This window comes from Nonomuraea jiangxiensis (assembly GCF_900099965.1).
In the GTDB taxonomy this organism is placed as follows: domain Bacteria; phylum Actinomycetota; class Actinomycetes; order Streptosporangiales; family Streptosporangiaceae; genus Nonomuraea; species Nonomuraea jiangxiensis.
The window spans coordinates 113,964-164,844 of sequence record NZ_FNDJ01000024.1; the positions used below are offsets into that span (position 1 = coordinate 113,964).

The 50,881-nt window shown below is 71.2% G+C and carries 46 protein-coding genes (1 of these 46 running past the window's edge); 25 read left to right on the forward strand and 21 right to left on the reverse strand.

What is annotated here, in order from left to right:
* On the reverse strand, positions 1 to 724 hold the 5' portion of the coding sequence (locus BLS95_RS39875; protein ID WP_090944196.1) for an ABC-2 transporter permease. The gene continues 65 nt to the left of window position 1, outside the view; 724 of the gene's 789 nt are visible here — the first part of the coding sequence; its start codon is at positions 722 to 724; its stop codon lies beyond the left edge, outside the window.
* Positions 725 to 757: 33 nt separating this feature from the next.
* Positions 758 to 1,471: an ABC transporter ATP-binding protein gene (locus BLS95_RS39880; protein ID WP_090944199.1), complete on the reverse strand. Its 714-nt coding sequence runs from the start codon at positions 1,469 to 1,471 to the stop codon at positions 758 to 760.
* 162 nt (positions 1,472 to 1,633) lie between these two features.
* On the opposite strand from BLS95_RS39880, the gene BLS95_RS39885 reads away from it, so the two are divergent.
* The 7 genes from BLS95_RS39885 (at position 1,634) to BLS95_RS54780 (ending at position 10,410) form a co-directional block, all read left to right on the forward strand.
* A complete protein-coding gene (locus BLS95_RS39885; protein ID WP_143044058.1) occupies positions 1,634 to 2,779 on the forward strand; it encodes a sensor histidine kinase in 1,146 nt (381 codons plus the stop codon).
* A gap of 273 nt (positions 2,780 to 3,052) precedes the next feature.
* Positions 3,053 to 4,294 (forward strand): ROK family transcriptional regulator, encoded by a 1,242-nt coding sequence (locus BLS95_RS39890; RefSeq protein WP_090944206.1) that lies wholly within the window; start codon positions 3,053 to 3,055, stop codon positions 4,292 to 4,294.
* A 182-nt stretch (positions 4,295 to 4,476) separates the two neighbouring features.
* On the forward strand, positions 4,477 to 5,817 hold the full coding sequence (locus tag BLS95_RS39895; protein WP_218136218.1) for an ABC transporter substrate-binding protein: 1,341 nt from the start codon (positions 4,477 to 4,479) through the stop codon (positions 5,815 to 5,817).
* A gap of 7 nt (positions 5,818 to 5,824) precedes the next feature.
* A complete protein-coding gene (locus tag BLS95_RS39900; RefSeq protein ID WP_090944212.1) occupies positions 5,825 to 6,772 on the forward strand; it encodes a carbohydrate ABC transporter permease in 948 nt (315 codons plus the stop codon).
* Positions 6,769 to 7,626 carry a carbohydrate ABC transporter permease gene (locus BLS95_RS39905; RefSeq protein ID WP_090944215.1) on the forward strand — a complete coding sequence of 286 codons (858 nt, stop codon included), beginning with the start codon at positions 6,769 to 6,771 and terminating at the stop codon, positions 7,624 to 7,626. Before BLS95_RS39900 ends, BLS95_RS39905 begins: the two co-directional genes overlap by 4 nt.
* Before the next feature lie 60 nt (positions 7,627 to 7,686).
* Complete coding sequence (locus tag BLS95_RS39910) at positions 7,687 to 9,573, forward strand: S9 family peptidase (RefSeq protein ID WP_090944218.1); 1,887 nt, start codon at positions 7,687 to 7,689, stop codon at positions 9,571 to 9,573.
* A gap of 96 nt (positions 9,574 to 9,669) precedes the next feature.
* Entirely contained in the window at positions 9,670 to 10,410 is a 741-nt protein-coding gene (locus BLS95_RS54780; RefSeq protein WP_176993628.1) for a nitrilase-related carbon-nitrogen hydrolase, read from the forward strand.
* Here BLS95_RS54780 and BLS95_RS39915 read toward each other — a convergent pair.
* Positions 10,296 to 11,228, reverse strand: coding sequence for a TetR/AcrR family transcriptional regulator C-terminal domain-containing protein (locus tag BLS95_RS39915; RefSeq protein WP_090944221.1), 933 nt, complete (start codon positions 11,226 to 11,228; stop codon positions 10,296 to 10,298). The two genes, BLS95_RS54780 and BLS95_RS39915, sit on opposite strands and share 115 nt — an antisense overlap.
* A 188-nt stretch (positions 11,229 to 11,416) precedes the next feature.
* On the opposite strand from BLS95_RS39915, the gene BLS95_RS39920 reads away from it, so the two are divergent.
* Positions 11,417 to 12,262, forward strand: a complete 846-nt coding sequence (locus tag BLS95_RS39920) for an alpha/beta fold hydrolase (protein ID WP_218136219.1) — start codon at positions 11,417 to 11,419, stop codon at positions 12,260 to 12,262.
* Between the two features lie 108 nt (positions 12,263 to 12,370).
* Here the strand turns inward: BLS95_RS39920 and aceE are convergent, their stop codons facing one another.
* Positions 12,371 to 14,836 carry a pyruvate dehydrogenase (acetyl-transferring), homodimeric type gene (aceE, locus tag BLS95_RS39925; RefSeq protein WP_090944228.1) on the reverse strand — a complete coding sequence of 822 codons (2,466 nt, stop codon included), beginning with the start codon at positions 14,834 to 14,836 and terminating at the stop codon, positions 12,371 to 12,373.
* Between the two features lie 56 nt (positions 14,837 to 14,892).
* Here aceE and BLS95_RS39930 point away from each other — a divergent pair, with 56 nt between their 5' ends.
* Together BLS95_RS39930 and BLS95_RS39935 are read left to right on the forward strand one after the other, a co-directional pair.
* Complete coding sequence (locus tag BLS95_RS39930; RefSeq protein WP_245765569.1) at positions 14,893 to 15,549, forward strand: GntR family transcriptional regulator; 657 nt, start codon at positions 14,893 to 14,895, stop codon at positions 15,547 to 15,549.
* A gap of 35 nt (positions 15,550 to 15,584) precedes the next feature.
* Complete coding sequence (locus tag BLS95_RS39935) at positions 15,585 to 15,920, forward strand: hypothetical protein (RefSeq protein ID WP_090944233.1); 336 nt, start codon at positions 15,585 to 15,587, stop codon at positions 15,918 to 15,920.
* A gap of 107 nt (positions 15,921 to 16,027) precedes the next feature.
* Here the strand turns inward: BLS95_RS39935 and BLS95_RS54785 are convergent, their stop codons facing one another.
* Complete coding sequence (locus BLS95_RS54785; RefSeq protein ID WP_143044060.1) at positions 16,028 to 16,330, reverse strand: hypothetical protein; 303 nt, start codon at positions 16,328 to 16,330, stop codon at positions 16,028 to 16,030.
* A gap of 111 nt (positions 16,331 to 16,441) precedes the next feature.
* Here BLS95_RS54785 and BLS95_RS39945 point away from each other — a divergent pair, with 111 nt between their 5' ends.
* The 3 genes from BLS95_RS39945 to fmdA all read left to right on the forward strand — a co-directional run bounded on the left by BLS95_RS39945 (position 16,442) and on the right by fmdA (position 18,729).
* Positions 16,442 to 16,966: a GNAT family N-acetyltransferase gene (locus tag BLS95_RS39945; protein WP_090944356.1), complete on the forward strand. Its 525-nt coding sequence runs from the start codon at positions 16,442 to 16,444 to the stop codon at positions 16,964 to 16,966.
* A 325-nt stretch (positions 16,967 to 17,291) separates the two neighbouring features.
* Positions 17,292 to 17,444: a hypothetical protein gene (locus BLS95_RS56195; protein ID WP_176993629.1), complete on the forward strand. Its 153-nt coding sequence runs from the start codon at positions 17,292 to 17,294 to the stop codon at positions 17,442 to 17,444.
* Positions 17,445 to 17,472: 28 nt separating this feature from the next.
* Positions 17,473 to 18,729 carry a formamidase gene (fmdA, locus tag BLS95_RS39950; protein WP_090944239.1) on the forward strand — a complete coding sequence of 419 codons (1,257 nt, stop codon included), beginning with the start codon at positions 17,473 to 17,475 and terminating at the stop codon, positions 18,727 to 18,729.
* 13 nt (positions 18,730 to 18,742) lie between these two features.
* Here fmdA and BLS95_RS39955 read toward each other — a convergent pair whose 3' ends face one another.
* On the reverse strand, positions 18,743 to 19,210 hold the full coding sequence (locus BLS95_RS39955) for a MarR family winged helix-turn-helix transcriptional regulator (protein WP_143044061.1): 468 nt from the start codon (positions 19,208 to 19,210) through the stop codon (positions 18,743 to 18,745).
* A 157-nt stretch (positions 19,211 to 19,367) separates the two neighbouring features.
* Here BLS95_RS39955 and BLS95_RS39960 point away from each other — a divergent pair, with 157 nt between their 5' ends.
* The gene (locus BLS95_RS39960) at positions 19,368 to 19,805 is read left to right on the forward strand and encodes an SPW repeat protein (protein WP_090944241.1); all 438 of its coding nucleotides are present in this window, start codon (positions 19,368 to 19,370) and stop codon (positions 19,803 to 19,805) included.
* A gap of 62 nt (positions 19,806 to 19,867) precedes the next feature.
* On the opposite strand, the gene BLS95_RS39965 is transcribed toward BLS95_RS39960, so the two are convergent.
* Positions 19,868 to 22,804 carry an FAD-binding and (Fe-S)-binding domain-containing protein gene (locus tag BLS95_RS39965; RefSeq protein WP_090944359.1) on the reverse strand — a complete coding sequence of 979 codons (2,937 nt, stop codon included), beginning with the start codon at positions 22,802 to 22,804 and terminating at the stop codon, positions 19,868 to 19,870.
* 198 nt (positions 22,805 to 23,002) lie between these two features.
* Here BLS95_RS39965 and BLS95_RS39970 point away from each other — a divergent pair, with 198 nt between their 5' ends.
* The 5 genes from BLS95_RS39970 (at position 23,003) to BLS95_RS39990 (ending at position 27,411) form a co-directional block, all read left to right on the forward strand.
* The gene (locus BLS95_RS39970) at positions 23,003 to 24,097 is read left to right on the forward strand and encodes an enolase C-terminal domain-like protein (protein ID WP_245765570.1); all 1,095 of its coding nucleotides are present in this window, start codon (positions 23,003 to 23,005) and stop codon (positions 24,095 to 24,097) included.
* 74 nt (positions 24,098 to 24,171) lie between these two features.
* A complete protein-coding gene (locus tag BLS95_RS39975; protein WP_090944246.1) occupies positions 24,172 to 24,612 on the forward strand; it encodes a helix-turn-helix transcriptional regulator in 441 nt (146 codons plus the stop codon).
* A 10-nt stretch (positions 24,613 to 24,622) separates the two neighbouring features.
* Positions 24,623 to 25,033, forward strand: a complete 411-nt coding sequence (locus BLS95_RS39980) for a VOC family protein (RefSeq protein WP_090944249.1) — start codon at positions 24,623 to 24,625, stop codon at positions 25,031 to 25,033.
* 230 nt (positions 25,034 to 25,263) lie between these two features.
* Entirely contained in the window at positions 25,264 to 26,211 is a 948-nt protein-coding gene (locus tag BLS95_RS39985) for a sensor histidine kinase (protein ID WP_176993630.1), read from the forward strand.
* 210 nt (positions 26,212 to 26,421) lie between these two features.
* Positions 26,422 to 27,411 carry a TerC/Alx family metal homeostasis membrane protein gene (locus tag BLS95_RS39990; RefSeq protein WP_090944255.1) on the forward strand — a complete coding sequence of 330 codons (990 nt, stop codon included), beginning with the start codon at positions 26,422 to 26,424 and terminating at the stop codon, positions 27,409 to 27,411.
* On the opposite strand, the gene BLS95_RS39995 is transcribed toward BLS95_RS39990, so the two are convergent.
* A complete protein-coding gene (locus BLS95_RS39995) occupies positions 27,400 to 28,053 on the reverse strand; it encodes a TetR/AcrR family transcriptional regulator (RefSeq protein ID WP_245765571.1) in 654 nt (217 codons plus the stop codon). The genes BLS95_RS39990 and BLS95_RS39995 overlap by 12 nt on opposite strands.
* Before the next feature lie 74 nt (positions 28,054 to 28,127).
* Here BLS95_RS39995 and BLS95_RS40000 point away from each other — a divergent pair, with 74 nt between their 5' ends.
* Positions 28,128 to 29,330, forward strand: coding sequence for a cytochrome P450 (locus BLS95_RS40000; protein WP_090944258.1), 1,203 nt, complete (start codon positions 28,128 to 28,130; stop codon positions 29,328 to 29,330).
* A 72-nt stretch (positions 29,331 to 29,402) separates the two neighbouring features.
* Here the strand turns inward: BLS95_RS40000 and BLS95_RS40005 are convergent, their stop codons facing one another.
* From BLS95_RS40005 to BLS95_RS40025, 5 genes are read right to left on the reverse strand one after another with little or no spacing between them, the layout of a single operon-like run.
* Positions 29,403 to 30,452: an LLM class flavin-dependent oxidoreductase gene (locus tag BLS95_RS40005; RefSeq protein ID WP_090944262.1), complete on the reverse strand. Its 1,050-nt coding sequence runs from the start codon at positions 30,450 to 30,452 to the stop codon at positions 29,403 to 29,405.
* Positions 30,449 to 31,948, reverse strand: a complete 1,500-nt coding sequence (locus BLS95_RS40010; RefSeq protein ID WP_090944265.1) for an APC family permease — start codon at positions 31,946 to 31,948, stop codon at positions 30,449 to 30,451. Before BLS95_RS40010 ends, BLS95_RS40005 begins: the two co-directional genes overlap by 4 nt.
* The gene (locus BLS95_RS40015; protein ID WP_245765572.1) at positions 31,932 to 32,186 is read right to left on the reverse strand and encodes a hypothetical protein; all 255 of its coding nucleotides are present in this window, start codon (positions 32,184 to 32,186) and stop codon (positions 31,932 to 31,934) included. The genes BLS95_RS40010 and BLS95_RS40015 overlap by 17 nt, the downstream gene beginning before the upstream one ends.
* A complete protein-coding gene (locus BLS95_RS40020; protein WP_090944269.1) occupies positions 32,183 to 33,682 on the reverse strand; it encodes an FAD-binding oxidoreductase in 1,500 nt (499 codons plus the stop codon). The genes BLS95_RS40015 and BLS95_RS40020 overlap by 4 nt, the downstream gene beginning before the upstream one ends.
* Positions 33,679 to 34,893 carry a (Fe-S)-binding protein gene (locus BLS95_RS40025; RefSeq protein WP_090944272.1) on the reverse strand — a complete coding sequence of 405 codons (1,215 nt, stop codon included), beginning with the start codon at positions 34,891 to 34,893 and terminating at the stop codon, positions 33,679 to 33,681. Before BLS95_RS40025 ends, BLS95_RS40020 begins: the two co-directional genes overlap by 4 nt.
* Before the next feature lie 72 nt (positions 34,894 to 34,965).
* Between BLS95_RS40025 and BLS95_RS40030 the strand changes: the two genes are divergently transcribed.
* Together BLS95_RS40030 and BLS95_RS40035 are read left to right on the forward strand one after the other, a co-directional pair.
* A complete protein-coding gene (locus tag BLS95_RS40030) occupies positions 34,966 to 35,706 on the forward strand; it encodes a FadR/GntR family transcriptional regulator (RefSeq protein WP_245765573.1) in 741 nt (246 codons plus the stop codon).
* 10 nt (positions 35,707 to 35,716) lie between these two features.
* On the forward strand, positions 35,717 to 36,424 hold the full coding sequence (locus BLS95_RS40035) for a PDC sensor domain-containing protein (protein ID WP_090944278.1): 708 nt from the start codon (positions 35,717 to 35,719) through the stop codon (positions 36,422 to 36,424).
* Between the two features lie 12 nt (positions 36,425 to 36,436).
* Here BLS95_RS40035 and BLS95_RS40040 read toward each other — a convergent pair whose 3' ends face one another.
* From BLS95_RS40040 to BLS95_RS40055, 4 genes are all read right to left on the reverse strand, one after another.
* Complete coding sequence (locus BLS95_RS40040; protein ID WP_218136221.1) at positions 36,437 to 37,717, reverse strand: M20 metallopeptidase family protein; 1,281 nt, start codon at positions 37,715 to 37,717, stop codon at positions 36,437 to 36,439.
* 161 nt (positions 37,718 to 37,878) lie between these two features.
* Complete coding sequence (locus tag BLS95_RS40045) at positions 37,879 to 38,478, reverse strand: TetR/AcrR family transcriptional regulator (protein ID WP_090944287.1); 600 nt, start codon at positions 38,476 to 38,478, stop codon at positions 37,879 to 37,881.
* Positions 38,479 to 38,507: 29 nt separating this feature from the next.
* The gene (locus BLS95_RS40050) at positions 38,508 to 39,968 is read right to left on the reverse strand and encodes an MFS transporter (RefSeq protein WP_090944290.1); all 1,461 of its coding nucleotides are present in this window, start codon (positions 39,966 to 39,968) and stop codon (positions 38,508 to 38,510) included.
* A gap of 114 nt (positions 39,969 to 40,082) precedes the next feature.
* On the reverse strand, positions 40,083 to 40,556 hold the full coding sequence (locus tag BLS95_RS40055; RefSeq protein ID WP_090944292.1) for a hemerythrin domain-containing protein: 474 nt from the start codon (positions 40,554 to 40,556) through the stop codon (positions 40,083 to 40,085).
* Between the two features lie 102 nt (positions 40,557 to 40,658).
* On the opposite strand from BLS95_RS40055, the gene BLS95_RS40060 reads away from it, so the two are divergent.
* Positions 40,659 to 41,201 carry a cysteine hydrolase family protein gene (locus BLS95_RS40060; RefSeq protein ID WP_090944295.1) on the forward strand — a complete coding sequence of 181 codons (543 nt, stop codon included), beginning with the start codon at positions 40,659 to 40,661 and terminating at the stop codon, positions 41,199 to 41,201.
* Positions 41,202 to 41,203: 2 nt separating this feature from the next.
* Here BLS95_RS40060 and BLS95_RS40065 read toward each other — a convergent pair whose 3' ends face one another.
* The 4 genes from BLS95_RS40065 to BLS95_RS40080 are packed head-to-tail and all read right to left on the reverse strand — an operon-like array spanning position 41,204 to position 45,424.
* Positions 41,204 to 41,971, reverse strand: a complete 768-nt coding sequence (locus BLS95_RS40065; protein WP_090944298.1) for an amino acid ABC transporter ATP-binding protein — start codon at positions 41,969 to 41,971, stop codon at positions 41,204 to 41,206.
* Positions 41,968 to 42,891, reverse strand: a complete 924-nt coding sequence (locus BLS95_RS40070; RefSeq protein ID WP_090944300.1) for an amino acid ABC transporter permease — start codon at positions 42,889 to 42,891, stop codon at positions 41,968 to 41,970. The genes BLS95_RS40065 and BLS95_RS40070 overlap by 4 nt, the downstream gene beginning before the upstream one ends.
* Positions 42,891 to 43,841, reverse strand: a complete 951-nt coding sequence (locus BLS95_RS40075) for an ABC transporter substrate-binding protein (RefSeq protein WP_090944303.1) — start codon at positions 43,839 to 43,841, stop codon at positions 42,891 to 42,893. The genes BLS95_RS40070 and BLS95_RS40075 overlap by 1 nt, the downstream gene beginning before the upstream one ends.
* A 14-nt stretch (positions 43,842 to 43,855) precedes the next feature.
* Positions 43,856 to 45,424, reverse strand: a complete 1,569-nt coding sequence (locus BLS95_RS40080) for an amidohydrolase (RefSeq protein ID WP_090944306.1) — start codon at positions 45,422 to 45,424, stop codon at positions 43,856 to 43,858.
* Between the two features lie 103 nt (positions 45,425 to 45,527).
* On the opposite strand from BLS95_RS40080, the gene BLS95_RS40085 reads away from it, so the two are divergent.
* Positions 45,528 to 46,415 (forward strand): LysR family transcriptional regulator, encoded by an 888-nt coding sequence (locus BLS95_RS40085; RefSeq protein WP_090944309.1) that lies wholly within the window; start codon positions 45,528 to 45,530, stop codon positions 46,413 to 46,415.
* Positions 46,416 to 46,728: 313 nt separating this feature from the next.
* Positions 46,729 to 50,881 (forward strand): ATP-binding protein (locus BLS95_RS40090; RefSeq protein ID WP_090944312.1); only part of this gene is annotated, 4,153 nt, incomplete at its 3' end.

Sequence of the window (50,881 nt, forward strand, 5' to 3'; positions counted from 1 at the left end):
GCAGGGAGACGGTCAGCCGGGCGATGCCCGGGCCGGTCCAGCCGCCATCCCACAGGGAAGCCACGGTGACGCCCGGGTCGAGCCAGGAGGCCACGGCCTCGCCCGCGTCGCCCGCCTGGGCGACGAAGGACCACACCAGCGGCGACAGCAGATAGACCACGATGGCGGCGGGCGCGTTGAGCAGCAGCAGGCCAAGCGCGACGCCCTGGGCCAGGGAGATGGTGTTGCCGGCCGCCAGCCCCAGCAGGGCGAGCGGAGTGACGTTCCAGGTGGCCGGCGCGCCGGCGGCGGCCGTCACCGGTACGGCGACCAGCATGGCGACCAGCACGGCGAACACCGTCGCCACCACGCCGAGGCCCAGGCACGGCATGGACTTGGCCGCCAGGACGCGCAGGCGGCGGGGTTCGAGGGTGAAGGTGGCCAGGGCCGTGCGATGGCTCCACTCGCCGGTCACCGTGAGGATGGCGATGACGGGGAGCAGGGTGTAGCCGATGCCGGCGGTGCCCATGAGGGTGCGCAGGTCCGCGTCCGCGGGGTCGGCGACGGCGCGGGCGACGATGAAGGCGGCGGTCAGGGCGGGCACGACGGCCGTGAGGATCTTGCTGCTCCGGGTGTCGAACAGCTTGCGGGTCTCGACCAGCACCAGCCGGCGGAAGGGGACCCGCCGGGCCGGTGGCCCGCCGGGTCGGCCGAGGGTGGTGTGGTCAGGGCTGTACGCGGTCATGCGGGACTCCCGTTCGAGAGGTTGCAAGGGCGGTCAGCGGGCGCCGCGGTCCGCGGCCCCGGTCAGGTCGAGGAACGCCTGCTCCAGCCCGCGCCCCCGGCCGAGCTCGGCCGGGGTGCCCTGGGCGAGCACGCGGCCTCGCCCGATCATCACGATCCGGTCCGCGACCTGCTCCACCTCGTGCAGCAGGTGCGAGCTGAGCAGCACCGCGCAGCCCGCCTCGGCCAGGTCGCGGAGGAGGCCGCGCAGCCACTGGATGCCCTGCGGGTCGAGGCCGTTGGCGGGCTCGTCGAGGATGAGCGCCCTGGGCCGGCCGAGCAGGGCGTGGCCGATGCCGAGCCGCTGGCGCATGCCGAGCGAGTAGCCGCCGACCACGCGCCCGGCCTCGCGGCCGGTCAGCCCGACCAAGGCGAGCATCTCGTCCACGCGCGAGCGGGGCAGGCCGAGCGTCATCGCCGCGAGGGTGAGGACCTCCCTGCCGGTGCGGCCCGGGTGCTGCGCGCTCGCGTCGAGGAGCGTGCCGACCTGGGCGGCCGGGCATTCGAGCTGCTGGTACGGGCGTCCGAGCACGGTGGCCGTGCCCGAGGTGGGCCGCGAGAGACCGACCAGCACGCGCAGCGCCGTCGACTTCCCGGCGCCGTTGGGGCCGAGGAACCCGGTGACGGTCCCCGCCTCGACGGCGAAGGACACGTCGTCGAGCGCCTTCACATCCTGATACGCCTTGCTGACGTGGCTGAACTGGATCACCCTCCCAGTCCATCCGAACGCCGGCCGCCGATCATCGGCCCCAGGTCTCGCACCGGCAGGCCCCGGGGCCACACCCGCGACCCCGGGGATGGACCCGGGTCGCCATGGAGGTCGACCTGAGTCGCTAAGGGCCACCCGCGAGCGTCTCCTAGGCTGTCGTTCGTGCATGACGTGACCGACATCCAGCCACCGCTGGACAGGCTGGGCATCGCGCTGCGCTACCTGTTCGCCGCGACGCCGCTGCTGCTGTACGGGCTCATGCTGACCCTGCTGGCCGGGAATGACGCCGTGCCGCGCGGGGTGCTGCTGGCGCTGCCGTTCGACATGCTGCTCGGGGTGGCCGCGCTGGTGCTGATGTGGTGGCGGCGCCGCTGGCCTCGGGTGATCGCGCTGCTCACCGGGGCGTTGACGACGGTCTCCTTCTCGGCGCTGGGCGCCGCGGTGGTCTCGTACCTGTCGCTGTGCACGCACCGGTCGGCGCGGTGGATCGCGCTGACCGCCGTCTTCCTCTGGGGCTGCCTGACGCTGTCGGGGGCGTGGCAGGGCAGGCTCGGCTTCGTGCTGGTGTACGCCGCGATGGCCGGCGTGGCGGTCGGCACGCTGACCGTGCTCGGCCTGTACCTGCGCGAGCGGCGGGAGCTGGCCGCGGCGCGGCGGGCGGCGGACCTGGCCGCGCAGGCGCGCCGGGTGGAGCAGGCCCAGCTGGCCGAGCGGCTGAAGATCGCGCAGGAGATGCACGACGTGCTGGCGCACCGGATCTCGCTGCTGGCGATGCTGGCCGGCGGCCTGTCCCACCGCACCGACCTGACGGCCGAGCAGAATCGCGACACCGCGCTGGCGATCCAGGAGAACGCCCATCAGTCGCTGAACGAATTGCGCGCGGTGCTGGGGTCGTTGCGCCGGGACGGGCCGCAGGCCCCGCAGCCGACGCTCGGCGAGTTGGAGGCGCTGTTCGAGGAGGTACGGGCGGCGGGCCAGCGGGTGGACGCCACCAACGCGATCGACGGGAGCGAGGGGCTGCCGGAGCGGACGGGGCGGCACGTGTACCGGATCGTCCAGGAGGCGCTGACGAACGCGCGCAAGCACGCGCCGGGCAGCCGAGTGTGCGCCGAGCTGGCGGGACGGGCGGGTGAGGGCGTGCGGATCAAGGTGTCGAACCCGGCCTCGCCTGGAGTGCGCGGGCCGGGTGCGGGACTCGGGCTGGTGGGACTGGCCGAACGTACGCGGCTGGCGGGCGGCGGCATCAGCCACGGGATACGGGACGGGCGGTTCGTCCTGGACGCCTGGCTACCCTGGGACGCCCACTGAGAAGGCGGCCGGACGGGTCTGCCGGAGGGCTCTGACGGCCACGACGCCCAGCCAGGCCCACCCCGCCACGGGCGAGGACGACGCGGGCGGCCACCGGCACCAGCGCGAAATTGTTGTGCGGGGTCCCCGCCGACATCGTCCGGCCGGAGCCGCGGGCATGCCCACGGGAGCGGCCGTCGGGTCCGCCTGCTGATGACGTAACATTTCGCTCTCCACCCAGTCAGCAAGACGCCGCCGGGCCACGACGGGCCCTGGCGCGTGGGGAGGCCAGCCTTGGACCGCACGGGAACCAACCTGCCCGCCGTCGGCGAGTACAACCAGACGGTCGTGCTCGACGCCATCCGCCGGCGTCCCGCGGGGATCACCCGGTCCGAGCTCGCCGCCCTGACCGCCCTCAGCGGGATGACGGTCACGAAGGTCTGCCGGCGCCTGATCGACGCGGGTCTCGTCGACGAGCACGGCACACGTACGAGCGGCCCCGGCAAGCCGGCGGCGGTCGTCAAGCTGAACCCGGGCGGCGGCTTCGCGGTCGGGGTGCACATCGATCCCGCCTCGGTGACCTACGTGCTCGTCGACCTGTCCGGCACCGTCCGGGACCACACGCGTACCGGCACGCCGAACGCTGGGGACCCGAGCGCGGTCATCGAGGAGATGGCGAACGCGATCGAGGCGCTCATCACCGGCTCCGCCGTCGACCGGTCCCGCATCCTCGGGATCGGCATCGCCTCCCCCGGCCCGGTGAACGTCGAGGACGGCGTGCTGCTGAACCCGCCGATGATGCCCAACTGGCACCGGGTGGCCTTACGGCGCGCGCTCGCCGCGGCGACCGGCCTGCCCGTGCTGCTGGAGAAGGACACGACGGCCGCGGTCGTCGCCGAGTTGTGGTTCGCGGGCCCCGGCAGCAGCCGCGACTTCGCGTTCATGTACTACGGCACCGGTCTCGGCACCGGCCTGTCGGTGGCGGGCGAGGTCGTACGCGGGATCAGCTCCAACGCGGGCGACGCGGGCCACCTCACCGTCGACCCGGACGGCCCGATGTGCACGTGCGGCCGGCGCGGATGCGTGGGATACATCACCGTCCCGCGGGCTCTCGTCGAACGCGCCGTGCTCAACGGCGTGCTCTCGGCGGCCGAGGCCGGCGACCTCGATGACATGGTCGACGTGGACGCGGCGTTCAGCAGGCTGGCGGGCCTGGCCGCGACCGGGCACCCCGGGGCGGGCGCGATCCTGACCGGCGCCGCGCGTTCGCTGGCGCGGGCGATCGTCGTCATCGTGAACCTGCTCGACATCGACGAGGTCATCTTCGGCGGGCCGTTCTGGGCGCGGATCTCCCCGGCGATCCTCGCCGCGCTGCCGGACGCGGTACGCGACGATCCCGCCCTGGTCACCCCGCACCCGGTCCGCTTCGCCCAGTCGGCGATCCCGGTGGACGTCGCCGCCGTCGGAGCCGCGACGCTCGTGCTCGACAACGCCTTCTCGCCCAGGCCATCCGCCCTGCTCCTCGCCGCGGAGTGACCGACTTTGTCCTCACAAAGTCTTGCGGGCAATTTGAAAACATGATTTGCTAACCCGCCATGGCGCTCGGCGCTTGAACCGACACCGGCGCGCCTGTCCGTTCCGACCAGAAGGCCTCCGGAGACCCCCGCCTGAGGTGTCGACGCCGGCCTGTCTAGCGCCGTTGCTAGCCAGAAGGAAACATGAGCAACACAGTCATGCGCATCCGCCTCGCGGGTGCCGTCGTCGCCGGGGCAGTGAGTGTCGCCCTCCTCGCCGCCTGCTCGTCGCCCGCTCCCTCGGGTGAGGCGTCCGCGGCCTCCTGCCAGCCCGCGCAGGGCAAGGTCACCCTCCAGTACTGGAACACCGTTCCGGGCATGGACCAGGTCGTCGCCCTGTGGAACAAGAAGAACCCGAACATCCAGGTCGAGACCAAGAACATCGCCAACGACCAGTACGGCACCCTCGGCAACGCCCTCAAAGCGGGCAAGGCCCCGGAGCTCGCCCAGATCGGTTACGACCAGCTCCCCAGCATGCGCACCCAGGACGCCTTCGTGGACGTCTCGGCCTGCGCGGACGCCGTCGCGGCCAAGTCGAAGTTCGTGCCGTGGACCTGGTCGCAGACCAGCTTCGGCGACACCGGCGTGTTCGCCTTCCCGCAGGACACCGGCCCGATGGCCCTCTTCGTCCGCAAGGACCTCTTCGAGAAGCACAAGATCGAGATCCCGAAGACCTGGGACGAGTACGCGGCGGACGCGCAGAAGCTGCGCGACGCGGACCCCGACCTCAGCATCACCTTCTTCGACCCCAACAACGCCGAGTTCTTCAACGGGCTCCTCTGGCAGAACAACGCCAGAATGTACGGCTACTCGGGCGACAAGTGGCAGGTCACGGTCGATTCCGAGCAGAGCAGGCAGGTCGCCGACTACTGGCAGAAGCTGATCGACGCCAAGCTCGTCCGCACCGACCTCGCCCACGCCACGCCCCCGATGTACGCCGCGTACGAGAAGAACCAGGTCGCCACCTACATCGGCGCCGCCTGGGGCTACAGCATGCTGCGCGACAACCTGCCCGACCAGGCGGGAAAGTGGACGATCGTCCCGCTGCCCACCTGGGGCACGAGCGCCGCGTCCGGCGACTGGGGCGGATCCACCGTCGCGTTCATGAAGGGCAACCCGCACCTGTACGAGTCGGTCAAGTTCAACACCTGGCTGAACACCGACCCGGAGGCCCTCGCCCTGGAGAACAAGCTGGGCGGCCTCTACCCGGCGGCCACCGCCGGTCTGGCGCTGCCCGCGCTCTCGGAGGGCGTCCCGTACTACGGCAACGAGAAGATCTTCGACGTCTTCGCCGAGTCGTCGAAGAACATCGACACCAGCTTCGCCTGGGGCCCGACCCAGAAGACGGTGAACCTGGCGCTGCAGGACGCGATGGCCAAGGCGGTGTCCGGCAGCGGCAAGCTCACCGACGCCATCTCGGCCGCCCAGGCGGCCGCGCTGAAGTCGATGCAGGATCAGGCGATCCCGGCCGCAGCGGGCAACTGACCCCGGCATGGCCGACATCGCAACGCGCGGGACCCGCGTGGTGGCAGAGTCCGGGGACCGCCGCCGTCTCAGTGACGGCGGTCCCCGGGCGGGCATCGTCCTCGCGTTCCTGACCCCGTTCTTCCTCCCGTTCGTGCTGTTCTACCTGGTGCCGATCGCCTACGCGATCTGGCAGAGCTTCCTGGTCGTGCGCCGCACCGGAGGCCAGTACGGCACGTCGTACACGACCTTCGGCGGGTTCGAGCAGTATGCGGAGGTGTTCCAGAACGGCGAGTTCTGGGCGAGCATCGGGCGCATCGCACTGTTCGGCATCGTGCAGGTGCCCGTCATGCTGGTGGTCGCGCTGATCATGGCGCTGCTGCTCGACACTCCGCTGCTGAAGCTCAAGTCGTTCTTCCGCGTCGCGGCGTTCATGCCGTACGCCGTGCCCGGCGTGATCGCCGCGATCATGTGGTCGTTCCTCTACTCGCCACAGCTCAGCCCCGTCGTCGACCTGCTGAAGGGCCTCGGCCTGGAGCCGGACTTCCTCGGCCCGGGCGCCGTGCTGTGGTCGGCGGCGAACGTCTCCACCTGGCTCTGGACCGGCTACAACATGCTGATCATGTTCTCGGCGCTGCAGGCGATCCCGGGGGAGCTCTACGAGGCGGCCAAGCTCGACGGCGCGAGCAACTGGGCGATCGCGTGGCGGATCAAGGTCCCGATCATCGCCCCGTCGATCATCCTCACCACGGTCTTCTCGATCATCGGCACGCTGCAGCTCTACGCCGAGCCGGCCGTGCTCCGCCAGATCTCCTCGAACATCTCGAGCACGTACACGCCGAACATGCTCGCGTACGCGGTGGCCTCGGGGAACAACTACCAGCAGGCAGCGGCGATCTCCGTGGTCATCGCGGTCATCACCTTCGTCTTGAGCTTCGGGTTCATGCGACTGACCTCGAAGAGGGCCGGACTGTGAGCAACCAGAACCCGATCCGCGAAAGCCGCGTCAGCCGTACGGCCGCCATGGCGCTGATGTTCCTGCTGGCGATCTATTTCCTGCTGCCGATCTACTTCCTGATCGTCGCGGCGACGAAGCCGCAGGGCGACCTCGCCTCCACCTTCGGCCTGGCCTTCTCGCACTTCGACCTGTTCCAGAACCTGAGCACCCTGTTCGGCCGCAGCGACGGCATCTACGGGCGGTGGGCGCTGAACAGCGTGATCTACGCGGTGCTGGGGGCGGCCGTGGGCACCCTGATCTCCGCGCTGTGCGGCTACGCGCTGGCCAAGTTCCGCTTCCGGGGCAGGGAGTTCCTGTTCTCCGTCATCCTCGGCGGCGTCCTCGTTCCCACCACCGCGCTCGCGCTGCCGCTGTTCCTGCTGTTCTCCGCGACCGGGATCGTCAACACCTATCTGGCGGTGTTCCTGCCGAGCATCGTCAGCCCGTTCGGCGTCTACCTCGCCCGCATCTTCACCTCCGCCGCCGTCCCCGACGAGCTCATCGAGGCGGCGCGACTGGACGGCGCCGGCGAGTTCCGTACGTTCTTCTCCGTGGCGTTCAAGTTGCTGACGCCGTCGCTGGTGACCATCTTCCTGTTCCAGTTCGTCGGCATCTGGAATAACTTCTTCCTGCCCATGGTGATGCTGCAGGAGGAGTCGCTCTTCCCGATCACGCTCGGGCTTTATGGGTGGAACGGCCAGACCGCCCGGGTCTCGCTCCTCCAGGAGTCCGTGATCACCGGCTCGCTGGTCTCGATCGTGCCGGTGATCATTCTGTTCATCCTGCTCCAGCGGTTCTGGCGCTCCGGCCTCGCCGCCGGCTCCCTCAAGTAGCCGAGAGTGGCCGACCGGAATTGCTGTGGTGGCTGAGGCACGGAGGTTAGGGTCTTTGTCATGAAACCTGCGGACATCTCCCTTTTGCATGCTCTCGGCGCGCCGACGATCTCGCCCGACGGGAAGCACGCGATCGTCGCCGTGACCCGGCCCGATCTCGAGACGGACGAATACCGCGGTGGCCTCTGGCTGGTCCCCACCGACGGCTCCACCGAGCCGCGCCGGCTGACGAGGGGTCCGCGTGACGAAGAGCCCACATACTCCCCCGACGGCGCCTGGCTCGCCTTCGTCCGGAGCGGCGACGGCGCCAAGCCGCAGCTCTACGTGATGCCCACCGACGGCGGCGAGCCGCGGAAGGTGACCGACCAGCCGCTCGGCGTCAGCGAGCCGGTGTGGAGCCCCGACTCGCGGCGGCTGGCGTTCGTCGCGCGCGTGCCCGAGGAGGGCCGGTACGGCGAGGCCAAGCCGGAGAAGGAACGGCCGCGCCGCATCACCGGCTTGAAGTACCGGCGCGACAACGTGGGCTTCATCCTCGACCGGCGCACGCACGTCTTCGTCGTCGACCCCTTCGCCGAGGAGCCCTCGGCCACCCAGGTCACCGAGGGCGACTTCGATCACAACGGGGTCACCTGGAGCCCGGACGGCACGCTGCTGGCGTTCGTGGCCGCCCGCCACGACGAGCGCGACAGCACGCTCACCGACGACGTGTGGGTGAGCGCCCCCGACGGTTCGGGCCTGCGCCGCGTGACCGCCACCGACCTGTCGGTGGCCGCGCCGCGTTTCACCCCGGACGGCGACGCCCTGTGCTTCCTCGGCGCCGACGCCGGCCCCGACGGCCGCCAGATGGTCTGCAAGAACTCCGGGCTCTGGCTGGTGCCGCTCGCCGGCGGCGACGCCCGCCGCCTCACCGACGAGGAGCGCTTCCACCTCCCCGCCGCGTACGCCGCCACCGCCGACGGCGTGCTCGTCACCTCGGAGAACCGGGGCGCCAAGGACCTGCTGCTCGTGCCGTACGCGGGCACGGAGCCCACCGTCCTGATCAGCGGCCCGCGCGAGGTCAACGCCGTCGCCCACGCCGCCGGCGTCACCGTCGCGACCGTGGCCGACGCCCGTACCCCCGGGGAGCTGGTCGCCCTGCGCGGCGGCGAGGAGAGCACGCTCACCTCCTTCGGCCCCGGCATCGACGTCCTGCCCATCGAGGAGGTCACCGGCACGGCCCCGGACGGCTATTCCGTACACGGCTGGATCGTCCGCCCCGCCGGCGAGGGGCCGCACCCCATACTCCTCATGATCCACGGCGGCCCCTTCACGCAGTACGGCTGGCGCGTCTTCGACGAGGCCCAGGTCTACGCCTCGGCCGGTTACGCGGTCGTCATGGGCAACCCGCGCGGCTCCTCCGGCTACGGCCAGGCGCACGGGCGGCACATCATCGGCGACGTCGGCCGCCTGTCGGCCATCGACCTGCTGACACTGCTCGACGCCGCCCTGGCCACCGGCGGCCTGGACGCCTCCCGCGCCGGAGTGCTCGGCGGCTCGCACGGCGGCTTCATGACCACGTGGATGGCCGCTCACCACGGTGACCGGTTCAAGGCGGCGATCAGCGAGCGCGCGGTCAACGCGATCGACAGCTTCCACGGCAGCAGCGACATCGGCTGGTCGTTCGCGCGTGACCTGTACGGCGAGGACCCGGCGGGCTGGGTGGAGCAGAGCCCTCTCACGCACGCCGACAAGATCGACAAGCCCTTCCTGATCATCCACTCGGAGCACGACTGGCGGTGCCCGGTGGAGCAGGCGCAGCGGTTGTTCGTCAAGCTCCGGTTGCGGGGGGTGGAGACGGAGCTCCTGCTCTTCCCTGGCGAGGGACACGAGCTGTCTCGCTCGGGGCTGCCCAGCCACCGGGTGGCCCGCTTCGAGGCCATCCTCGACTGGTGGGGACGGCACCTGTAGGGGCACCCCGCACGTTCGCTGGGGCGCGGGACTTCGCCGCGGCGGGGCACGCGCCCCGCTCGCGGCGACGGGCGTTCACCGGCCACAGTAGGAATGGTGAAGATCCTCCTGGTTCAGCCCTCCGACTGGTCCCCCGACGGTCACGCCAACTTCGATGCGATCGAGGAACTCGTCTCCCCCGGGAGCGGTGACCTGATGCTGCTGCCCGAGCTGGCGGGCGCGAGCCTGCCCCGGGCCGACTACCTGGAAAGGGTCCGCGCCCTGGCCATGGGAGCGGGGATGGCGGTGGTCGGCGGGTCCCACTACGACGGCGCCGTCAACCGGGGAGCCGTGTACGACGCCGGCGGCACACTGGTCGCCGAGTACGACAAGGTCCACCCCTACGGCGTCGAGCTGCGCTCCGGGATCGTCCCCGGCCGGCCGAGCCCCGGTTTCGAGTTGCACGGCCGCCGCCTGCGCGCCCTGCTCTGCGCGGACCTGTGGTACTCGGCGAGCCTGGCCGGGCACGACGACCTCGACGCGGTGCTGGTGCCCGCCTTCTCCGTCACCCGCTGGGACGGCCCCGTGCCCCGAGACGCACGCGGGCTTCTTCACCGGCACGCCCGGCACGCCCGTCTCCGTTCACGAGCTCGACCTCGGCCGGCTGCACGCCTTCCGGCGGGACCGCCTGGACCGCGGCTTCGTCGGGCGGTGACCGGCCCCACGCCCTCCGCGGGCGCCGGTCAGCCCGGCAGCCCGAGCGCGCGCCGGCGGGCGTCGACGCCGTCGAGCAGGCGCTGGAGCCCGTACTCGAAGACCGTGTCCAGGTCGAAGTCGAACTCCTCCCGCACCACGTAGCCGAGTCCGGCGGCCGACTCCCACCGCCGCAGGTCGCCGCCCTGGTGGCGCATCCAGTTGTCCGCCGACATCCCGGTGTCCTCCTCCGCCTGCGCCTCCGCGAGCCGTACCAGCGCCATGCTCCGTACGTGCCCGAACAGGTTGATGTGCGTGCACAGCATGTCGTGCGCGTCGAACCCCATCGCGCGCAGCGTGCTGAGCGACCACTCGGCCAGCGGCAACACGTTGGGCAGGAGCTGCGGGCGGCTCATCGAGAACACCTCCGCGGCCCACGGATGGCGGCTGAGAATGGTCCAGAACAGGTGCGCGACCGTGTCCAGGCGTCGCCGCCAGGCCGTCATCGGGATCTCGGGCAGCCGGACTCCGGCGAAGACGCTGTCCGCCATCCGCAGCGTCAGCTCACCCCGGTTCGGGACGTGCCGGTAGAGCGCCATCGTGGAGACGTCCAGGGCGACGGCCACCCGCCGCATCGTGACGAGCGGCAACCCGTCGGTGTCGGCGATCCGCACGGCGGCCTCGACGATCTCGCGCTGGGTCAGGCCGGTGCGCCGGGCCCGTTCGCCGGCGGGCGGGCGGCGGGCCGTCCCGGCTGCCCGCTCGTCCTGCCGCCGCACGACGGTCCCGCTGCCAGGCACCGCCTCGACCAGGCCCGCCGCGCGCAGCGCGCCGATCACCTTGCTGGCGGTGGCCATCGCGACCCCCCAGTCCCGGACGATCTGCCGGGTGGACGGCACCGGCCGGCCCTCCGCCAGCACCCCGCTCCGGATGTCACCGGCGATCTCGTCGGCGATACGCAGGTAGAGCGCTCGGTCTGCCATGACCCTCCAGGTGCACTAGTGCGGTCGGCCGCACGGCCAATCACCGCACTACCCGCCTACCTGCGGCTGCCTACGAAGTGCACTACCGCGCAGGCGCGCGACGATCCCCGATCCAGCCTCGCTGCGTACATTGTAAGCACAGCTCGGGCGGACCGGGCTCCGAGAAGGAGGAGAACACCATGCCGGAAATGACGACCCAGATGGTGACGTCGGCGGACGGCACTCCCGTCGAGTACCTCAGCACCGGGCACGGGCCGCACGTCATCGTGGTCCCCGGAGCGCTCGCGACGGCGGCCGACCTCACCGCGTTCGCCGAGCTCCTGGCCGCCCGGCACACCGTGCACGTCGTGCAGCGGCGCGGCCGGGGCGGCAGCGGCCCGCAGGGCGACCGGTACGGCATCGCCCGGGAGTGCGAGGACATCGAGGCGGTACGCGCGCGAACCGGCGCACGGCTGATCTTCGGTCACAGCTTCGGCGGGCTGGTGGCCCTGCGAGCCGCGTGCGGCAACCCGGAGTTCGACGCGGTCGTCGTCTACGAGCCCGGGGTGTCGGTCGGCGGGTCGATCCCGGTCGGCTGGATCGACCGGGCACGCCGCGAAGCCTCCGAGGGCGAGAACTTCGAGGCGTTCCTCACCTTCGTCCGTGGGACCAATCCGGAGCAGTCCGGACGAGTGCCACGTTGGCTGCTCCGGATCATCCTGCGGTGCGTGATCCCCCGTGCCGAGCTGCGGCGGAACCTCGCGCTCATGCCCCAGGCGATCAGGGAGCACGTCGAGGTGGGACGGTTCGACAGCCGGCCGGACGACTACCGCGAGATCAGCGCGGTCACCCTGATCACCCGGGGCAAGGGGCCTGACACCGGCCGGCAGGCCGTCGCGCTCGCCCGGCTGGCCGGGACGATCCCCCACGCTGAGATCGCGACCTTCCCCGCGCTCGACCACTTCGCGCCGGAGAAGAAGCCGGGCGAGCTCGCGGACGCCGTCCTGCGCTTCTTCGCCACGCACGCCCGGCCGGGCGTCCAGATCGGCGGCTGACCCGCGAACCACGAACGCCCGCAGCCCGGCCTCGGGCAGCGCCGGGGTGATGTCAGTGCGTCGGCGTGCGACCGGGCCGCCGGCCGGCGGCCCGGTGCGGTCCCGCGTTCATCGGCGGACGGCTGCGGCCTCCTCGACGCCCTTGAGCACCGCGTCGGCGATCGAGCGCGGGTCGACCCCGAAGTGCCTGCGTACGGACTCGCGGGTGCCCGACAATCCGAACCCGTCGGTGCCGAGCGACGTCCACGGCTGGTCGACCCAGGGCCGGATCTGGTCGGGGACCGCGCGCATCCAGTCGCTCACCGCGATCACCGGGCCGTCGATCCCGGCCAGCGCCTTGCGCAGGTAGGGGACGTCCGTCGCGGTCATGGCGTCACGGCGCAGCTCGCTCCACGACGTGACGGACCAGACGTCGACGCCCAGGCCGTATTCCTCCTGCAGCAGGCGCTGCGCGGCCAGCGCCCAGTGGATCGCGGTGCCGCTGGCGAGCAGGTGGGCCTGGCCGCCGCCGGCGGAGTAGCGGTAGATGCCGCGCAGGATGCCCTCCTCGACCCCTTCGGGCATCGCCGGCTGGGGCAGCGGCTCGTTGTAGACGGTCAGGTAGTAGAACACGTCCTCGGCGTCGGGCCCGTACATGCGCCTGAGGCCTTCGCGCACGATCACGCTCACCTCGTACGCGAAGGCCGGGTCGTAGGCCAGGCACGCGGGGTTGGTGGAGGCGATGAGGTGGGAGTGCCCGTCCGCGTGCTGCAGCCCCTCCCCCGTCATCGTGGTCCGGCCGGCCGTGGCGCCGACCAGGAACCCGCGGCCGAGCTGGTCGGCCAACGCCCACATCTGGTCGCCGGTGCGCTGCCAGCCGAACATCGAGTAGAAGATGTAGAAGGGGATCATGGGCTCGCCGTGCGTGGCGTAGCTGGACGCCGCGGCGGCGAACGAGGCCATCGATCCGGCCTCGGTGATGCCTTCGAGCAGGATCTGCCCGTCGGTCGCCTCCTTGTAAGCCAGCAGCAGGTCCCGGTCGACGGACTCGTAACGCTGGCCCAGCGCGGAGTAGATCTTGGCGGTGGGGAACAGCGACTCCATGCCGAACGTCCTGGCCTCGTCCGGCACGATCGGCACCCAGCGGCGCCCCGTCTCGGGCTCCTTCATGAGGTCCTTGACCAGACGGACGAAGGCCATCGTGGTCGCCACCGGTTGCGTGGAGCCCTTCTCCAGCGCGCGGAACGGGCGCTCGCCGGGCGCGGGCAGCGGGTGGTGGGAGACCCGCCGGCTGGGCAGGGAGCCGCCCAGGGCGCGCCGCCGCTCGGCCACGTAGCGGGCCTCCGGCGAGTCGGGCCCGGGGTGCAGGAAGGGGGGCAGCTCGCCGTCGAGCTCGCGGTCCGTCACCGGCAGGCCGAGCCGGTCGCGCAGGGCGCGGAACTCGTCGTTGCTCAGCTTCTTCATCTGGTGGTTGGCGTTGCGCGCCTCGACGCCGGCGCCGAGCGTCCACCCCTTGACGGTCTGCACGAGGACCACGGTGGGCGCGCCGCGGTTGTCCAGGGCCCTGCGGTAGGCGGCGTGGACCTTGCGCGGCTCGTGGCCGGCCCGCGACCCGCCGACGACCCGCTGCAGGTGCTCGTCCGAATACGGCACGTCCAGCCCGTGGAACAGGTGCTCCCTGATGTAGGCCCCGTCGGCGGCGGCGAACGTCTGGAACTGCCCGTCGGGCACCCTGTCCAGCCTGGCGACCAGCTCGTCCGAGCGGAGCAGCTCGTCCCACTCCCAGCCCCACAACGCCTTCACCACATGCCAGCCGGCGCCCCTGAAGACGCTTTCGAGCTCCGACACGATGCGGGTGTTGCCGCGTACGGGGCCGTCGAGCCGCTGCAGGTTGCAGTTGATCACAAAGGTGAGGTTGTCCAGCCCTTCGCGGGCGGCGTGGGTGAGTGCGGCCGTGGACTCCGGCTCGTCCATCTCGCCGTCACCGAGGAACGCCCATACGTGGCTCCGCGAGGTGTCCTTGATGCCGCGGTTGTGCAGATAGCGGTTGAACCGGGCCTGGTAAATGGCGTTGAGCGGGCCGAGGCCCATAGAGACAGTGGGGAACTGCCAGAAGTCCGGCATGGCCCGCGGATGCGGATATGACGGCAACCCGCCCTCGGGCTCCTGCCGGAACAGGTCCAGCTGCTCGCGACTCAGCCGGCCCTCCAGGTAGGCCCGGGCGTAGATCCCCGGCGAGGCGTGGCCCTGGAAATAGACCTGGTCGTGCTCACCATGGAAGAAATGGTTGAAGCCCACCTCGTACAGCCAGGCGGCCGAGGCGTAGGTGGCCAGATGGCCGCCGAGCCCCAGCTTGCTGCCCCTGGTGATCATCACGGCGGCGTTCCACCGGTCGTAGGCCGCGACGCGCTCCTCGAGCGCCAGGTCCCCGGGGTAAGAGGGCTCATCCGACGTCGGTACGGTGTTGATGTAGCGGCTGCTTGTGGCCAGCCTGCGCAACAGGTAGTCGGCCCGGTCGGGGCCCGCTGCCCGCCGGACCGCCTCCAGCGATTCAAGCCATTCGGCGGTTTCCTGCGGATCGAGGTCTTTCTCCATACCACCATTAAACACCCTATGATCGAACGTCGGATGTATGTACTACTATGCTGTTCGTGAAGCCCGTCGTGCGCTCGCCGCTTCGCGACCAGATCCGGCAGATCATCCTGGACGGCCTCATCGACGGCCGCTGGGGGCCCGGTGACCGCCTCGTCGAGCGCCGGCTCGCCACCGAGCTGGGCGTCAGCCAGGCCCCGGTGCGCGAGGCGCTGCGAGAGCTGGAGGCGCTGCGGCTGATCGAATCCTCCCCTAACCGGGGCTCGCGGGTGCGCAAGCTCACCGAGACGGATCTGCGCCAGGTCTACGAGGTGCGGGCGGGCCTGGAGGAGACGGCCGTACGCCTGCGCCGCCCGCCCGTGGCGGCCCTGCGGGTCCACGTCGCCGGCCTGCGCGCGGCGGCGACCGCCGACTCCCTGATCGACCAGGTGCGCCACGGTGTGGCCTTCCACCGCGAGATCGTCAGGGCCTCCGGCAACGACGTGCTGATGTCGGTGTGGGAGTCCCTCGGCGTCGAGGTGTGGACACACCTGGCGATCCGCCTGTTCCGGGCGCGGGCGGTGGAGCACGCGACCGGTCACGACTCCCTCGTGGCGGCGTTCGAACGCGACGACCCGCACGTGGGCGTGCTGCTACGCGAGCACGTCCTCGGCTACTCCTCGGCCCGGCACCTCCCGCCGCCGATCGACCTCCCGCCGCCGGGCACCGTAGTCTGAGCCCCGGGGCGACTCGGACGGAGGCGTGGGCGCAGATGAGCGAGGCCGATCCGCACATTCACGTCGACCGGAAGGTGATGGGGGCCGGCGCCGACTACCGCAACGTGATCGCGTCGACGCTGGGCGCCGTGCCCGACGCGCCGACCTCTGTCACCACCGGTTGCGGGCTCCAGGTGGCCTACGCGATGACCTCGTCCCGCCCGGAGAGCGTCACCTGCCTGCCCTGCCGGGAGCACGCGCGCCAGGAGCACCTGCGCTTCGCCGAACAGGTCGAACGCCTGGGCCGGATGCCCGGCGCGCCCGTCACCGGCGACGAGGTGGCCAAGGCCGCGCGATGGGCCCGGGACATCGCCGGCAGGTTCGCCGGCTGAGCGGCGGACGCGTGATGACGCCGAGATCGGGCCGGGCCATGATCGCTTGGTAGCCTGCTGCCGCCGAGAACACCCCAAGGCGGCAAGCGGGACGCCCTGGGGCTCGATCAGCCCGACGACAACAATCCCCACGGCGGGAATCGGACGACAGGAACAAGGCTTCCCATGCGCTTTCTGCGGCCCCATGCCGGCTTCGTGCTCATGTTCATCGCCTCGTTAGCCAGCTTCATCGCGGCCTTCTTCGTGGCGATCGCCGCGATCGACGGCTGCGGCCAGACATCGAGCCCGGCGTGCCAGTCCGAGGTCGCCGGCGCGCGAAACCTGGCCATCGTGATCGCGCTGGGCGGCCTCACCACCATGATCGGCGGTGTCGGCTTCCAGGTCGGCCGGGGTTCCGGGCCGGCCGCCATGCTCCCCCCACCTGGTTACGGCGCACCCGTCCACCAGCAGCCCCCACCCCCGATCCCCGGCCCCGGAGCGCCTTCACCGGGATATCCCGGACAGTGGCCCCCCGGTTCAGGATGAGCGGGCCGGGGAGTGGGCGCCTCCGACCAGCCCCGACCCGGAGACTCGCCTTCCGCGAGATGACCCCGGAAGACCTCGACGACATGGCGGCCCTGCTGGGCAGCCCCGAGGTCATGCGGTTCTACCCGAGGCCGAAAACGCGCGAGGAAGCCTCGGGCTGGATCGGCTGGAACGAACGGCTCTACCGCGAGCACGGCCACGGGCTGTGGCTGATCGAGCTCAGGGACACCGGCGAGTTCGTCGGCAACTGCGGCCTGACGCCACAGAACGTCGAGGGGACCGTGCACGTCGAGATCGGCTACCTGGTCCGGGCCGAGCTCCAGGGCCACGGATACGCCACCGAAGCCGCGGCCGCCTGCCGCGACTACGCGCGTGACGTCCTGCACCTGGATCGGCTCATCGCGATCATCCATCCCGGCAACGTGCCCTCTCAGCGCGTCGCGGAGAAGGTCGGGCTCCGGCTGGAACGTCTGGCGACCGTTCACGGGCTCCGGCGGAGGATCTACGCCGGGAGCATCTGATCCGGGCCTGAGCTCGGAGTCGGGCTCCTGGATCTACGTTGCGCGGGTTTTGGCGAGGGCTTAGTGATGTGCGGGCAAGTTTGGCGGAAGCAAGATCTGTCGCCGGTCATGCGCCCGTCCGGTTGGCGGTATATCCAGCTCTGAAACTGTTCGCGCCCGGGAGGCTTGGGTCGAACTCGCTCGAAGGGCGCCCGCTATGGCGACATACGGCTATCGCTGTCCGCATTGCCGAGAAATCGCGGTCACATGTCCGATCGGCACCGCACCCGCCTCGGTGCCGTGCCCGGACTGTGGCGCGGTCTCGGCCCGGGTGTTCTCGGCGCCGATGCTGGCGCGTACTCCGGCCGCCCTGGCGGCCCAGGTGCGGCGTGCGGAGCGCAGCGCCACCGAGCCCGAGGTCGTCACGGCCCGGCCACGGCGCCGCGCCGGGAGCGCGGTGGCCGCCCATCCCGCCACCGCTCGCCTGCCGCGCCCGTGACCGTCCCTGTGCCGAAAGGAACCCAGCCGTGCCAGAGCTGATCTTCCCGCTCGACTCGACCAAGAAGTTCACCGACCAGGCCAAGCTCGGTCACAACCGCTGGCATCCCGAGATCCCGCCGGTGGCCCGGGTCAAGCCGGGTGACAGTTTCCGGGTCCACTGCCGCGAGTGGTTCGACGGCGCGATCCGCAACGACGACTCCGCCGAGGACGTCCGTGACGCCCCGCTGACGACGGTGCACGTGCTCAGCGGCCCGTTCGCGATCGAGGGCGCCGAGCCGGGCGACCTGCTGATCGTCGACATCCTCGACGTCGGGCCCATCCCGCAGGAGGACAGCGGCCCGCTGGCCGGCCAGGGCTGGGGTTACACCGGGATCTTCCCCACCAGGAACGGCGGCGGGTTCCTCACCGAGCAGTTCCCCGACGCCTACAAGGCGATCTGGGACTTCTCCGGTCAGACCGCTACCTCCCGCCATATTCCCGCGGTGTCGTTCACCGGCATCACCCACCCCGGGCTCATGGGCACCGCGCCGTCGGCCGAGCTGCTGGCGAAATGGAACGCGCGGGAGGGCGCGCTGATCGCCACCGATCCGCAGCGGGTGCCGCCGCTGGCCCTGCCTCCCGAGCCGCGGGACGCCGTGCTCGGGTCGGTGCCCTCGTCCGAGTTCGACCGCGTCGCGGGCGAAGCCGCTCGTACCGCGCCGCCCCGGGAGAACGGCGGCAACCAGGACATCAAGAACCTCACCAAGGGCTCCCGCGTCTTCTACCCGGTGTTCGTCCCCGGCGCGAACCTGTCGGTCGGCGACCTGCACTTCTCCCAGGGCGACGGCGAGATCACCTTCTGCGGGGCCATCGAGATGGGCGGCTTCGTCGACCTGCACGTGGACCTCATCAAGGGCGGCATGGAGACGTACGGCGTCGGCGAGAACACCATCTTCATGCCGGGCCGCACCGCACCCCAGTACAGCGAGTGGCTCGCGTTCTCCGGGGTGTCGGTCACGCTGGACGGCGAGCAGCGCTACCTCGACTCGCAGCTGGCCTACCAGCGGGCCTGCCTGCACGCGATCGGCTACCTGTCGAAGTTCGGCTACAGCCCCGAGCAGGCGTACCTGTTGCTCGGCGCCGCGCCGATCGAGGGCCGGCTGTCGGGGGTGGTGGACATCCCGAACTCCTGCGCCACCGTCTACCTGCCGACCGCGATCTTCGACTTCGACGTCCGGCCCGGCGCGTCCGGCCCGGCCCGGGTGCCACCGGGCACCAGCGCGCCGCACGCCACCTTCGGCTGACGCGGGGCGGCTCTCACGGCGAGCAGGGTTGCCCCAGCGGGCCGAGCAACATCCGGCCACCGCGGTTCGGCAGTTCGAACAGCGCGTTGAGCAGCGGGGCGAGGCGCCGTAGCTCCTCCAGATGGGCGGCGCTCAGCAGGGACAGCTTGAGCCGGCCGGCTTCGGTGAGGGTCAGGCGCACCTCCCGGCGGTCCCCGGCCCTCACCCGGTTGCGCCTGATCAGGCCCAGCCGCTCCACCCGGTCGGCCAGCTGTACGGCGCTGTGGTGCCGGGTGCACAAATAACCGGCGAGCTCCCGGATGGTGGGACCGCGAGAGTCGGAATGGCCGCGAACCGCCAGCAGCAGCTGGTGCTGGGCAGCCGTGAGACCCACCTCGGCCGCGCGCTGCTCGCTCCACCACAGGAAGGCGCGGAGCCAGACGCGGAACGAGAGCAGGTTCGCGTAGTCCTGCTCTGTGAGCGCTTCAGACGGTCGCCCCATAACCAACAACCCCTCTTAACGTGATATTATCATACAAAGAGATACAAATCGGGCGGCCGAACGGGTCGGGAGCAAGACACGCCGCCGTCTGTCCACGGCCGTCGATCTCACAGCCTCAGGCACGCATGCTGGCGCATGCGCAAAGGTGGTGAAAGACATGGCTGGCGAGACCATGCGAATGCACCCCGACATCGCGGAACTGCGGGCGAAATACGAGCTCGCCGCAGAGACACCGATCGCCAAGGCGGTAGCCGGTCTTACGTTCCTGACCGGCCTTTACCTCGCGATCTCTCCGTGGGTCGTCGGGTTCAACGGATTCACAACCCTGACGGTGAACAACCTGATCGTCGGCATCGCCCTGGCGATGCTGGGCGCGGGGTTCGCCTCCGCCTCCGGGCGGACGCACGGCATCGTCTGGATCGCACCGCTGATCGGCGTATGGACGATCATCGCACCCTGGGTCGTCAGCGGAAACGTCGCCACGACCGGGACGATCTGGAGCAACGTGGTGACCGGCGCGGTCGCTGTGCTTCTCGGGCTCGCCGCGATGCTCGGCATGAACCGTCCGTTCGGCTCACCGATGCGCAGACGCTGACCCGTCGCGGGGCGAACCCGTCATGTGGCGGGAGCCGGCCCGGCCGGCTCCCGTCAGGCTGGTCAGGAGCGGCCCGCCGGCAGGTGGGCGGCGAGGACCTCGGCCAGGTGCACCGCCCGCCTGGAGCTGGTGTCGGCGATCTGCGTACGGCAGCTGAACCCGTCGGCCATGATCAGTGTGTCCGGGTCCGCCTCCCGGATGGCGGGCAGCAACTCGTGCTCCGCGCAGGCCAGGGAGACCTCCATGTGCCCGGCGGTGAAGCCGAAGTCACCGGCCAGGCCGCAGCACCCGCCCACCGTACGCAGCCGGACCCCGGCCCTGGTCAGCAGGTCCTGGTCGGCCTGGTGACCGAGGACGGCGTGCTGGTGACAGTGCGGCTGGCAGACGGCCTCGCGATCGATGCGCGGAGGCTGCCAGCCCTCGGTACGGGTGAGCAGTTCGGCCAGCGTGGTGCTCTGCTCGGCCAGGCGGGTGACGTCACGGTCGTGCGGGAGCAGGGCGGTGGCGTCGTCCCGGAAGACGGCGGTGCAGCTGGGTTCGAGGCCGACGATCGGGATGCCCTGCCGCAGCACGGGGGCGAGCGTACGCAGGGTGCGGCGCAGCACCCGCCTGGCGATGCCGAGCTGGCCGGTGGAGATCCAGGTGAGCCCGCAGCACAGGGTGCGGGGCGGGATGAGCACCCGGTAACCGGCCGCTTCGAGCACCTTGACCGCGGCGACCGCGATCCGCGGCGAGAGGTTGTCGGTGAAGGTGTCCGGCCAGAGCAGCACTCGGCCGCGCTCCCCGCTGCCGCGCGAGCCGCGGCGCCGGTAGGCGTCGCTGAAGCGGGCACGGGCGAAGGCGGGCAGGGTCCGGCCGGGTTCGATGCCGCCCAGCCGCTTGACCAGGCCGGCCAGGCCGGGCGCGTGCGTCAGCGCGTTGACGGCGCCGGGGGCGGCGGCCGCCAGCCGGGCCCAGAGCGGAAGCCAGCCCATGCTGTAGTGGGCGGCCGGCCGGGGCCGGTGCGCGTAGTGATGGGACAGGAATTCGGCCTTGTACGTGGCCATGTCCACGTTCATCGGGCAGTCGCTCTTGCAACCCTTGCAGGCCAGGCACAGATCGAGCGCGTCGTGCACGGCCCGCGAGTGCCAGCCGTCGGTGATCGTGGCGTCGGTGTGCCCGTTCAGCATCTCGAACAGCAGCCGGGCCCGCCCCCGCGTGGAGTGTTCCTCCTCGCCGGTGGCGCGGTAGGAGGGGCACATGACACCGCCGGTGTGGCTGCGACATTGCCCGACGCCCACGCAGCGCATCACCGCCCACTGGAAGCTGCCCTGGTCATCCGGGTAGCCGAAGGTCACCTCCGGCTCCGCGGGGGTCCAGTCGGCGCCCAGGCGCAGGTTCTCCGTCACCCCGTACGGTGCGACGATCTTGCCGGGGTTCATCCGGTTATCCGGGTCGAACACGGCTTTGACCTGGCCGAAGGCGGCGATGATGTCCGCCCCGAACATGACGGGCAGCAGCTCGCCACGCGACTGGCCGTCGCCGTGCTCGCCGGACAGGGAGCCGCCGCAGGAGACGACCAGGTCGGCGGCGCGGCGCAGGAAGGCGTGGAAGGCGGCGATGCCGTCGGCGGTGACCAGGTCGAAGGGGATGCGGGTGTGCACGCAGCCCTGGCCGAAGTGCCCGTACAGGGCGGCTTCGTCGTAGCCGAACTCGGAGAACAACCGGCGCAGGTCGCGCAGGTAGTCGGCGAGCCGTTCCGGCGGGACGGCGGAATCCTCCCAGCCTTCCCACGTGACGCGCATCTCCGGGACGCGGGCGGTGGCGCCCAGGCCGGCCTCGCGCATCTCCCACAGCTCGTGCTCGGTCCTCTCGTCGTCGAAGAAGGCCATCTGCGGCTCGTGATCGCTGCCGTGCAGCTCGTCCATGAGGGCCTCGGCCCGCCTCCTGGCCTCCTCCTTGCTGCCGCCGGTGAAGGAAACCATGAGCCAGCCGCCGCCCTCGGGCAGCTGGCCCAGGGCCTCGGGATGCATGTGCCGGCGGCGTTCGTAGCTGATCAGCTTGTCGTCCACGCCCTCCAGCTGGTGCGGGTGGTGGGCGGCGATGCGAAGCACCGCGCGGGCGGCGGTGAGGATGTCGTGGTAGCCGAGCAGGAGCAGGACCTCGGCCGCGGGCACCGGCACCAGGTTGAGCTCGGCGCGCAACACCGTGACCAGCGTGCCTTCCGAGCCGACCAGGGCTCCGGCCAGGTCGAAGGCGCCGCCGGGCAGCAACCGGTCGAGGTTGTAGCCGGAGACCCGGCGCGGGATGTCGGGGAAGCGGGCCCGGATCTGTTCGGCGTGCTCGACGGCGATCTCGCGCAGCTGCCGGTAGATGTCGGCGCGGCGGCCTCCTTCGGCGAGGATGCGCTCGTACTCCTCCTCGCTCGTAGGGCCGACCCACATGCGGGTGCCGTCGTAGGTGAGGATCTCCAGGCGGGCGACGTTCTCGGCGGTCTTGCCGTAGGCCTGGGCCGTCGAGCCGCAGGAGTTGTTGCCGATCATGCCGCCGATCGTGCACTGGGCGTGGGTGGACGGCTTCGGCCCGAACATCAGGCCGGTGGGGGCAAGCTGCCGGTTGAGCTCGTCCAGGACGATGCCCGGCTCGACCACGCACGTCCTGGCCCGCTCGTCGACCGACACCAGGCGCCGGCAGTATTTGGACCAGTCGATGATCACGGCGGTGTTGCAGGTCTGGCCGGCCAGGCTGGTGCCGCCGCCGCGCGAGGTGATCGGCGCCTGGTGCTCGCGGCACACGGCCACGGCCTCCACGGCGGCATCGATCGTACGCGGCACCACGACGCCGAGCGGGACCTGCCGGTAGTTGGAGCCGTCGGTCGAGTACGCGCCACGGCTACCGGGGTCGAACCGGACCTCGCCGTCCACCCGGGCCCGCAGATCTTCTTCCAGGTCGCGGATACGCACGTACGGCTGGGGTCCGCGGACCAGGACGGGGTCGGGAAGTCCCACGGCTCGTCCCATGATGATCACTTCCCCGGCTGGGAGATCGGGTGAAAGGCCATGTCAGCCGCCTTGCCCACCCCGTCGGCCGTAAACATCCGCCGCCCGCGGGCCACGCACGTGGCGCCGTCCGGGGGGCCGCGGCAGCCTCCGTTTGGACGATGACGGCCGGGTAGCAGATACCGCCTGCCGATCCGTGGGGCGGAAGGGGGCGAAGGGGTGCCGATCGACAAGGTCGCGGCAGCGGCCTACCACATCCCCACCGACCTCCCCGAAGGCGACGGGACGCTCGCGTGGCAGGCGACCACGATGGTCGTCGTCACGCTCACCGCCGACGGCCACACCGGCACCGGCTGGACGTACGCCCCGGCCGCCGCGGCCGCGCTGGTCACCGAACTGCTCGCCGACGTCGTGACCGGCTCCGACGCCGCCGACATCCCCGCCGCCTGGGCCGCGATGACCCGGCAGATCCGCAACGCCGGCCGGCCCGGCGTCGCCGGATACGCCCTCTCGGCCGTGGACGTGGCGCTCTGGGACCTCAAGGCCCGCCTGCTCGACGTGCCGCTGGTCCGCCTGTTCGGCGCGGCGCGTCCGCAGGTCCCGCTCTACGGCTCGGGCGGCTTCACCACCTACGACGACGACGCCACCACGGCACAACTCCGGCGATGGGTGCAGGACCAGGGCATCGGCCGGGTCAAGATCAAGATCGGCGAGTCGTACGGCACCGAGCCCGAGCGGGACCTGCACCGCGTGGCCCTGGCCCGGCGCGTCATCGGCGAGGCCGCCGAGCTCTACGTCGACGCCAACGGCGGCTACTCGGCCAAGCAGGCCGTCCGCCTGGGCGAGCGGATGCGCGAGCACCGCGTGACCTGGTTCGAGGAGCCCGTCTCCTCCGACGACCTGCCCGGCCTGCGCCTGGTGCGCGAGCACTGCGCGGCCGACGTGACGGCCGGCGAGTACGGCTGCGACCTGGCGTACTTCACCCGCATGTGCCAGGCCGGGGCCGTCGACTGCCTGCAGATCGACGCCACCCGGTGCGGCGGGTACACCGGCTGGTTCGCCGCCACCGCCGTCGCGGCCGGGCACAACCTCCAGGTCTCCGCCCACTGCGCGCCCAACCTGCACCTCCCGGCCGCCGCCGCGACCGTCAACCTGCGCCACATCGAGTGGTTCCATGACCACCAGCGCATCGAGGCCGACCTGTTCGACGGCGCCGCCGACCCGTCCGGCGGGCTGGCCCGGCCCCGCGCCGACTCCCCCGGCCACGGCCTGACCCTGCGCACCGCCGCCGCCGAACGCCACCGCGTGCGGTGAACGGGCATGACAGGTCGATCAAGGGCCATACCCGCAGGTCAGTGGCCTTCATGGAGCGGTGGTAGCCTTCCCCCATGACCCCGCAAGAGCTCGCCAATCTGGCACACCTGCGCCGGGCGCGGGATCTGATCGACCGTGAATACGCCCGCCCGCTCGACGTGCCGACGATGGCTCGCCACGCGCTCATGTCACCGGCGCACTTCTCCCGCCAGTTCCGGGCGGCCTACGGCGAGACGCCCTACAGCTACCTCATGACCCGCCGCATCGAACGCGCGATGGCGCTGCTGCGCGCCGGTGTCAGCGTGACCGACGCGTGCATGGAGGTCGGCTGTACGTCGCTCGGCTCGTTCAGCTCGCGATTCACCGAGCTGGTGGGTGAGACGCCGAGCGCCTACCGTGGCCGCGAGCACCGGGCCGAGGCTGCCATGCCTTCGTGCGTGGCCATGGTGCGCACCCGGCCGACCAGGAAAACTCCGAGCAGAAATGGAGAAGCAGGACGTAAGGCCGCCGCCTAGCGTTGACCGCATGTCCATCGCACTTCAGTTCTGCCACATCACCGTCAACAACGTGGACGAGGCGGTCGCCTTCTACGGCGACGCGCTCGGCCTGGAGGTCCGCAACGACGTCTCGTCCGGCGAGTTCCGCTGGGTCACCCTCGGCAGCCCGGACCAGCCGGGCGTCGAGATCGTCCTCTCCGAGCCGCACGCCGGCCGGTCCCAGGCCGACGGCGACACCCTCCAGGAACTGCTCACCAAGGGCGTCCTGCCGATGACCGTCTTCCGCACCGACGACCTCGACGCGACCTTCGAGAGGGTGCGGGCCTCCGGCGCGGAGGTGCTGCAGGAGCCCATCGACCAGCCCTGGGGACCGCGCGACTGCGCGTTCCGCGACCCCTCGGGCAACATGGTGCGAATCTCCCAGGAGCCGAAGGCGTAACCACCACGCTCCCGTCCGGCTGCCGCCCCTTCCACCGGCAACCTCGCGGGAAACCGGCGAATCATGGCCGGGCGGCGACCTCGTTCACTGCGCTACCAGATGGGGCCCGTACAGTTCCCCGTTTGGTCATGGCGCCGTCCGGCGTCGAGCGCTAGCGTGCCTTTTGGGGCAGGCTGCGTCGTTCGCCATGCCCGGCCGTGATGCCGAGACACGGTGAAGAGGTCGGTGGGATGCGCCAGGTCAGCGATGAAGGCGCCCATCAGCTGATCCACCAGGCGCTGCTCTACGACGGCGACCACGAGTGCCTGTCGGCCACCACCGATTTCTGCCTGGATGGCCTGGCCGCGGGTGACAAGGTCCTGGTCGTCGTCGCGGAGGCCAAGATCGCGCTGTTGCGCGAGAAGCTGGCGGAGCCGGCGTCCGAGGTGGAGTTCGTGGCGGCCAGGGAGTGGTATCGCGCGCCGGGACGTACGCTGGCCGCCCTCGACCGCCACATCGCGGCCCACAAGAGCAACCACGGCCGGGTACGGATCATCGGCGAACCCGTCTGGGACAGCCGTACCCAGCTGGAAGAGTGCGAGTGGATCCGCTGCGAGTCGGTGACCAACGCCGCGTTCGCGAGCAGGCCCGCCTGGTTCGTGTGCCTCTACGACCGGCGCACGTTGCCGGAGCACATCCTCACCGGCGCCGGGCGTACCCATCCCCACCTGCTCACCGGGTCCGGCGGGCGCGACAGCGACTCCTACGTCGATCCGGCCCTCTTCGCCTGCCCGGGCGACGAGTTTCCCCTGCCGCCCGCACCGGCGAACACCACCGTGATCGCCTTCGGCGCCGACCTGGGCCTGATGCGTCAGCGGCTGGTCGCCCACATCGCGGCCCTCGGCCTGCCCGGCGAGCGGGCCCAGGACATCTTGCTGGCGGTCAACGAGGTGGCGACCAACTCCGTGGAGCACGGCGCCGGGCACGGCCTCGTCACGTTGTGGACCTCCGGCACCACCCTGGTGTGCGACATCGTGGACTCCGGACGGATGACCGTACCTCTTCCCGGGTTCCTGCCACCCGCTCTGACCGCCGGGCACGGGCATGGGCTGTGGATAGCGCGCCAGTTGTGCGAGCTGGTCCAGGTTCGCGCCGACCCGGACGGCACCCAGATCCGCCTCCACCTTGCCATGACGTGACGGCCCCCGCGTAGCGGGCGAACGCGCCCGACACCGGGAAGAGGGCCGCCATAGTGGCGCTGACCTGCGGATTCGCCTATCTTGAGAGGCGGAGGGGAGTACTTCCCAAGAGCCGGTCCGGTCAGTACGGACGTGACTTCGTCCCCGGACGGCCGCCAGTGCGGCGAAGGAGACCTCGAACGGCTTGATCGCCACGTTCGAGGAGGTTCCATGCCGCTGGAGACCATCGGCTCGCCCCACCTGTGGTCGATCACCGTCGCCTGTCTCGCGCTGCTGCTGGGCGTGGACTTCCTCCTGACGCGCCGCCCGCACGAGGTACGGATGCGCGAGGCCGTGAGCTGGTCGGTCTTCTACCTGGCGCTTCCGCTGCTCTTCGGCGTCTACCTGTGGCGCGCGTTCGGGACCAGGGTGGCGGTGGAGTTCTACACCGGATACGTCGTCGAGAAGTCGTTGTCCGTGGACAACCTCTTCGTGTTCCTGCTGCTGCTCTCCGCGTTCGCGGTGCCACGCGAGCTGGCCCAGCGGGTGTTGCTGTACGGCATCATCGGGGCCCTGGCGCTGCGGGCGGTGTTCATCGCCCTGGGCGCCGCCGTGCTGCAGAGCGGCACCTGGGCGTTCCTGCTGTTCGGCGGGATCCTGATCGTCACCGCGTGGCGGATCCTCAGGAGCGCGCTGAGCGGCCACGAGCAGGAGGTGGACATTTCCTCCATGCGTACGATCCGGCTGCTGCGGCGGGTCATGCCGGTCACCGAGGACTATCGGGGCTCCCGTCTGGTGGTCCGAGAGGGCGGCCGGCGTGCCCTGACCCCGCTGGCGCTGGCCATCGTGGCGATTTTCGCCACCGACATCGTCTTCGCGGTCGACTCGGTGCCGGCCGTGTACGGCGTGACAGAAGACCCCTTCCTCGTCTTCGCCACCAACGCGTTCGCCCTGCTCGGCCTGCGGGCTCTGTACTTCGTGCTGTCGGACGTCCTGGGGAAGTTGCGGCACCTGAACCACGGGCTCGCCCTCATCCTGGGCTTCATCGGGCTCAAACTCGTCCTGCACTGGGCCCACGGCATCTGGCCGGCGGTCCCGGAGATCCCCACTTTGATCTCGCTCGGGGCCATCATCGCGGTCCTGACGGTCGTCACGATCACGAGCATGCAAGCCAACCGCCGCCAGGCCCGCCGAACCGCCCCCTCAGGCTCAGACGGCTGACTCCCCTGACCGATCAGCGTCACAGTTGTCGTCGTGGTAGAGGGCCGTCAGGAGGGGGCGGGTGAGGGCGGCCATCTCGGCGGGCGAGCGGGGGCAGCCGCGCTCCAGCCAGTCGGTGGCCACGCCGATGAGTGCTCCCGCCGTGAACGCGGCGGGCACGTCGTGCGGGGTGTGCGCCGTGTAGTCGACCGGGGCCACGGCCTGGTCGTCCGTGGTGGCACACCGGGCGCCGACGTAACCCGCCACGGTGGCGCGGCGGCGCACGTGGTCGATGACCCGCGCGCTTCCCTGGGGCCCGAGCACGCTGCGGTAGAGGCGGGCGTGCTCGGCGAGGTGGGCGAAGAAGGTCCGCAGCGTGTCGGTGGCGGTGTCCGGGCCGTCCTTGCTGCCAGGGTGGGGAATGGCCTCGATCAGGTCGTCGATCATCGCGGTGCACGCCGCCTCGGCCAGCTCGTGCACGTCGTGGTAGTGGTCGTAGAACGTGGAACGGCTCACCCCGGCGTGCTCGACGACATCGGCGACGCTGATCCGGGACAGATCGTGGTCCTGGACGAGGTCGATCAGCGCGCTGCGCAGGGCCGCCTGCGTGCGGCGCACCCGCGGGTCGCTCAGCTCGCCGTTTCTCTCCCTGGTGAGTGCCACACCTCAGTGTACTGTTTCCTACAGGTGTCGGTTAGCCTACACATGTAGGGAACTTGCCTGCTGATTGGGGAATCGTGACCACTGAGTCCGCTGAGACGCTCCAGATCGCCCGCACTTGTCCGTACGCTCCGCCAGAGCAGCACCTTCGCCTCCTGCGCGAGCAGCCGGTCACCAAGGTCGCACTGCCCGGCGGTTCGGAGGCCTGGGTCGCCGCCCGCTATCAGGACATCCGTACGGTGCTGAGCGACCCGCGCTTCAGCGCCAACCGCCGCCTCCCCAGCAGTCCCAGGCTGAACGGCGAGGTGATCCCGGGCGACTCGCCGCTGCCCAAGATGATGCTGGAGATGGACCCGCCCGAGCACGGCCCGGTCCGTCGCGCCGTGGTCGGGGAGTTCACCGTCAGGCGCATGGCGGCGCTGCGCCCGCGCATCCAGCAGATCGTGGACGAGCACCTCGACGCCATGCTCGACGGCCCGCGCCCGGTGGACCTGGTGCGGGCGCTGGCCCTCCCGGTCCCCTCGCTGGTGATCTGCGAGCTGCTCGGCGTGCCGTACGAGGATCACGACTTCTTCCAGGCGAACTCCGCGCAGTTGCTCGACCACCAGATCACGCCGCAGGAGAGGCAGCACGCCTCCCTGGAGATCGCGATCTACCTGGACAAGCTGATCACGGCCAAGGAGGAGGACCCCACCGACGACCTGCTCGGCCGCCAGGTGATCAAGCAGCGCGAGAGCGGTGAGGTGGACCACGCCTCGCTGCTCAGCCTGGCGTTCCTGCTGCTGATCGCCGGGCACGAGACCACGGCGAACATGATCTCGCTGGGCACGTACATGCTGCTGGAGCATCCCGAGGCGCTCGACGCGCTGCGCGCGGACCCGGCCAAGGCGCCGGGCGCCGTGGAGGAGCTGCTGCGGCACTTCACCATCGCCGAGTTCGCGATCGCGCGGGTGGCCATGGAGGACGTGGAGCTCGGCGGGACGGTGATCCCCGCGGGTTCGGGCGTGCTCACGCTGGCCAACGCGGGCAACCGCGACCCGGAGGTGTTCGAGGACGCCGAGACGTTCGACATCGAGCGCGACGCCCGCAGCCACCTGGCCTTCGGCTTCGGCCCCCACCAGTGCCTGGGCCAGAGCCTGGCCCGCGTGGAGCTGGAGATCGTCTTCAACAGCCTGTTCCAGCGGATCCCCGGCCTGCGGCTGGCGGTCCCCGCCGAGCAGCTGACGTTCAAGGACCACTCCACCGTCTACGGGATGCACGAGCTGCCTGTCACCTGGTGACCTGACCCGGTCGAACGGCTCCGGCGCGGCACACGGCAGGGGTACGGCGCCAGCCGCCGTACCCCTGACCGGTCAGGTGAACGCCGGCATGATCTGGTCGTGGATCAGCCGGAGCTGGGTGTCCACGGTGGCCACCTCCGGCAGCTCCCGCCCCATGAACTGCTTGACCAGCGTCGCGTCGGTAATGGCCAGGATCATGTGGTTGACGCCCGACGGTTCGATCTCGCGCCTGATCTTGGCCACGCACTCCTCCGGCGTACCGGCGATGGACAGCCGCTCCCCCAGCTCGGGCGTGGTCAGCTCGATCGCCCTGGCGAGGTCGCCGGCGCCGAGGGCGTCGACGATCGGCTTCATCGCGCTCGGGTCGACGCCGTTGCGTTCGAGCTGCTCGGCGGGCATGGAGGAGGCGTACAGGCCGACCATGCTGCGGGCGGCCTCCTTCGCCACGGCCGAGTCCGGGCCGGTGGCGAAGACGACCCAGGCGCCGATGTCCATCGACGCGGGGTCCTTGCCCGCCTTCTCCGCGCCGGCCCGGAAGTGCTGGACCAGGTAGTCGTAGGCCTCGCGGGTGTAGCTGAGCGCGTGGTGCACGCCGTCGGAGTGCTCGCCGGCCGCCCGGAAGGAGCGCGGGCCGCGCATCGCGCCGAGTTTGACCGGCACACGCTCCTGCACCGGGCGGGCGAAGGTGAACAGGCCGCTGTACTTGAAGAACTCGCCGTCGTAGGTGATCGTGCCCTCGTCCAGCAGTGTGCGCACCACGTGCGCCGCCTCCTTCACGCGCGACAGCGGCCTGGTGACCGTCCAGTCGATGTTGTACTGGGCGAGCAGCCCGAAGTTGCCGCTGGACAGCACCACCTCGGCCCGACCGTCGCTGAGCTCGTCGAGCGTGGCCGCCGCCTGGGCGATCAGGGTAGGTTCGCGCAGCACCACGGACGACACGCTGGGCCCGAACCGGATCCGGGACGTCTGCTGCGCCGCGGCGGCGAACAGCAGCCACAGGTCCTTGTGCCAGGTCTCGTCGGCCGCGTAGCAGGCGTGGAAGCCGAGCTCGTCGGCCAGCCGGATGGACGCCAGCGACTCCCGCAGCGGGTAGTCGGGCAGCATCACGTAACTGAACTTCATCGTGTGACCTCCTGAGGGATGGCGTCACCCGAAGGGGCGTCGCCTTTGTCGTACGGCCTGGCGACCAGCAGGTAGACCAGCCCGGCGGCGACCACCACCAGCCCGGACAGGGCCACCAGGTAGTTGTCGTACCAGGGGGCGCCGGGCGTTCTCGGCCAGGCCATGTTGGCGATGGCGAGCACTCCGTAGGCCAGCGCGGCCACGTTCACGGCGAGCCCCGCGCGGCCCAGCGTGAACGGCCCGGCCGGGCGCCAGCCGCGCACCCGGGCCCGCAACGCCGCCAGGACCACCATCTGGAAGCCCAGGTAGATGCCGAGCACCGCGAATGAAATGATCTTGACGAGGGCGTCCTCCGACACGATGGAGCCCAGCACGACCAGCGCGGGCACGACGGCGGCGACCAGGAGCGCGTTCGGCGGGATACGCCTGACCGGGGAGAACCGCCGGAACGCGCGGCTGCCCGCGATCATGTCGTCGCGGGCGTAGGAGTAGAGCAGCCGGCTCGCCGCCGCCTGCAGGCTGAGCGCGCACGACAGGAACGACAGCAGCACCACGCCGAGCACGACCTTGAGGCCGGTGGCGCCGAACGCGGTGGTCAGGACGTTCGTGACGGGGTCGGCGTCCGTGCCGGAGACGACGGCGGCGAAGTCGGGAACGGCGAGTAACAGCGCGAGGCAGACGAACGTCGCGGCGGCACCGCCCACGTAGATGGTCATGCGCATGGCCTTGGGGATGCGCCGGGTCGGGTCGGGCACCTCCTCGGCCACGTCACCACACGCCTCGAACCCGTAATACTGAAATATCCCGATAAGCCCGGCGGCCAGGAAAGCGGTGAAATATCCGGACCCCGACCCCGCGCCGAATGAGTCGAACAGCACCCCGAGCCCGTGGTGCCGCTGGGTGAACAGCAGCCACCCGCCCACGGCCAGCGCCCCGACCAGCTCGGCGGCGAACCCGACGATCGCCGCCACCGCCAGCACCCGCGTCCCGGCCAGGTTGACGGCCAGCGCCACGGCCAGAATGACCAGCGCGCACAGGACCGTGTTCCCCGCGCCGGCCTCGATCCCGAGGAACGCCGCCAGGTACGGCCCCGCCCCGTACGCCACGCTCGCGATCGTCACCAGCAGCGCGACCAGGTACACCCAGCCCGCCATCCAGGCCCACCGCCGCCCCCACAGCCGCCTGGCCCAGGGGTAGATGCCGCCGGTCAGCGGATACTGCGAGACGATCTCACCGAAGACCAGCGCCACCAGGAACTGCCCGGCGCCCACGATGAGCAGGCTCCAGATCATCGGCGGGCCGCCGACGGCCAGCGACGAGGCGAACAACGTGTAGATCCCGACCACGGGAGACAGGTACGTGAAGCCGAGCGAGAAGTTGGCCCACAAGCTCATGTCCCTGCGGAACTCGGAGCTGTAACCGAGGTCGGCCAGCCGGGCGTCGTCCGTCCGGCTCGGCGGGGCGTCGCCCGGCGGGGGGTCACTCGTCGAGGTCATGGAGGAGCTCCTCGCCGGAGAGCACCTTGTCCGCGAAGTGCCGGTGCATCCAGGCCAGGTGGTCGGCCCGGGACCGGACCAGGCGCAGCGTGTCCCAGTTGGGGAAGTCCTGCTGCGTCACGTGGTCGGTCATGAGGGCGGGCTCGACCTCGAAGACGTGCTCGAACCGGGTGATCGCCACGTCCGTCACCCGCCGGGCCGGTGGAGGCGACATCTCATCCTGATAGCGATATTTCACGATTTCTCCGCATATGCCTGATCGAGCAGGTACTTTCCGGGGTTCATGATGTTGTTCGGGTCGATGGCCCGTTTGATGGCGAGCATCACGTCGTACCCGCCGCCGAGCTCCTCGGGCACCAGGTCCACCTCGCCCGCGCGGCAGGAGCCGTGGCAGGCGCTGATCGAGCCGCCGTGGGCCAGCGTCACGGCGGCGAGGTCGCGCTTGGCCCGTACCCATGCCTCCCAGGCGGCGTCGTCGAGCCGCTGCTCCCAGATGCCGATGTCGATCTCGGTGAGGTAGTCGGCGCCGGTCGCGCCGTTGGTGTAGGCGAACATGCCCCAGTCGTCGAACACGTCGCTCTCGCGCCTGAGCCGGTCGGCGATCTCGTGCCAGGCCAGCCGTACGGCGGGCAGGTTCGTGTAGTTGATCGAGGCGTCCTCGCAGTGCCAGCTCATCGGCACGACCTGGCCCGACCGCGTACGACCGTGCAGCGGCGTGGCGTACCTGTCGTGCCTGGCCGCCCAGTCGCCCTCGGAGATCTCGTCACCCAGGTAACGGGCGCCGAGCGAGCGGGCGATGCGCAGCAGCCGCCTGCCGCCGGCCCTGACCTCGTCCTCGTAGCCGTACAGCGCGGCGCACACCAGCGCCTTCACCGACGACGGCTGCGGGATGTAGGCCTCGTCGTCGCGCCGCAGATAGTCGACCTTCCACTCGTCGAACAGCACCGCCCCGGCGAACGTGGCCACGCCCGCCCGCGCCAGCGCCCCGACCGCGCGGTAGGCACTGTCGTAGTCCTCGAACGCCCAGAACGGCGAGAACTCCGCCTCCGGCTTCGGGAACAGCTTCAGCGTCGCCTCGGAGGCGATGCCGAGCGTGCCCTGGTGGCCCATGAACAGGTGCTTGAGCTGGTAGCCGCTGGAGCTCTTGGTGATCTTCCGCCCGATGCCGTCGCCGACGTGGATGACCCGGCCGCCCGGCAGCACGTGGTCGAAGCTGAGCACCAGGTCGCGGGTGTGGCCGTAGCGGGAGCCGATCAGCGACCAGCCGCTGGTGCCGATCCGGCCGCCGACCAGCGAGCACGGGTAGGACGCCGGATCGTCCGGATAGATCAGTCCGTGCCGGCCGAGGACCTCGTTGAGTTTGAGCGCGTTGATGCCGGTGCCGACCGTACAGGTGCGGTTGTCGAGGTCGATCTCCTTGATCTGGTTGATCCGCTTGACGTCCACGACGATGCCGCCGCGCAGCGGCACCGCGCCGTCGGTCAGCCCCGTGCCGCCGTCGCGCGGCACGACCGGGATGCGCAGGCTGTCGGCCAGCCTGAGCACCTCCGCGACCTCCTCGGTGGAGGCCGGCAGCACGACCAGGTCCGGCATGCGCTCGGCCCACCGGTGCACGGGGAACGGCGCGGGCACGCGCGTCCGGTTGAGCCGGTCGGCCCGGCCGGTCAGCACGTGCTCGGGGCCGAGGATCTGCCTCAGCTCCGCCAGTACGGGGTCGCCGAGCAGGACCGTCATGGGGCCACCCCCAGCGACTCGGCCAGCAGTTCGTGCAGGTCCACGACGTCGATCGAGCGGGCCCGGCCGGCCTCCGACAGCGGCCGCTCCGACCACGGGCAGGCGCTGACCAGAGTGTCCACGCCCAGCTCCGCGGCCTTCCCGACGCGCTGCTCGCTGATCCGCGCGGTCAGCTCCGGCTTCTCGACCGGCAGCCCGCCGCCCGCGCCCGAGCAGTACGACCACTGCGTCACCCGGTCCACGTCGTGGAAGGTCAGCCCGGGGATCGCCCGCAGGATCTCCCGCGGCTCCCGCCAGACGCCCTTGCGCTTGTTGAGCCGGCACGGGTCGTGGTAAGTCACCGTACGCTCGACCGGGACGTGCGGCGTCAGCCTGCCCTCCCTGATGAGCTCCGCCAGCAACTCCACGACCAGCACGATCTCGATGTCGTAGGCGTCGCCGAAGTAGGCCGGATAGTCCTCCGTGAACGTGACGTAGTCGTGCGGGTCGAGCACCAGCACCCGGCGCACCCCGCCCGCCCGCCAGTCGTCCAGGTTGTGCCGGGCGAACCGGCGCGCCTGCTCCTCGTAGCCCATCTCGGCCGCCGGGCCGCCGCAGCACCACTGCTCGTGCATCAGCCCGAACTTGTAACCGGCGAGGTTCAGGATCCGGGCCACGGCGCGCGGCACGGACGTGCGGTGGAAGGCCGCCTCGCAGTCGACGAACAGGATGGTCTCGCCGCCGATCGGCAGGTCCAGCCCGGCGGCCCAGTCGCGCACCCGTGCCTGGTCGACCGGGGTGCCGTTCAGCACCGGCTCGTGTCCGCGCTCGTCGGTGAGCAGGTTCCAGCGCTGCCAGGCCGGCTGGTGCACGCCCTGCCTGACGGCCAGCCCGCGTACGGCCTTGACCAGGTCGACCGTACGCGTGCGGAAGCGGTAGAAGTCGCCGGTGAACAGCGAGTTGGGGCAGCGCAGCTCGCAGGCGCCGCATCCGGTGCAGTTGACGTAGTCGGCCGCGACGTCCGCGATCTCCAGCTCGCCCTGCTCCATCGCGACGACGTTGGCGTGGAAGGCGGTGGGACTCCAGGACTCGTTCCGCGTGACCTGCGTGACCGGGCAGACCTCGCGGCAGAACTTGTGGCCCGAGGAGAAACAGTTGTAGGCGGCGTTCCGCCACTCCTCGGCGAACCTCTTCTCCGGCGTCGTCTCCGGCCTCTTCTCGGGATCCGGCATGGGGCCTCCCTGGGGGGCGGGTTGAGATTGAAACTATGAGTTCATATTTCAAAAGGCAATATGCTGGACCGTGTGAGCCAGCTCCCCAAGGCGGCGGTCTTCGCCCCGGTCGACGATGGTTCCGGCCGGGTGGAGGTCGTGGTGCGCCGGCTGGCCGAGGCGATCGCGCTCGGCCTCATCGCCGACGGCGACCAGCTCCCCGCCGAGCTGGAGCTGGCCAACGCGCTCAAGGTCTCCACCGTGACGCTGCGCGCGGCCCTGGCCGCCCTGCGCGAGCGCGGGCTGGTCGAGACCCGCAGGGGGCGCGGCGGCGGCACGTTCGTGCTCGCGCCCGCCAACCCGTCCACCGCCCGGCTGCGCCGCCGCCTGCGGGAGCTCAGCACCTCGGAGCTGCGCGAGATCGGCGACTACCGCTCCGCGATCGCGGGCACCGCCGCCCGGCTGGCCGCCCTGCGGGCCTCCGCCGACAACGTCGCGCGCCTGCGCCAGGTCCTCGGCCGCCTCGACGCCGCGACCTCCGTCGGCGACCGCCGCCGCGCCGACGGCCGCTTCCACATCGAGGTCGCCGCCGCCGCCCAGTCCGTACGGCTGACGCGCGCCGAGATCGACATCCAGGCCGAGGTGGGCGAGCTGCTCTGGCTCCCGTACGGGGAGGCCGTCGACCCGCGGGAGGTGGTGCGCAGCCACACACAGGTGATCGACGCCATCGAGGCCCGCGACCCGGCCCGGGCCAGGGCGCTGACCGAGGAGCACCTCGACAAAGGGATAGAGCGTCTGATGGAGTTCCATTGGCGGCTCGTCGCATCCGGGTGAGGAGGCAACGATGAGCGATCGGCACGTCGATCAGGTAGCCGACCGGGTCCACACGATCGTCGCGGACGTCTTCCGCTCGCTGGACCACGTCCTGGCGAGCGTCGTGGCCTGCTATCGCGCCTCCGGCTCGTTCGCCTGCGCCGACCTGGCCGCCGTCCGGCCGGAGATCTTCGACTGCCTGAGCAGGACACACGAGGTGGTGGCGGGAGCAGGTGTCATCATGGCGCCCGGCGTGCTGGCCGACCGCCGGCGGTGGCTGGAGTGGTGGCAGGCGCCGCCCGAGCAGGACCCGGTCTTCCTGAACGTGGACCTCGACCCCGACAGCCTCGACTACTACGACTACACGGCCGCCGAATGGTTCGCCGTGCCCGAGCGCACCCGCCGCCGCCACGCCGTGGGCCCGTACGTCGACTACGGCGGCACCGACACGTACATGCTGACGTTCACCGTGCCCGCCGAGGTGGACGGCCGCTTCCTCGGCGTGGTGGGGGCCGACGTGCGGGCGGCCAGGTTCGAGGCGCTGCTGCTCGGCGTGCTGGCCGCGAGTCCCACGCAGATCACGCTGGTGAACGGCGAGGACCGGGTGGTGGCGACCAACTCGCCGCGGTTGCCGGCCGGCTCCCTGCTGCCGGACCCGGGCTCGGACCGGCTCCCGCTGCCCGAGCTGCCCTGGAGCATCGTCACCGGCGCCCGCAGGGCGACGGTGCTGTCCGCCTGAGGGCGAGGGCGTCTATCGGCGGGCGGCGCGGACGGCCAGCCAGCGCGCCATCGCGCGGACGCCGTGGCCGATGGCCCGCTCGTCGGGGTTGAAGGCGCCGAAGTGCGGATAGCCCGTGGTGATGGGGGCGCCCGGCGCCATGACGCCGAGGAATGTGTAGGTGCCGGGAATCCGGTCAAGGAACAGCGCGAAGTCCTCGCCGCTGAACGGGACCGCGGCCTGGATCGTACGCACCCGGTCGGGGCCGATGGTCTGCTCCAGGTGCCGCTTGAGCACGTGGCCCTCCCACTCGGGGCAGAGCATGGCGGGGTACGGGTCCTTCGGGAACACCGGGGTGCCGCCGTGTGATCGCGCGAGCCGGCCGATGTCCGCGCGGACGTCCTCGTACCGATCCTCCGGCCAGCAGCGGTAGGACATCCGGACCTCGGCCCCGCCGGTCGTGTCGGCCGTCTGGACCTGCATGAAGACGAACGTGGACAGCGGCCCGTCCGGGGTCAGGAGGTCGGCCACGAACCGTTCGAGCGCTTCGGGGGTGGACGGCGGGGACACCGTGCCGAGCGCGCCGATCGCGGCGGCGAGCCGCTGCGCCCGCGCCGTCGCGTCGGGACCCGTGAGCGTGATGACGCCGTGGTCCTGGCCGGGAAGCCCGAACCCGGGCGTGACGACGAATTCGCCGACCGGGAAGGGGCCGCAGTGCAGGGCATGGATCTCCGTGGGCCGGGTGCGGGCGAGCACGCCGTCGTCGAGCATCGCGGCGGCGCCGGACAGCGCCTCCTCGGCGGGCTGGAAGACGAACACGAAGGTGCCGGCCAGCCGGTCGCGCAAGTGTGCCAGCACCTCCGCGACCCCCACGCCCACGGCCGTGTGCACGTCGTGCCCGCACAGATGAGCCACCTGGGTGCCCCCGCTCAGCTGGTCCTCCGGCGGCACCGCGTCGATGTCCGCCCGGTAGGCGACCGTACGGCCGCGACGAGCGGCTTCGAGCACTCCGACGACGCCATGCCCGCCGACACCGGTGGTGACGTCGAGACCGGCCGCGCGCAGCCGCCGCGCGACCACCTCGGCGGTCCGCCGCTCCTGCCCCGGGAGCTCGGGATGCCGGTGGAGGTCGCGGCGCAACGCGATCAGGTCACGGTCCAGCTGGGCGGCCACCGCGTCCACCGGGTCCCCCTCGCTCGGCATGCCGCCGGCATACGCCGCCCGGGCCGGCCCCAGCGCGTCTCCCGCGACGCCCGCCACGGCGCCACCCAGTACGGCGCGCCGGCTGACCGTGCGATCTCCTGAATCGAACAAGGTCCCTCCAACCACCCGAATGCGTCCGGTCGATAACGACCTTGCCGCACCCGACGATGGCGCGCATTGAAGCCCACCCGCTCTTCGGCGGTGGGGTGGGCCCTACCGCATGATGTCGTGGTGAGGTGGATAGGTCCGTAACGCGGCTCGGGGGGCGGGGTTCATTCCGGTTCGGGGGCGTGCGGTTCTGCCGGGTCATCCGGTCCGTCCATCGGGATCACGGTCCGGAGCAGGGAGAGGAGCTCTTCCTTGGTGGTACCGGCGAGGTGGGGCAGGGTTCCGGCGTGGCGGCCCAGGATCACCCCGATGAACACGGCGGTGAGCAGTTCGGCCCGCAGCTCCGGCCGTTCCTCGCCCCGCTCGGCGAGTCGCGCGCTCAGTGGCGCGATGACCCTCCGGTTCAGCTCCGCCATGGCCATGGTCTGCGCGGCGGAGTCGGCGGAGGGGCGGAGGGCCGCCTGGAAGATCGGGCCGGGACCGCGCTGCACGACGCGCTCCAGCAGGCCCGACAGCCGCTCGTCGTCGGTGAGCGGGGTGAAGGTGTCCGAGTCCTCCTGCGAGCGGAGTACGGCGATGTAGAGCTGCGACTTCCCGCCGAAGTACCGGGCGATCAGCGCGGGGTCCACCCCGGCGCGCTCGCCGATGTCGCGGGCCGTGGTGCGGTCGTAGCCCCGGTCGGCGAACAACTCGCTCGCCGCGCGGAGCAGCAGTTCACGGCTGGCCGCGGAGTCGCGACGGCGGGAGGGCTTCGCTTTGGTCATGGATCAATCCTCGGGCCTGCCGGACGCGGTCACCCGCAGGGCACATGCGGTGCGGGCTCGGTGTTCCCGCCCGCCCGGCTTTGGGCGGAGGGCGCCGTCCCGGCCCGCAGCCGGGGCAGGACGATGCTCGCCACCACGGTGAGGACCGACACGCCGCCCCCGAGGAGTGCCGCGTGGGTGTATCCGGCGGCGACGGGGAACGGCTGTCCGGGGCCCGTGGCCGCTTCCAGTACGGCGCCGCTCATCGCGCTGCCCACGGCGTAACCCACGTACCGGATGACCTGGTGGAAGCTCGTGGCGCTGCCGGTCTCGTGCGCGGGCACCGAGCCGACGATCAGTCCCGGGAGCACCGCGAAGATCGCGCCGACGCCGAGGCCCGCCAGGGCCATGACCGTCAGGACCTCCCCCATGCCGGTCGTGGCGCAGGCGAACAGCACGGAGGCCGCCAGCACCAGGACCGCGCCCGTGGCCAGCACCACGGAGGACGACACCGTGGTGGCCACGGACCGGGTCAGGCGGGTGGCGAGGGCGCTGGCGGCCGAGAAGGGCAGCAGCGTCAGCCCGGCCACCACGACGGTGGCGCCGAGTCCGTATCCGGTGCTGCTCGGCGTCTGCACGAAACGTGTCGTCAGCGAGATCAGCACGTACATGCCCACGCCCGCCAGCAGCACGATCACGTCCGCCGTGAGGACGCCCCGCCGGGTCAGCAGGCGCAGGTCGACGAGCGGATGCCGGCGGCGCGACTCCAGGAGCACCCATCCGGCCAGGGTCACGAGCGACGCCGCCACGACGAGGATCACGGCGGGGGAGGTCCATCCCCAGCGGCCTCCCTCGCTGAGGGCGAGGAGGAGCCCCGACAGCGCCGCGCCGAGCAGGACCACGCCGGGGAAGTCGATGGGGGTACGGGGCCGGTTCGCGGCGCTGGGCACGACGAGGACGGCGATGAGCAGGCCGGCCGCGCTGACCGCGGCACCGAACCAGAAGGCCGCGTGCAGGCCGCCGTGGAGGGCGACGAGCCCGGTGATCGGATAGCCGAGCCCGATGCCCGCGGCCGTGGTGACCGAGAGCTTCGCCGCGGCCGGCGGCACCCGCTCCGGCGGCAACGCGTCCCGGACCACGGCGATCCCCAGCGGCGTGAGGGCGAGCCCGATGCCCTGCAATCCCCTGCCCACCAGGAGGAGGGGGAAGCCGAGGGGAAGCGCCGCCAGCACCGACCCCAGGGTGACGGCGGCGAGGATGCCGATGATCACCTGACGTCGGTGCGGCCCGTCGCCGAGCCGGCCCAGCAACGGTGTCGCCGGCGCGCTGACCAGGAACGTGATCGTCAGCGACCACTGCGCGACGTTGGGCGAGACATCGTACGTCTCCGCGATCGTGGGGATGAGCGAGGCCCCGAGGCTGCTGACGACGGCCACGACCATGCCCAGGAACACCAGCCCGGGGACGAGAAGCCGACCGGCCTCCCGCTGAGCCCCCCGATTCCGCCGCATGCCGCCCGCCCCTCATGTCATCAGCCGATGTCATCAATAGAAGACATCAGACGATGACATCGGCGTCATCCCATGTCAAGCGGGACCGGACAGGCAAGAAACCCGCCGGGGACGTCAGGAGCCGGCGCTCCTGACCGCGAGGGGGTCGGCGGGGGCGTCGGCCTTGGCCTTGGCCATACGCTCGCCGAGCTCCTGCAGCTCGTTGCGGCCCATCGCCGCGCGGACCAGCGGGAACCAGTCCTTCTCCTCCTCCTCGACGTGGTGCCGGACGTTCTCGATCAGCACCGTCACCTTCGCGACGAAGCGCTCGTCGGCGGGGTCGAGGTCCTTGAGCTCCGACAGCATCCAGACGACGACGTGGTGCTCCTCGACGCTCTCCAGCACGTGGTCGCCCGTCTCGGGGACCTTGGCGCGCGCCGCCGGGTAGAAGATCTCCTCCTCGATGTAGGCGTGGGTGACGAGCTCCTTGGTGATCGTGTCCACCAGCTTGCGCTTCTCGACGTGAGCTCCTTCGCCGGCCTTCTCGAAGCGCTTGAACAGCGCCTCGACGGTCTTGTGGTCTTCCTTGAGCAGCACGATGGCGTCCATGTCGTCCTTTTCCTCCGTCGGGGGTGCGCCTGAGGCGTCAGGGACGCCGACTGCCCCGATGTGCTGGGATAAAACGACGGGCCCCGGGATAGGACAGGGGCCATGGCAAGGTTTGCGCTGGTCGTCATCGACATGCTCAATCCGTACGAGCACCAGGACGCCGAGCGGCTCGGCCGGCGGGTGGCGGGGATCACCGGCCCGCTGGCGGGTCTGGTCGCGCGTGCCCGCGAGCGTGACGACGTCGAACTGGTGTACGTCAACGACAACTACGGCGACTTCGCCGCCGATCGGCACGAGATCGAGGAGCGGGCGCTGAAGGGCAGGCGGCCGGACCTGGTGGAGCCGATCCTGCCGCCGCCCGAGTGCGCGTTCCTGTCGAAGGTGCGCCACAGCGCGTTCTTCGGCACCGCCCTGGAATACCTGCTGTCCCAGACGCGGGTGGAGACCGTCGTGCTGACCGGGCAGGTGACGGAGCAGTGCGTGCTCTACAGCGCGCTGGACGCGTACGTGCGCCACTACGCCCTGGTCGTGCCGCCCGACTGCGTGGCGGCCATCCACGAGGACCTCGGCCAGGCGGCGCTGCGCATGATGGAGCGCAACATGTCCGCCCACCTCACCCTGTCAGGTGACTGCCTCACCCGGTGAGGTCAGAGCACGCTGGAGAGGAACGCCCTGGTACGCGGCTGCTTGCAGTCGGCCAGCAGCTCGGCGGGGGCGCCCTGCTCGACGACCACGCCCTCGTCGAAGAAGGTCAGCGTGTCACCGACCTCGCGGGCGAAGCCGATCTCGTGGGTCACCACGACCATGGTCATGCCGTCGAGGGCGAGCTTCTTCATCACCTCCAGCACCTCGTCGACCAGCTCCGGGTCGAGCGCGGAGGTCGGCTCGTCGAAGAGCATGAGCGTGGGGTTCATGGCCAGCGCCCTGGCGATCGCGACCCGCTGCTGCTGCCCGCCGGAGAGCTGGTGCGGGCGCTTGTGCGCGTGGTCGGCGAGCCCCACCTGGGCCAGTTGCTCCATGGCCAGCTCGCGGGCCTTGTCGCCGGGGACGCCGCCGACGTGGATGGGCGCGCAGGCGACGTTCTCCAGCGCGCTCTGGTGCGCGAACAGGTTGAACCGCTGGAACACCATGCCGATCCGGGTGCGGAAGGCCGCGAACTCCTTCGGCGTCCAGGCATGGTATTTGCCGTCGCGCAGGGAGTAGCCGACCTGCTCGCCGAGCACCCGCAGGCTGCCGCCGAGCACCGGCTCCAGGCCGTTCACGCAGCGCAGGAACGTGGACTTGCCCGACCCCGACGGGCCGATGATGCAGCTCACCTCGCCGGGGGCGACGCTGAAGTCCACGCCGTGCAGCACCTGGGTGTCGCCGTAGCTCATGCGGACGTCGCTGGCCAGTACGACCGGTTCGTCGTTCATCGGGTCCCCTCCGGCTTCGGCTGGCGCGGCAGCACCCGGGCGGCCAGGCCGCCGCCGCGCACCAGTCGTACGGCGTCGGAGCCGAACCGCCGCTCCAGCCTGCCCTGCAGGACGGTGGCGACGGCGGTCATGAGCATGTACCACAGGCTCGCGACGATGAGCAGTTCCATGATCAGGTTGTTGGACTTGTAGATCTGGCTGGCGTTGGTCATCAGGTCGTGCCCGGCGACGACGTAGACCAGTGAGGTGGTCTTCAGCATGGAGATGAACTCGTTGCCGGTGGGCGGGATGATGATCCGCAGCGCCTGCGGCAGCACGATCACCCGCATCCGCTTGCCCGGCGTCATGCCGAGCGCGTACGCGGCCTCGGTCTGGCCCCGGTCCACCGCCTGGATCCCGGCGCGGACGGTCTCGGCGAAGTACGCCGCGAGATTGAGCCCGAGCCCGAGCATCGCCGAGGTGAAGCCGGTCATCACCTGGTTGGTGTCCCACTTCAGGCCGATCATCGTGAACGGGATCTTCAGGATCAGCTCGGGGAACAGGAATGCCAGGTTGTACCAGAAGATGAGCTGCACCAGGACGGGCGTGCCACGGAAGAACCAGATGTAGAGCGTCGCCAGCCACTGCAGCACCGGGTTGTGCGACAGCCGCATGACGGCGAGGAACACGCCGAGCACCAGGCCGACCACCGTGGCCAGGACCGAGATCTCGATGGTGACCAGGATCCCGCTGAGGATGAGGGGGTCGAACAGGTAGTCCAGGACCGCGCCCCAGTCCAGCCGGGGGTTGGCCACCACGAGGGCGACCAGCCAGCCGCACACGACCAGGGCGATCAGGCCGGCCAGCCAGCGCCCCCAGTGCCAGGTCCGGGCGATCGATATGGGCTTGCCCGAAGGATCGGCGATCGGTTCGGTACGCACTACTGCGCACCGTTGATCAGCGCGGCGTCGATCGCCAGCTTGTCCAGGTCCCAGGCCGCGAGGATCTTGCCGTACTCACCGCTCTGGATGAGCGCGTTGACCGCGTCGCGGACGGCCTCGATCAGCGCCTTGTTGTCCGGGCGCAGCGCGATGCCCCACAGCGCCTCGGTGCCGTCGATGGACAGCGCGTCCACCTGCGTCTTCGGGTCCGACGCCTTGTAGGCGGCGACCACGTAGTCGGTGATGTTGGCCTGCGCGCGGCCGTTGTTGACCTGGAGCAGCGCCTCCTGGTCACCGGCGAACTTGAGCATCTCCAGCCCCTTCTCGCCGTTCTTCTCGCACTCCGCGTCGGTGTTCTCGGCCAGCTCCAGCGACGAGCCGTTGTCGACCACGGAGATCGTCTTGCCGCACAGGTCGGCCGGGGTCTTGATGCCCTCGGGGTTGCCCTTGGCGACCACCATTCCGGCGCCCGCCTTGACGTAGTCGACGAAGCTGACCTTCGTCCGCCGTTCGGGGGTGTCGGACATGGACGACATGAGGATGTCGTAGCGGCCGGTGATGATGCCGGGGATCTGGGAGTTGAACTCCTCGTCGGTGATGGCCAGCTTGACGCCGAGCTTGCGGGCGATGGCCCGGCCCAGCGACGGGTCGAGGCCGACCGCGGTCTTCCCGTCGGAGCCGATCATGTTCATCGGGGGGTAGCCGAGCGAGCTGGTCATCTTCAGGCCGCCGGACTGGATGTCCGCGGGCAGCTTGGCGGTCAGCGCGGGGTCCGGCTGGATGGCGTTGATCACCGCGGCCGCCTTGTCGTCGGCGGGCGCCTGATCGAGTACGGCCGGGGCCGCGCTCTTGCCCGCCGGGGCGGACGGGTCGGCACTGAGCGACTGGGCACCGCATGCCGTACCGGCGAGGGAGGCGAGAAGCAGGGGGATGACGATCCGGGTCTTCAAGGTGGGGGCTCCTTTTAGGATCGTTGCCAGCGGATCTCGCCACCGACGACGCTGGTCAAGACCTTCGTGTGAGGGATGGAGTCGATGTCTGCGGTGAAGGGGTCGGTGTCCACGGCGATCAGGTCGGCGAGCCGCCCGGGCGTGAGCACGCCCTTGCGGCCCTCCTCCCCCGCCGCGTAGGCGGACCCCAGGGTGTGCGCGATCAGCGCCTCGCCGACGCTGAGCCGCTGCTCCGGCTGCCAGCCGCCGGGCGGCGTGCCGTCCGTCCGGGTACGGGTCACCGCGGCGTGCAGCGCGACGAACGGGTTGGGGTGCTCGACCGGCGCGTCGGACCCGAAGGCCAGCGGGACCCCGGCGTTCAGCATCGTGCGCCAGGCGTAGGAGGCGAGGTCCTGGCCGGCGAGCAGGGTGGACACCAGGTCCATGTCGCTCGTGCAGTGGACCGGCTGCATGGAGGCGACGACGCCGAGCCGGGCCATCCTGGTGATGTCCGCCCGGCGTACGTGCTGGGCGTGCTCGATGCGGTAGCGCAGGCCCGCGGGCCGCCCGGCCTGCTCGTAGGCGTCGATGACCAGCCGGTTGGCCTGGTCGCCGATGGCGTGCGTGGCCACCGCGATCCCCGCGGCCGAGGCGGTGCGGATCAGCTTCACCAGGTCGTCGTACGGCGTGACGGCGATGCCGTGGTTGCCCTCGTCGCCGGCGAACCCGTCGATCATGTGGCAGGTGTGCGAGCCGAGCGCCCCGTCGCTGAACAGCTTCACCGGGCCGGTACGGAACCAGTCGTCCCCGTCCCCGGTGCGGCGGCCCTCGTCGATCGCGGCCTCCAGGTGGTCGACCGGGATCGCCTTGTGCACCCGCAGCTTCAGCGCCCCCTCGTCCCGCAGCCGCAGGTAGGCGTCGCGGCAGTCCTCGCCGTCGATGTCGTGCACGCTGGTCAGGCCGAGCGCCAGCAGGTCCTCCTGGGCCGCGCGCAGTTCGGCCACCAGGTCGCCTTCCGCGCCCAGCGCCCGCAGCGGGTAGGAGGCCGACTCGCGCAGGATGCCGGTCGGCTCGCCGTGCTCGTCCCTGACGATCTGGCCGCCGACCGGGTCGGGGGTGGTCCGGTCAATGCCGATGAGCTCCAGTGCCCGCGAGTTGGCCCATACGGTGTGGCCGTCCACGCTGGGCAGCGCGGCGGGCCGGTCGGGGCAGACGGAGTCGAGCGCGTACCGGTCGGGCTGGACCGGGCGGTCCCATACGTTGCTGTTCCACCGCCCGCCGGACAGCCACGCGCCGGGCGCGAGCCGGGCGGCGTGCTCGGCGATCGCGGCCAGCGCCTCCTCCAGGGAGCGGGCCCGGCGCAGGTCCACCTGACTGAGCTCGCGGGCGTAGTTGGCGGTGTGGATGTGGGCGTCGTAGAGGCCGGGGATGACCGCCGCGCCGTCCAGGTCCACCAGCTCTGCGCCGCCGCCGACCGCGGCGCGCACCTCCGCCTCGGTGCCGACCGCGACGATCTCCGCGCCGTCCGCGGCCAGTGCCTCGGCGGGCGGATGTTGCAGGTCACCGGTGTGGATCCGGGCGTTCCTGAAGACGCGAATCGTCATACCAGCCTCTCGATCAAATGGTGGGAACACTGTAAGACGCCCGCACTAGAGTCTGAAGGCGGTGATATACGACATTTCATACCTCTGAGGTGAAGCAACTCTTATGCTCAAGCCGGAACATCTGAGGACGCTGACCGAGGTGATCCAGCGCGGGTCCTTCGCCGCCGCGGCCAACCGGCTCGGGTACACCGCCTCCGCGGTCTCCCAGCAGATGGCCATCCTGGAGCGCAAGACCGGTGTGCGCCTGTTCCACCGGTCGGCCCGCAGGGTGCTGCCGACCAGCGCTGCGGAGGTGATGGCGCGGCACGCCGCGATCGTCCTGGCCGACATGGACCGGCTGATCGCCGCCGTCGAACGGACGCACAGGAACACCAAGCAGGAGATCCGGCTCGGGGTCTTCCCGAGCTTCGGCCTGAACGTGCTCCCGGGCCTGCTGCGGGAGATGGAGCCGGAGGATCGCGCGGAGTTCAAGGTGTCGGTGGCCGAGCCGTCGCAGCTCATCCCCGGTCTCGGCGTCGGCGGGGAGCTGGACGCGGCGATCGTCTACCAGGTGGGCAACTCCGGGCTGTCCTGGCCGTCCTCGGTGCAGCGGCGGTGGATCGCCGAGGACCCCTTCCGGGTCGTCCTGCCCCGGGCCTGGCCCAGCCTCGCCCCGTACGACGTGGAGCAGTTCGTGGACCTGCCGTGGATCATGCACCATCCGGCCAGCAGCGACGCCTCCGTCCTGGACGGGGTGCTGAACCGGTGGAACCTGCACCCGCGCGTGGTCGCCCACTCCGACGACTTCAGCGCGACGCTGGCGATGGTGGGCGCGTCCCTGGGCGCGGCGCTCGTTCCCGAACTGGCGCTGCGCGGGCGGCCCGAGGACGTCGTCGTGGTCGACGCCCCCTGGCTGAACGTCAGCCGCAGCATCTTCGCCCTCTACCTTCCCGACCGCGAAACGGCCCGCCTCCGCCTGCTCTTCGACGCCCTCACCGCCACCTGCGCCTGACGTGCCCCGCACACCACGCCGCCCGGCTCGCGCGGTACCCGGCGCGCGAGCGAGGAGCGGGCGCGATGGGCTGTCGGCCGGAGGGCGGCGGAGGTGGGCGAACGTGTTTGTGGTAGACCTTGCATGATGCGGCGGCCGGGCGGCGTGGTCGGCTCGGTCTTTGTGGGGTTCCCACAACGCAATAGCTCTGCCATGCGCGATGCGGGACATTGGTGTACCAGGCGCCGATCTAGCAGGGTATAGACAGGTGCAGGCGACGTTCCGAGACCCGGACGTCGCCTGCTGTGCTTCGGGTAGTGGGGAGGCTCAACCGGTGTTCAATCGTGTCGCCATCGTCAACCGTGGTGAGGCCGCGATGCGGCTCATCCACGCCGTAGGGGATCTTTCGGCGGAGACGGGGGCGCGGATCGAGACGGTCGCCCTCTACACCGACGCCGACCGCGACGCGACCTTCGTGCGCGCCGCCGACATCGCCTATCCGCTGGGCCCCGCCTCGGCCCGCCCGTACCTCGACCACGCCGTCCTGGAGCGGGCGCTACGGGAGACCGGGGCCGACGCGGCGTGGGTCGGCTGGGGATTCGTCGCCGAGGACCCGGCGTTCGCGGAGCTGTGCGAGAAGATCGGCGTCACCTTCGTCGGGCCGAGCGCCGAGGCGATGCGCAAGCTCGGCGACAAGATCGGCGCCAAGCTCATCGCCGAGGAGGTAGGTGTCCCGGTCGCGCCGTGGAGCCGCGGCGAGGTCGCCACCCTGGAGGACGCGCTGCGGGCCGGCGCGAAGATCGGCTATCCGCTGATGCTCAAGGCCACCGCGGGCGGCGGCGGGCGCGGCATCCGCATGGTCGCCTCGGAGGAGGAGCTGGCCGACGCCTTCGAGCGCACCAGCCAGGAGGCGCTGCGCGCGTTCGGCTCCGGCGTGGTGTTCCTGGAGCGCCTGGTCACCGGCGCCCGGCACGTCGAGGTCCAGGTCATCGCCGACGGGCAGGGCACCGCGTGGGCGCTGGGCGTACGGGACTGCTCGGTGCAGCGGCGCAACCAGAAGATCATCGAGGAGTCCGCCTCCCCCGTCCTGTCGATCGAGCAGACCGCCGAGCTGAAGGCGTCCGCCGAGCGGCTGGCCGTGGCCGTCGGCTACCGAGGCGCCTGCACCGTCGAGTTCCTCTACCACCCCGGCGAGAAGCTGTTCGCCTTCCTTGAGGTCAACACCCGGCTGCAGGTCGAGCACCCGATCACCGAGATCACCACCGGCACCGACCTGGTCCGGCTTCAACTGCACGTGGCCGCCGGCGGCAGGCTCGAAGGCCCCCAGCCCGGCGAGAGCGGCCACGCCATCGAGGCCCGGCTCAACGCCGAGGACCCCGACCGCGACTTCGCGCCCGCCCCGGGCCGCATCGCGCGCCTGGTGCTGCCCGCCGGCCCCGGCATCCGGGTGGACACCGGCGTCAGCGAGGGCGACACCATCCCGGCCGACTTCGACTCGATGATCGCGAAGATCATCGCCTACGGCCGCGACCGCGAGCAGGCCCTGGGCCGGCTGCGCCGCGCGATGGCCGGGACGACGGTGCTCATCGAGGGCGGCGCCACCAACAAGAGCTTCGTGCTCGACCTGCTCGACCAGCCCGAGGTCATCGACGCGAGCGCCGACACCGGCTGGATCGACCGCGTACGCGCCCAGGGCCGGCTGGTCAGCCACCGGCACTCCGCGGTCGCCCTGGCCGCCGCCGCGATCGAGGCCTACCAGGACGAGGAGGCGGTCAGCCGGCAGCGGCTGCTGTCCACCGCGTACGGCGGCCGTCCCCAAGTGCACCACAGCTTCGGCCGCCCGCTGGACCTCAAGCTCCGCGGCGTCGGCTACCGGGTGAGCGTGGCCCGGGTCGGGCCCAAGCGGTTCCGGGTCGGCGTGTCCGGCGGCGGTGACGTGCACCCGGCGGATGTCGAGGTGGAGCGGTTCGACGCGCACAGCGGCCAGATCGTGGTCAACGGGCACCGGTTCAGGCTGGTATCGGCCACCCGCGGGCCGATCCACCTGGTCGAGGTCGACGGCGTGACCCACCGGATCAGCCGCGACGAGGGCGGCGTCGTCCGTTCCCCCGCGCCCGCGCTGGTGGTCGCGATCCCGGTGTCGGCCGGCGACGAGGTCGAGTCGGGCGCGCCGATCCTGGTGCTGGAAAGCATGAAGATGGAGACGGTGCTGCGGGCGCCGTTCCGCGCCCGCGTACGCGAGCTCCCGGTGTCGGTGGGCAGCCAGGTCGAGACCGGCGCGCCGCTGATGCGGCTGGAGCCGCTGCTCGACGAGGGCGCCGAGGAGGCGGAGTCGGCCGGCGAGAGCGTCGAGATCGAGCTGCCCGCGGAGCCCGCGGGGACCTCCGCCGCCGAGCGCGTCGAGCGCGGGCTGCAGGACCTGCGCAGCCTGCTGCTCGGCTTCGACGCCGACCCGCACGACCGCAAGCGGGTGCTCTCGTCCTACCTGGCCGCCCGCGCCGAGCTGGACCCGCAGCCGATCGAGGGCGAGCTGGAGCTGCTCACGGTGTTCGCCGCCCTGTCGGAGCTGAGCCGCAACAAGCCGGGCGGCGAGATCGACCTGGAGCCGGGCAGCCCGGTGCACAGCCCGCGCGAATATCTGCACAGCTATCTGCAGAGCCTCGACGTCGACCGGGCCGGCGTCACCGAGAGCTTCCAGGCCAACCTCACCAAGGTCCTCGCCTACTACGGCGTCACCGACCTCGACCGCACGCCGGAGCTGGAGGCGGCGGTCTTCCGGATCTTCCTGGCTCAGCAGCAGGTGAGCAGCGGCGTCGCGATCGTGTCGGAGGTGCTGCGCCAGTGGCTGGCCGGCGCGCCGCCGCACGAGGCGCTCGGCGAGCGTGCAGGGCTCGCCCTGGAGCACCTGGTCGAGGCCACGCAGGTGCGCTTCCCCGCGGTGTCCGACCTGGCCCGCGGCGTCGTGTTCCGCTGGTTCACCCAGCCGCTGCTGCGCCGCAACCGCGCCAAGGTCTACGCCGCCGTACGCGACGATCTGCGTTACCTGGACGCCCACCCGGACGCGCCGGACCGCGCCGAGCGGATCCAGGCCATGGTGGCCAGCGCCGAGCCGCTGGTCCGGCTGCTCGGCCAGCGGATCGGCCGGCACGGGCGGGACCACGCGCCGATGCTGGAGGTGCTGACCCGCCGCTACTACGGCAACCGCGGGCTGTCCGAGGTCACCGCGCGGGAGATCGCGGGCTGCCAGTTCGTCACCGCCGAGCGCACCGGTCCGGACGGCGTGACCCGCGTGGCCGCCAGCGCCGTGGACATCGCCGCCCTGCCCGACGCCATCGACGGCATCGGCGAACTCGCCGCCGGCGTCGCCGAGGGCGGGCTGGTCGCCGACCTCTACGTCACGTGGGAGGACCAGCCGGACGACGACGCGATCGCGGCGCGGCTGGGCCGGCTGCTCGCCGAGCGCCCGCAGGCCGCGGGCGTCCGCCGGATCACCACCACCGTCGTCGGCACCAGCGGCGCCGTGATGCACCACCACTTCACCTTCCGGCCCGACGGAGCCCACGGCGCGGGCTTCGCCGAGGACCGGCTGCTCCGCGGCCTGCACCCGCAGATCGCCGAGCGCCTCCAACTGCAGCGGCTGCGCGAGTTCGACCTCACCCGGCTGCCGTCCGTGGACGAGGAGATCTACCTGTTCAAGGCCGTGGCGCGGAGCAACCCGTCCGACGAGCGGCTCATCGCGATGGGCCAGGTCCGCGACCTGACGCCGCTGCGCGAGGCCGACGGCAGGCTGGTCGCGCTGCCCACGGTCGAGGACGCGATCACCGCGGGCCTGGACGCCATCCGCAACATCCAGGTGCAGCGGCCGCAGAACAAGCGGTACGACACCAACCGGATCATGATGTACGTCTGGCCGTCCACCGAGATGTCGCACGAGGAGCTGAACGCCCTGGTCCAGCGGGTCCTGCCGACCACGGCGGGCGCGGGGCTGGAGGAGGTCCAGTTCGTGGCCCGCCGGCGCACCTCCTCCGGCGAGCTGAGCGAGGTCGCCGTGCGCATCACTTTGGACCCGGGCCACGGCGCCCGGCTCCACGTCGAGAAGCCGTCGACGACGCCGGTGCAGCCGCTGGACGACTACCGCCAGAAGGTGCTGCGGGCCGCCCGGCGCGGCAACGTCTACCCGTACGAGCTGACCGGCCTGCTCGCTGGGCCGGAGGGCGGCTTCGTCGAGCACGATCTCGACGAGCACGGCACGCTCGTGCCGGTGGATCGGCCGAAGGGCAAGAACACCGCGGCGATCGTGGCGGGCGTCGTCACGACGCCGACCGAGCGGCACCCCGAGGGCATCACCCGCGTCGTCCTGCTCGGCGACCCGACGAAGGCGCTGGGCGCGCTGTCGGAGCCGGAGTGCTCGCGGGTGATCGCGGCCCTCGACCTCGCCGAGCGGATGCGGGTCCCGCTGGAGTGGTTCGCGCTCTCGGCGGGCGCGC

Bases quoted from the DNA above. Each gene is read 5' to 3' on its own strand.
- BLS95_RS39990 (WP_090944255.1), top strand. From the start codon at position 26,422: ATGCCGCTGGAGACCATCGGCTCGCCCCACCTGTGGTCGATCACCGTC.
- BLS95_RS40050 (WP_090944290.1), bottom strand. From the start codon at position 39,968: ATGCGGCGGAATCGGGGGGCTCAGCGGGAGGCCGGTCGGCTTCTCGTC.
- BLS95_RS40080 (WP_090944306.1), bottom strand. From the start codon at position 45,424: ATGACGATTCGCGTCTTCAGGAACGCCCGGATCCACACCGGTGACCTG.
- BLS95_RS39955 (WP_143044061.1), bottom strand. From the start codon at position 19,210: ATGGGGCGACCGTCTGAAGCGCTCACAGAGCAGGACTACGCGAACCTG.
- BLS95_RS39935 (WP_090944233.1), top strand. From the start codon at position 15,585: ATGAGCGAGGCCGATCCGCACATTCACGTCGACCGGAAGGTGATGGGG.
- BLS95_RS39920 (WP_218136219.1), top strand. From the start codon at position 11,417: ATGACGACCCAGATGGTGACGTCGGCGGACGGCACTCCCGTCGAGTAC.
- BLS95_RS39900 (WP_090944212.1), top strand. From the start codon at position 5,825: ATGGCCGACATCGCAACGCGCGGGACCCGCGTGGTGGCAGAGTCCGGG.
- BLS95_RS39895 (WP_218136218.1), top strand. From the start codon at position 4,477: ATGAGCAACACAGTCATGCGCATCCGCCTCGCGGGTGCCGTCGTCGCC.
- BLS95_RS39975 (WP_090944246.1), top strand. From the start codon at position 24,172: ATGACCCCGCAAGAGCTCGCCAATCTGGCACACCTGCGCCGGGCGCGG.
- BLS95_RS40065 (WP_090944298.1), bottom strand. From the start codon at position 41,971: ATGAACGACGAACCGGTCGTACTGGCCAGCGACGTCCGCATGAGCTAC.
- BLS95_RS40055 (WP_090944292.1), bottom strand. From the start codon at position 40,556: ATGGACGCCATCGTGCTGCTCAAGGAAGACCACAAGACCGTCGAGGCG.
- BLS95_RS40020 (WP_090944269.1), bottom strand. From the start codon at position 33,682: ATGACGGTCCTGCTCGGCGACCCCGTACTGGCGGAGCTGAGGCAGATC.
- BLS95_RS40005 (WP_090944262.1), bottom strand. From the start codon at position 30,452: ATGAAGTTCAGTTACGTGATGCTGCCCGACTACCCGCTGCGGGAGTCG.
- BLS95_RS39945 (WP_090944356.1), top strand. From the start codon at position 16,442: ATGAGCGGGCCGGGGAGTGGGCGCCTCCGACCAGCCCCGACCCGGAGA.
- aceE (WP_090944228.1), bottom strand. From the start codon at position 14,836: ATGGAGAAAGACCTCGATCCGCAGGAAACCGCCGAATGGCTTGAATCG.
- BLS95_RS56195 (WP_176993629.1), top strand. From the start codon at position 17,292: ATGCTGGCGCGTACTCCGGCCGCCCTGGCGGCCCAGGTGCGGCGTGCG.
- BLS95_RS39965 (WP_090944359.1), bottom strand. From the start codon at position 22,804: ATGGGACGAGCCGTGGGACTTCCCGACCCCGTCCTGGTCCGCGGACCC.
- BLS95_RS54785 (WP_143044060.1), bottom strand. From the start codon at position 16,330: ATGGCGGCCGGCCCGGAACCCCGGCCGACCTGGAAGCCGACACCGCCG.
- BLS95_RS39910 (WP_090944218.1), top strand. From the start codon at position 7,687: ATGAAACCTGCGGACATCTCCCTTTTGCATGCTCTCGGCGCGCCGACG.
- BLS95_RS39960 (WP_090944241.1), top strand. From the start codon at position 19,368: ATGGCTGGCGAGACCATGCGAATGCACCCCGACATCGCGGAACTGCGG.
- BLS95_RS40035 (WP_090944278.1), top strand. From the start codon at position 35,717: ATGAGCGATCGGCACGTCGATCAGGTAGCCGACCGGGTCCACACGATC.
- BLS95_RS40010 (WP_090944265.1), bottom strand. From the start codon at position 31,948: ATGACCTCGACGAGTGACCCCCCGCCGGGCGACGCCCCGCCGAGCCGG.
- BLS95_RS40085 (WP_090944309.1), top strand. From the start codon at position 45,528: ATGCTCAAGCCGGAACATCTGAGGACGCTGACCGAGGTGATCCAGCGC.
- BLS95_RS40045 (WP_090944287.1), bottom strand. From the start codon at position 38,478: ATGACCAAAGCGAAGCCCTCCCGCCGTCGCGACTCCGCGGCCAGCCGT.
- BLS95_RS39915 (WP_090944221.1), bottom strand. From the start codon at position 11,228: ATGGCAGACCGAGCGCTCTACCTGCGTATCGCCGACGAGATCGCCGGT.
- BLS95_RS40060 (WP_090944295.1), top strand. From the start codon at position 40,659: ATGGCAAGGTTTGCGCTGGTCGTCATCGACATGCTCAATCCGTACGAG.
- BLS95_RS40025 (WP_090944272.1), bottom strand. From the start codon at position 34,893: ATGCCGGATCCCGAGAAGAGGCCGGAGACGACGCCGGAGAAGAGGTTC.
- BLS95_RS39980 (WP_090944249.1), top strand. From the start codon at position 24,623: ATGTCCATCGCACTTCAGTTCTGCCACATCACCGTCAACAACGTGGAC.
- BLS95_RS39985 (WP_176993630.1), top strand. From the start codon at position 25,264: ATGCGCCAGGTCAGCGATGAAGGCGCCCATCAGCTGATCCACCAGGCG.